A 57,671-nucleotide genomic window follows, 5' to 3' on the forward strand; every position below is an offset into this window, starting at 1 on the left:
GAGATCAGGATGATCAGCACCAACATGAACCATTGCACAATCAGCTGGTTTTCTTTTTGCGCATTATCCTTTTGCAGCTGAAGATTATCCGCCTTGTTCTTTGCAGCTTCATACCGGATTAATGCGAATTGGTTCTTGGCTGCGTTCTTTGCCGTTTGGATACTATCTGTCAGGTATTGGTAACGAATAAAATAAGGTTTCAACAATTTGGGAGGGCTGAGTGTAATAAGTTTTGCGAGTGCTTCAGCTTCATCATCCGGACTGTTCATCTGCCTGGCGATCCCGTACCTTTTCTCCGCATAATAAAGCGCGGAATCAGGCATGGAGCTTGAATAATAATCCGACAGATGCGCGTAGCTGGCATTAAGCCCCCGGCTGTCATTTGAATCCTTACGGATCTGCAATGCGTGTTTAAGCTCATGTGCGGCAGGATAGCTGGGATCTTTAAGCCACTTTGTTCTCGCATAATTGGAAAGTGCCCGGGCATATTCTTTCTTCTGTTCTTTATTTTTAACCAGCAGGGACCTGTATAGATTGATAGCCTGATCATAGTCGCCTTTCTTCTGATAGGTCAGGGCTATACTGTTCAAAGCAATGGCCCTGTCGTCCGGATCTTTTATATATCTGAGCGCCTTACGATAGTAATCGATGGCTGCTTCATAGTTTTTGAGATTAAGACAGATATTGCCCAGCTCATGATAGTCTGAGCTTAAGCATTCCTGATCTTTGTTCCTGTGTTCATGAAGGTAAGTGAGGGACTTTAACAAACTTTCCTGGCCTCCATAATGGTCTCCTTCATATGCCTGGATAATGCCCATATAAGTGTAGGCCATTGCAATTACCAAACTGTCGGTAGCACTTGTTGCGACGAGATTAAAATAATAGAAGGCTGAGTCATTATTGTTGTTGAAGAAAGATTCTCCTTTTTCCAGGGTTGGTGCAGAAATTGGTTGCAGGGCATTCTGCTTTGACTTGCAGGCCCAAAGACCGGAAAACAGCATTAACAGGATAGCGTATAGGGGTCGCACTGATGGTTATTTCTCTTAAAAGTATCGAATTTTCAAATTTTGACGAAGTATTATTGACCGGTATTAAGAAAGTGGGGCAAGAAAGATCTTGCCCCACGGAAGTTTACATCAAGGGTTCGGTTTCCTTGGAGGGATTGTTCCGGTTTCTCCACCGGTATCATCCAAAGTAGTAACCTGACCACCATTGTTATGGTTATTGCCATTATTGGAATGGCTGGGGCATAAGAATGCCAGGAAGAAACTTAATATAAGAGAGTACATTTTTTTTGATTTTTAAAAGTGAGAAATGAAGCTGCCGGTTGCCGGGGCTGCCGGCAGCGGAGTTTTAAGCGAGTGAAGAAGCGCTTCTTACTTTTTTTGGGAAGTGTGGGCGTGGATCACGGAAGCTGATCGTCGCTTCCCAAGCCGGCTAGCGGCTTCCGCTTTCTTTGCCCGATGTGAATAGGTTCTGTACAGAGAGCCCCTTAGCTATGGAGGCATTACCTGATTGCAAAACGAAGATAGAACGGGTTAACAGGCTGATTTACAAACAATTCCAATAATTCCGTGGATTCTAAATATTCCACGTGTAATTCCGGTAATACCGGCTCTATTCCTATTATTCAGTCTTATAATTTCATTTATGGCGACACTTTTTATTGACTACGAACGACTGGTTCGGCAAACCTTTGAGCAAAAACAGGCAAACAATAAGCTGCCTTACGGTTCGCTGCTCCTGACCCCCGCAAGTTTCAAAGACGCGTGTGTAATGAGGTGCACTCAAGGTATAAGCAGGCGGGATGAAAAGGTTGTGAGGGCGTTCTGTGGAGACCTGGATGAATCGAAAAGCTGCCTGTCGATCATTCAACGGTACGATACGGATAAGTTCAAACCACTTGTGAACTATCTGAATGGGAAGTCCAAAAAGACAGATCCGAAGAATATTGAGCTCCTCGCCTGGTTAATTGACCTTCCCGGCAGGCCCTGGGAAATGGGGAAAAGCTATTCCGGTGAGCCGAATGCAGATCCGCCGTTAAGTGATACCAATCCGGAAGCAGGCGAGCTGGGAACGATAGAATACCCCACGGGCAATCCGCCTGCAAACGAGCGTAATACACCGGCCGGAATTATCGGATTTACCGGAATTCCGATCGGGTTACAGAGAGAAAATGAGAAGGAAAGTGTGGAGACTAAAACAGAAGAAGCTGGGAAACAAGTAAAAAAGGGGAGATCTACGAAAAGGCTCGCGGCCACCGTTGTGTTGTCGCTGGTATTGGCAACAGGTGGCGCGTGGTTGTGGAAGAGTATATATACAGGGCCCGACTACAGCGGCGGCTGTATGTATTGGAGTGAAGATCACTACAAGCCTATAGCTTGCGATCAGAAAATACCGAATGTGATGATCATAGCGTTGGATACGGTGAAAGTGAAAAACTTCAGGAAAATAACTACACCTGACACTATTACCTACCTGGCTATAGGAAAGGTTTGGTATTCAAAAATTGATAACAAATTTGAATTCTATACGTCGGGAGGGGAGCATCCTATTGTCTATGGCCGCCGGCTAAAGCCGATCACTAAATATATAATTGACCTGTACATCCACCCGGGTACGATCACGAATAGTAACTAAACCTCAGCAGGGGAGATTAATATATACTGGCTATGCCTCTTCTTACGTATCTTGGAATTATTGATACAATTCCATGCTTTCCGTAATGCGCTATCTAACCATACTAATTCCACTTCTTAGCTTTTTTCCCGGGTATTCCCAGGTACCCAAACACAAGCTGGACTCCCTGGCCCATAGCCTGGAAACCTATTCCAACGCTGCACCCCGAACCTCCCTGTATATACGTACCAGTAAGGATATCTATGAATCCATGGAAGATCTTTGGTTCAAGGCCTATGCAGTAGACGCCAAGCATCAGCTGCTCTCTGCCATTGACCAAACCCTTTACATTCAGCTGGTTCATGAAGAAAAGGACAGTACTGTATGGGAACAAGCATACCCTCTTGACAAAGGCATTGCCAGCGGGCACATTTACCTGGACAACGCACTACCGGACGGGAATTATTGGTTATGCGCCTATTCCGCCCATTCCCTGACTGCAGATGCCAATTCATTCCTGGGTGCGCGGAGAATAAGGATTGTGCAGAACGTAGCGGAGCTGCTACGGAAAAAACCGGCCGCGCCCCGCACCGATAGCCTGCAAAAGAAAATACAGTTTAGTCTCCTGCCCGAAGGTGGCTTCCTGTTATCAGGCGTAATCAATCGCATCGCTTTTAAGGCAGTAGCTGAAAACGGCCTGCCCTGCGTGGTTTCCGGAACCCTGTTTGATAGTGATAAGGCCATCGGACATTTTACGAGTACCCATGCGGGCATGGGCAGTTTCCTCCTCTTGCCGCAATCCGGCAGCACCTATTACGTACGCCTGGATACACCCTTTGCAAACACACCTTACCCATTGCCCGAAATCACAAAGCAGGGAATGAGCTTCCGGCTGTTGAGCAATAATAAAGACAGCATCAGCTTCCGGATCTATAACCGGGGACTCGAAAAACAGCTTTTCTATTTCAGGTTGCAGACAAGGGGCCTCACCCAATTGATGGCCTCCGCAACAGTAAAAGACAGCCTGGATCTCAAACTGCCTTTGCAGGATGTTACAGCCGGTGTAGCTGAAGCAACACTTTTCGACCATCGCCCGGTACCTGTAGCGGAAAGACTGCTTTATATAAAACCGGATAACCGTTTATCTGTTACGGCTAAACTCTCTCAAAAAAGCTATGGCACAAAAACGAAGATCCTGCTGCAGATACATACCGCAGATGAGCAAGGCAAACCGGTTATTGCCCAATTAGGGGCAAGCGGGTACGACCGGATCTATCACCGGCCAATGGATCCAAACGATATACAAACCCATTACCTGCTATCTACCCAGCTAAAAGGTAACATTTACGATCCCGGGTATTACTTTGATACCACTAAAACAAACCGGGAACAAGCCCTGGACCTGTTGCTGCTAACCCAGGGCTGGCGGGCCTATTCCTGGACTGAGGAGGAGTTGAAAAAAACGGGAAGCCCCGTATTATCTGACAGTACCTGGGGCCAGCTTGTTGCGCTCCGTAAGCAAACAAGATCTACCCAACAGGCGGTGATGTTCTTTGATGCAGAGCAGCAACACAGTCAGCTCACAACATTGGATAGCCGGGGATCGTTCTGGCTATCGCCTGAAAACTTAAAACTATCGGAAAACATTTACATTAAACATTTCGGTGAACAGCAGGATTTTGAATTGAAGGTGTTTAACCCTTTTGATCCCATTCATAAAATAAAGCCCTGGCAAAAAATAAACTATCCTTTGGAAGGAATGCCGGCAACCGGGCAAGCGAACGGAGAAGATCCTTTTATACTCACCCGTGGAAGTATTAAGCTGCAAGCCGTGGAAATACAGGGAAAAACAACAGCCGTGTTCCGCGACAAATATATAGGCCATCTGGACAGCCTGGCCAAATATCAGCAGCTTACTGACAAAGCTCACGGGGGATGGTTAAATTGCCCTGCAGGAGATGGCGATGAGCGGCCCGTTGAAGGGCAGACCTATATCGTATGGACCGGCCCTGCCCCACCCACTTCACACCCCTTCTCATTCAACTCCACTAACACTAAACAAATTGTTTATCATTATCCCAAATACACGGAGGAAGAGCTGTTAAAAATGTTCGGACTGGCCAAAGCAAAAGGCTACTATCCGGAAAAAGAATTTTACCAACCAAATTATGATCAGGAACCCGATCCCCTGCCGGATCACCGGAATACCCTGCTGTGGGCCCCCAATATTATAACAGATGAAAACGGGAATGCTACCCTTGAGTTCTTTTCCTCAGATATTAATGCTGCTTTTTATGGTATAGTGGAAGGGATTAGCGGGAATGGCCTGGTAGGTAAGTGTGATTTTGATTTTACTGTAACGAGATGAGTGCTATTTTTTAGCCATTGAAAATCATTTTCTTTTAATACATTTTAACCAACTCAACATTGGCATAATTCTGGCAGTGCGGAGAGAAATTTCTTAACCCAACACTATGAAAAAATTATCTGCTCTTATCCTGGCATTGTCTGCCGCTATGCTGGTTTCCTGCGGCGGCAAAGGCGATAACCCAACTCCGGCAAATGACGATGCTGCCTCCTGGAAACTTGGGGATTACTCTTATGTAAAAGGCGGCTCCTCACAATCCTCTCAGACCAATGACGGCAAAACGATTACAGCCATTGTTGTTAGTACAACAGGCGATGGCGGCAATTACGGTGCATTTTCCGGCAGCGCTGTTACCATTACCTTTTACAGCAACCTGGGAGAAGGCACCTACACGCTGGGCACTACCGAAACAATGGTAAGCAACCCGGCTTCAAAGATCATGAACATTGATTGTACGATAGGCACCGCAGTAAACACCGGCGCTGTATTGTATGACAGCCCATCAGGCGGCACTGCGGAAGTGACAAAAGACAGCAACGGGAAATTTCATGTGTCGGTTACCACTCCGGTTACCCTGACTAAGAAGATCAGCACCGGCGGCGGTATACCGGCAGCAAAGGACAGCTACCAGTTTACGCTGAAAAATGCGAATTAAAGAATAAGGAAGAATTGTTAACACTCAGGGAATTCCTGTCTAACACCGGCAACTGTTTCTGCTGCAACTTTGTGGTGTGAAATTAATTCCATTGCCATGAATTATTCAAAGCTCGCCTTTACCGACGTTATTAAAACGATCCAGAAAAGACTGGGCAGCAGGGATACCTATCAGCGGGTAGAAAATATGAGCTACGTGGATGGACTAACGCCGATCGAAAAGGAATTCATCAGCCAGATGGACAGCTTCTACCTGGCCTCCTTTGGGGAAAATGGCTTTCCGTATATACAGCACCGTGGGGGCCCCAGGGGCTTCATTAAAGTGATTGACGAGGCAACCATTGGTATTGTTGATTTCAGCGGTAACCGTCAGTACATTTCGGTAGGTAACATCAGCAAAAATGCGAAGGTATCGCTGATCCTCCTATCCTACCCTATGCGGGCAAGATTAAAGATATATGCCGAAGCGGAAATTGTGGAGATCAATGAAAACCCGGTTCTTTTTGATCAGCTGAAGCCCGAAGACTATAAGTTCAGGCCGGAGCGGATCATGTTGTTCCACATTAAAGCCTATGACTGGAACTGCTCTCAGCACATCACACCAAGATATACCATCGCTGAAATAGAAAGCATCATAGCACCGAAGGATGAATATATCCGGCAGCTGGAACAGCAGCTTACAGACCTCCGAAAGGAGCTGGAAGACCTGAACAATTTTGAACCCTGATAAATTAAAAGCAACAGAGACTTAAACTTTATAATCATGAAAAAAATAGCAATTAACGGATTTGGACGTATAGGACGGGCAGCATTAAAGATCATCTTAGAAACACAGGACCTCCAGGTAGTGGCCGTGAATGACCTGATGAGCATCGAAAACGCCGCTTATCTCCTCAAATATGATAGTAATTACGGTAAATATCAGAAGGAAGTGCGGGTGGAAGGCGATATGATCCTGGTAGAGGGAAAACCTGTAAAGTATACCAGCATAAAAGATATCGAAAGCCTGCCCTGGGCTGCGGTGCAGGCAGACATAGTAATTGAAAGCACCGGGATCTTTACTAACATGGCAGCTGCTGAAAAACACCTGGCAGCAGGGGCTAAGTTTGTGGTGATCTCCGGTCCTACCAAGGATACCCCAACAGTAGTGCATGGAGTAAATACAGAAGACGGCAAAGTATCGGTTTTCTCCTGCGCAAGCTGTACCACCAACAACATCAGTCCCGTAATCGAGATATTAGGCCGCAGGCTTGGCATCAAAAAAGCCATCCTGAATACTACCCATGGCTACACCGCCTCCCAGACCCTCATTGATGCGCCCTCCAAACGGGAGCCACGCATGGGCAGAGCAGCAGGCATAAACCTGGCACCCGCTGCAACAGGCGCCGCCATAGCAACCACAAAAGCCCTCCCTCAATATGCGGGAAAATTTGACGGGATCGCAATAAGGGTGCCCGTACCCGTTGGCTCTATATCAGACATCACCTTCATTGCCGAAAGGGCTACCTCAGTGGAAGAGATCAACAGCATCCTGATTGAGGAATCAAAGACCTCCAGATATGAAAAAGTACTTGCCGTAACCGACGAACCGCTGGTATCCACTGATATTATCGGCAGCGCTTTTGCTGCAACCGTTGACCTGGAAATGACCCGGGTAGTTGATGGAGACCTGGTGAAGGTAATGGCCTGGTATGACAATGAGTGGGGCTTCACTAACCAGATGATCCGGCAGATCCAGTCCATTTAAGTGTATCCTAAAGATCAGTTAACCCCGATCCAGCATAACATTAATTCAAAAAAATCATGTCAAACAATACAGCACAGTTCCAGGCAACCTACCTGGGTGGGCCCACCGTAATTATTGAAATAGGTGGATTAAGGCTAATGACAGACCCGACACTCGACCCTGCAGGTACCAAATTTGTACTTAATGAAAGAAGCACCCAGGAGAAATTTGCAGGTCCGGCAGCTTTTCCCGAAAAACCTATCGACATCGTTCTTTTGAGCCATGACCAGCATTTTGATAACCTTGACGGCGCCGGTAGGGCATTCCTGAAGGAAGCAAAGCTTACCATCACCACAAAAGCAGGGGCAGAAAGGTTGAAAGAGACCGGTGTAACCAGTGTAGGCCTTGCGCCCCGGGAACATCGTACGTATGTGGCGCCAAATGGTGACCGGATAAAAATTACGGCTGCTCCGGCCCGCCATGGCCCCGCCGGCAGTACCAAAATAACAGGAGATGTAATTGGCTTTCATATTGCTGTTAGCGGCAGCCAGGTGTTTGACCTCTATGTAACGGGCGATACGGTGTATTACAACGAAATCGAAAAGCTTGGAGAGCGTATCGATCCGCGGTACATATTCGTATTTGCGGGTGCTGCACGTCCGCGCGGGCCGTTCAATTTAACCAGGGGTAATAATGATGTAATAGATACCGCGCACGCATTCCCAAATGCTACCCTGATCCCTTTGCATTCCGAAGGTTGGTCACATTACACAGAGAACAACAGCAGCTTATTGGAGGCCTTTGGCGTGCTTGGCATCAAAGACCGGCTGCAGATCCTGGAGCCGGGGGTAGCTACCCCGCTCCAAATAGATTGATCTTATCTTCCCCGGTTAGCCATAAGCTCCTATCTTTACAGAAAAAGTTCATGGTTTTTGTAAATAATACCAAAGAGCGCCTAACTGTACTGGAGCTTAACAGCACCAACGCCGGAATGATCTACGATGTGAGAGCAACGGATATGACCTCTATCTGGAATGTGGGGGAACGGATGAATATTACCATTGATAAGATCCCTTATACGCTTAAAAAGAACCAGATTATTTTCCTGACCGAGTTTCACAAAATCGATCACATAGAACTGGAGTCCGCAAGGATGATCCGCTTCAACCAGCCTTTTTATTGTATTGTGAACCACGACAATGAGGTGGGTAGTAAGGGGCTGCTTTTCTTTGGATCTTCCGGTGTACCGTTAATAACTTTGGAAGAGGATAAGATCCGGGATTTTGAATTGACCTGGGAAATGTTCTGCTCAGAGATGAAAAAGGATGAACTGCTGCAACAGGACATGCTACAGGCAATCCTTAAACGCATGCTCATCCTCTCTGTCAGGATATTGACACAGACGACCGATTTCCATAAACTGGAGAAAAGGCAGGGCGATATTGTCAGGGAATTCTATTGGCTAGTGGAAAGACATTTTACCCGGGAGCATGAAGTGGCCTTTTATGCATCCAAGCTCAATAAATCCCCAAAAACACTTTCCAATCTCTTTTCTGTTTTCTCACAACGCAGTCCGCTCAATATCATTCATGACCGCATTCTGATCCATGCCAGACGACAGATCAATTATTCCAACCGGTCGATCAAGGAAATTGCCTACGAGCTGGGCTATGACGACATTCAGACTTTTAGCCGTTTCTTTAAAAGTAAAGAAGGCATGTCACCTATGCAGTACCGTGAAAAATTTGACCTGGCTTCCCAGCAATCAAAAAAGCTTTCCAACACCAAAATCCCGGCCTAGCTCCAGTCTGCAAATAATGCAGACAATCTGTACATTTGGGTAATATAAATTTACCATTATGGATACCAGAGAAACCATCCCAACTGGCGGTAGCTTTTACCCGCTGGTAGCAGAACTTTTCCAGCAGCAAAAGAAAGCAGCTATACTGTATGATGACAATGGCGTTACCCGCGCGAATGGTATGATTGAAAGCATCTTTGACCGCGATGGCAGGCAGTGGATCAGGCTGGACGACCAAACGGAGATCCGGATCGATAAATTATATGCGGTGAACGGCACTTTCTCTTCCGACTATTCCGAATGCTGATCTTTAATGCTGCTGCTTAACCCCACCGTCTCCGGCCATCTGTTTATCCGGAGCTGCTAACTTTTATTATGATGCTTTAAACTTAATCACGGTAATAAAACTTCTTAATATCACTTTCCTCCATTTTACCTTCCTCCGTTATTCTATAGCAAATAGTAAATTCTAAAAGCGACTGCTCATTGTATTCATTGCGGAAAACTACATTTCCGTACGTCTCCCCGGTGTCGGGATGTACGGATTTAATCTCAATCATATTTCGGTTGTCATCATATTTTTCAATGATACGGGTATTGGCGTCAAAGCTGGCAGTCTCAAAATACTTTTTATCAAATATTGAAATAGCCCACTCCATATTTTCCTTTTTCAGCATATCGTGCAGTGCTGCCATATCATAGTAGCCCATCATGGTTTCTACGTTTGAAATAACCGCGCTCTTTTTTGTAAGCACATTCCCCTGGCGGATCTCTTCTTCTACTTTGTACAGCTGCATTTTTGAATCATACCTGCCATAGTATTCGGTTTTCTCAACCTGCTTTTTAGCATTATAGAAGAAATTCTTTTGTGAGGATAAATATTGCGTTTCCTTATGCTTCAAAAATCGCTGCTCTTCTAATAGTAGCTGATTGTTCCCGTATACATAAATGATCTGCTCCGTGAACTGGTTGTTAGTGAAGCTGCGTTTTGCCTGCAATATTCCATTCTGATAGGTGAAATCGGTTCTCAGAATTGTACCCTCTTCCGTTGTTCTTGTTTCTGAAACCTTTAAACCATTTTCGTAGCTGCAGCTCAAAGAATCTTTTGTTCCATATTGAATGTTGTGATAATGATCCGCAATCAACAATCCCTTTTCAAACTTAAATTCACGGATAGATGATGCTTCCTCAACGGAATGCCAGTTATTTTTTCCCAGTATAGTATGTCCCCCGGCAATGAAAGCAGCGTAGCTTTTAGTTTCATTGTTATATTTAACTACCTGGTAATTCTCTCCCGAATGTTCATAGACGCTTAGAAAGCCATTTTCTCCTGAGGCGCTCTTTGAGGTTTCTAAGATCCCGGTTATTTGACCTTTATCATTATAGAATGTTTCTTTTGTATGACTTGAATGCTCATCGCGGTAAACTTCTTTGAAGAGGCGCATGTTTATATATATTTTCTTGTAATATATATAAATAATACTAAAGACGGGACAATGTTTATTATCAACCTTTATTGCGCAGCAACCTGGTTAGCCTGATCGCGGTAGGCGCCTTTACACAGCAGGCTGTCGTTCGGGACACCTATTTTCAATTGCATAGGTTTTGCCACTGCATGCTCCGCTTCAAACTGCTCCCCTAACAATATTGAAATAGTAGCTGCAATTTGCTGCTGCCACACCTGTTGCGCTTCCTTTATTTCCCCTGCGGGCTCAATATCCGGCCCTATAACCGCCAGCCACATTTCACCGGAGCCTTTGGCCCAGAAGCCGTGGGTTTGCCAGGTGCCGGGGTTCTTCCCTCTCCCGTGGTCAGTAGTTATAATAAAGGTGGTATTGTCTTTATAAAAAGGATCGGTTTGCACATAATACCAGAGCGCGCTGATCATACGATCTACATCAGCGGCCTTTTGCAGGTACAGGTCATAGCGTCCGCGGTGGGCACATTCATCCGTTTCACCGAGGCCCAGGAACACCACTTTGGGGTGGTGCTGTTCTACATATTGCTGCGTGCTTAACCAGGTTAACATATCATAGCGGGTGCGTCCTTTACCTGTAATATAGTCCTGCACACAGTTCACGGCTGCTGCAGTGTCGCCCGCATCTTCAAGCGGCTCATAGCCGGCGTTGACGGAGAAGCTGCCCGGGTGCTCATTCAGGATATAGGGTAAGATATTCCAGGAGCTGAACGCTACTACTTTTCCCTGGTAATCCTTTTGCTGATTGAGAAATTCCAGCACATTGGTATTCCTGTTGGCGATGGGCGCATTTGCCACAAAGCGGCTTTCTGCAAAACCGGTCAGCATTTCGCTGTAGCCTGGGTAAGAGATCTTATAAAAGTTCCGTACGTTCACCTTGTTGCTCCATTGGCGGTTACCGTACAGGCAGCCCTGCTTTGCGATCACATTCCAGAAAAAAGGCATTAATTTCTGCCGGCGGATCGCTGCTGAATCGTCCCAGTACAGCTGCCGCATGATCGCGGTATCCTTCACCAGATCCGGATCAGACAACAGCCTGGCGTCTGCCCCGTTAAATACTTCCTGCCAGCGGAAGCCATCTGTAGTAATAATAAAAATATTCCTTTTCTTTTCCGGCTGAGCAGTAACAGCCAGGGAAGGAAGCAGAAAAATTACCCAGAGCCAATGTCTCATTTGTACGGCGTTTTTCAAAAGAACATACAAAGTATGATCCAGACATTAACAGGCGGTTAAATTATTGTTGCCAATGGGATGGACACCATCGGGCAATATGCGGCAGTCAAATATCTTTCAGTTTTATGCTATATTTGAACTGAAGGCAATTTTATTGCCCCATCCGGCAATATCCACACCATTGGACGTATTTTTTTCACGACACAATCAGACCCGTTTTGGAGACTTTAGACTACAACAGTTTTGCAGAAAAATGTATTGAAGATCTGAAAACTTTGCAAAACAAATTTCAAACGGAATATGATTTGAATTGGTATGAGAACTGGTTTTATAGCCAAACCACAGGATTGTTAACCCTTTCAACCGAAGACAAAGAATTAAATTTTAAATACTTCGAAGCAGGAAGCTTTTCAGAAAAATCGAACACCTGGAAATGGTCATGGGACAACAACGACGTGCCTGACAACACAAAAGAAAGAACTAAGCTTATTAAAGAATTCGGGCAAAAGTCGAATTTTCCCAAACTAATGAGACCCTTTATCTATTTAATAACGACAACAATGCTATTTGGGCTTTTTGGCTGTAAAGACAGCAAGGGCAAAGATTTTGTATTTGACGAATTCAAATCTCAAATTGAAAAGCTTGGGATGAAAATTGACTCAGTAGACGAAACAGGGCTAATTTATATTTCTCAAGGCGAACTGACATTAAAAATTAGCCTGGACAACGTCAGAAAAGATTATAACAGAGATAAAAACGCAACACATATCTCCGACTTTGTAAAAGCCCTGGCTGAATATTCTATCGACATACCTTCAAAATGGGCTGACGCCAAAAGCGACATTTACATTTCGCTTTTCCCTAATGACTATGAGTTTCAGGATTTTATTCACACTAAAGTTACAGATGAATTCAGTAAAGTATATATACATAGCGGACAAAGCAAATTTTCCTGGATTTCACGGGACGATTTAAATAAATGGGGAATAACAGAAACTGAATTGGACAGCCAGGCAAATACAAATGCTGACAATCTTTTGGCAAAGACTGAAATTTCATTTGACACAATAGAAAACCGTAAACTTGGACTTATAGAACCTGAATATCCAACGTTGAAAGCGGCTTTACTGTTTGCTCCGGCCATGAAAGAAAAAGTAAAAAAAGATTTTGGCTTTCCTTTTTATGCAGTTATTCCAGTCAGAGATTTTTGTTATATTTTTTCAGAAAAAGACTTCAACTTTTTCTCAAAACGTATTGGCCAGGCAGTAGTTGACGAATATAAACAGTCTGGCTATCCAATAACAACAGAAATTCTAAAATTCACAGACAAAGGTATTGAGGTGGTTGGGCGATATCCAGTAAATTAAATGAGAATAAGGATTTTTCACTTATTTCCTTTTCTAGTTCTGCTAAAATATCCTTCTCAAAACATGTAACAAAATTGGGGTATTTTTAAATATAAATTGTCATAAAATCAGGGTAACAATGTTTTTTTTTTCATTATCATTTTGATAAAGGCAAACCCTGGTTTGTGTCTAGACCTGAAAGGATTTCTCAGCCGCCAAAACAATAATGCTACAATTCAAAAAAGGAACAGCGCTTACAGCGCTGCTCCCTCTATCGTCCACTCTTCTTTCCACCAGATATCCGGTTTTCCTTCGGCATCAAATTTCAGCGGCAGCCATATGTACCGGGATGCTTCCAGGTTAGTTTTATTCCACCGGTCTGCCATAAAAATAAACGTGTCCTTTTTGCCTTGCACCGGCAGCACATAGGTGCTTTGCGCATGGTAGGTGCTATCAGCATCCGTGCCGCGGCAAGGGTTGTCATGTGCTGTCCAGCTGCCCATAATACTATCCGCTGTGGCGTAAGATGCTGCATTGGGCGACCACCCGGTACAGCCGGAAGTGAACAGGTAAAAACGGTTATTGTACTTGCATACGGCCGGCGCTTCCCTGGCCTGTTGTACCAGTATACGGTGATCATTTTTCGTGTGTGAAAGATAATCGTCCGTTAGCTCACAGATATGCATGGTCTGGTTCTCTTCTGATGAATAGAAGTGATACGCTCTGCCGTCATCGTCCTGGAAAATGGTCATATCCCGGGCCATACTGCCATTGGGCCGTACGCTGCCAATGTATTGAAAAGGGCCTTCAGGCTTGTCGCTTACCGCCACGCCTGACCTGGCGTAGCTGTAGTCCTGGGAGTCTATGTGCATCCACATCACAAACTTGCCTGTCTTTTTGTTATAGATAACTTTAGGCCGTTCTATTACCTTACTGATATGCAGGTCGTTGGTGCTGTCTGTTGCATCGGACTGCAGGGCTACCCCTTCCGGCTTCCAGTGCAGCAGGTCATTGGAGGAGTAGCAGGATATGCCGCCTGCATTCACCCGGTAGTTTTCCCAGGTGGATCCGGGTACCCGCCAGGTGGAGCCTTTCTTTATTTCACCATACCAGTAATAGATACCGTTGTAATACAGGATGCCGCCGCCATGCGCATTTATTGGGTTACCTGCAGTATCCTGCCAGGTGGCGCCGGGAATAATATATCGCTGTTGTGCATAACCTGTTATGTATGCCGGAACTACCAGCAGGAATAACCATAGTGCTGTAATGCTTCTCATGTTGTTACAAATTTGGGTTCAGTTGCTTATCACCTACGGGTATGGGCGCCCAGTAAAAGGTATGTGAAGCATCGTTTGGAATATTCTTCAACGCTTCTTCTGATGCATCCCTGTCTGAATTGGCTTTGGCCACTGTTTCCGTACGTATCAGATCGTACCAGCGGGCTGCAGGTTCAGCGCCTGCAAATTCCCAGCCCCGCTCTGCTATTACAGAATCGCGGAAGGCTGCCTGGGATAAACCTGCAACAAGGTTAGCGATCCCGGACCTGTTCCTTACCTGGTTGATAGCGGCGTAGGCGGTTGCATCCGGAGAGGCAGACATGGCCTTTGCTTCTGCATAAGTAAGCAATACTTCTGCATAGCGGATCACCGGCACGGTGTGGCTGCCAATCCAGTTATTATTTACATGGTTCACCGGGTTAAACGCATCATCATCACGGAACTTAAAGAAATACGGATGTTTGTGCAGCGTTTTGGTCCAGTCAACCGCATCGTTAGGATCGTTGTTGATATAGTATACAGACTGGTAAGTTGCTTCTTTCCTGGGGCCCGGCGGAAATTTCTTGTAGAAATTGATCTCCCCGTAGCCATCGCCCCAGCCGCCTTCATCATCCGGCGCATACGCGTTTGGCGTAAGCATGTTGTAGTTTTCCCATGCCCAGCCGGATACATTTACATTGTAGTAGCAGCCGAATACTGTTTCGTGGTTGAACTTCCCTCCTCTCTTCCAAAGGTCTGCATAGTTGGTGGTGAGATCATAACCCCAGGTTGCCTTGTTATCTATCACCTCTTTGGCTTTGGCGGCAGCCAGCACATATTTATCTGTTTGTTTGAGCGGCCAGCCTGCCATGGTCAGGTATACATTGGCCAGCAGCGCTTTTGCGGAGCCGCGGGTTGGCGGTATATCCACACCGCTCTGCCTTTTAGTGCCATCCCATGCATCGGGCAGCATAGCTTCCGCCTTCTGCAGATCAGCTACTATTAATGCATAGATCTCTGCCGGCTGTGATTTGGATCTGTTATAATCTACCGTGTTATCTGTGGTCAGCGGTACCTCTCCCCAGGTGCGGGTAAGGAAGAAATAGCTGAGCGCACGGAAAAAATATGCCTGGCCTGCTGCGTGGTTCCTGTCATCTTCCGATGCTTCTGTAGCATTCTGATAATTATTGATCAGCGAATTGCTTGATTTGATAGTGGCGTAAAAATAGCTCCACCAGTTGGTCATACGGTCGTTGGAAGAGTTGGCCTGGTAGGTATCAAAATCGGAGTAAGAGATCTTGTTGCCGGCACGGGCCACGGTCATATCATCTCCGCCCCACAGTGTAGAGAAACCTGCAGACTGGTTAAAGGCTCCATTCACCTGCGTATACAGCCCAATGGCGGCCATATTCAGATCGTTGGATGTTTTATAGAAATTATCCGGTGTAAGATTGCTTCTCGGATCTTCCTTCAGGAAATCCTTGCTGCAGGATGCGGTTAGCAGAAGCAGCAGGCAAGCGGTTATATATGGTTTTATTAGTTTCATCTTAAAGCATTTAACATGATCGTTATAAAGAAATATTTACCCCGAATGTGATAGTGCGCGGAGAGGGATACGCACCCAGGTCAATACCGGCATCCGCATCGCTGGTAGCGGAAGTAGAAGTGGCCTCCGGATCGTATCCTTTATAATTGGTGATGGTATACAGGTTCTGCGCGCTCAGGGTAAAGCGTACATCGGCAAAACGGGTAGCCTTTCTAGGTAGTGTATAAGAAAGGCTTATGTTCTTCAGCCGCACATAGCTGCCATCCTGCAGGTATTGGGTAGATTCCACATAGCTACGGTTGGTTTTACTGGCAGGATCGGCCCATACGGCGCCGGTATTGCTGCTCGTCCAGTAGTTAGCGGATGCTGCCAGGGTAGGATACTTCACATCGCTGGTGGGCGCTGCTACACCTGCATAGGTGGCGTTAAAGATCTTGTTACCATGCGATGCCTGCACAAACACGTTCAGCTCAAAATGCTTATACCGGAAATTGTTATTAAAGCCCCACTGGAACCTGGGGATGGCGCTGCCCGCAATAACACGGTCCTCATAGCCGATAGAGCCGTTGCCGCTTACGTCTGTATAATGATTATCGCCTGCTTTGCCTCCTGTTCTGTTGTCATCGGTCCTGTAAATGCCCTGCCAGGGAATAAGATAGAATGCTCCCAGCGCCTCACCTGTTTTCACTACCTGTATATTGGTGTTAATTAATCCGCCGCCAATAACAGGCCGGTACAGGATGGAATCTTTACCCAGGCTTACCACTTTGTTCCTGTAAGCAGATGCGTTAATGCTGGTGGTCCACGAGAAATCGCCCTGCTGTATGGCTGTCAGATCCACAAAAACTTCAAAGCCTTTATTATTTACCACGCCTACATTTTTATACATGGTGCCACCACCGTCATAGCTGGCAATGGGCACCTGCAGCAGCAGGTCTTTTGTGCGCTTGTTATAGTAATCAGCGCTAATGTTCAGCCGTCCGCCCAGCAGTCCTACATCCAGGCCTATATCTGTTTGCTTGGTAGTTTCCCATTTAAGATCAGGATTGTTGGGGCTTCCCAGCAGGTAACCCTGGTACAGTGTAGTGGTACCATAAGAATATTGCATGCCTGTAAGCAGTCCAAGGCTGCTGTATGGATTAATGGACTGGTTGCCCGTAATGCCCCAGCTGGCGCGCAGCTTAAGGTTGGAGAAAATGCCCAGGTCTTTGATAAAGGATTCTTCAGACAAGCGCCAGCCCACCCCAATAGAAGGAAAGTATCCCCATTTGTTGGCCGTGGTCTGGAACTTAGAAGAACCATCTGCCCGGTAGGTAGCGGTAATCAGATATTTATCGTTAAATGTATAAGAAGCACGGCCTACATAAGAGAGCAGCGCCCAATTGGTATAGGCTGATGAAATGCCCTGGGAGGTATTGAGCCCCAGATTATAATAACCGTTAGAGGTGGAGGTAAGCCCTGAACCGGCGGCGGTGAAAGAATTGTACTTGCTGGAGGTTTCTTCCACTATACCCATTACCGTTAGGTCATGTTTTTCATTGAACTTCTTGTGAAAGGTAAGCGAGTTACTGTTCTGGAAAGTATAGGTTTCTGCGGAGCTTTGACCGGAACCCGGGTTGCCGGGGCTTATCCAGTCGTTATTCAGATAGGCATTGCGTGAATTATTTACATCCAGCCCCAGGTTAATGTTCAATGCAAGCCAGTCTGTAATGTTATAGGCAAGGTGCCCGTTAAGCACTGCGGAATTGGAAGAGGTAACGCTATTCCTTTCCTTTATGGTCATGTACGGGTTAGACCAGATGGGGGAAATGGCAAAGCGGTTATACTGGGCGCCGGAATCGTACACCGGCTCAGTTGGCGCCCATGCCAGCGCTGCGGTTACCGGATTGCCCTTGCCGCCAATATCGCCGTTATTGTTTGAGTTGGAATGTGCGGCAAAGATGCCCAGCCCTATGCTTACCCGGTTGCTTAACTTACTATCCAGGTTAGCACGCAGGGCAAATTTTTCCTGGCCGGTGTTCACCAACAGGCCGGACTGGTTTACGTAATAGCCGGAAATATAGTACCTGGACTTGTCTGTTCCGCCTGAAACGGAAAGCTGGTGGTTTTGTGTAATACCGTTATGGAAGATCAGATCCTGCCAATCAGTTCCCTTACCGGCGTAAGATAAAGGATCCGCGAAAACGGATGATCCGGCAATATGATTGGCCTGCTGTGCATAGCCTACCGCATCCAGCAGATCATACTTCTTCATGGGTTTGTTGCTGCTCAGGAAACCGTTGTATTCAATATGCATGGTGCCTGCCTTGCCATTTTTGGTGGTGATGATGATAACGCCATTGGCGCCGCGCGATCCGTAGATGGCGGTGGCGGAGGCATCTTTCAGCACGTCCATGGAGGCAATATCATTTACGTTGATGTCCTGTATGCTAATGCTGCTCAGCGCCACCCCGTCAATTACATAGAGGGGATCATTACTGGCGTTGATGGAATTGGCACCCCTGATGCGGATCTTTACCGCGCCGCCCGGCGCGCCGGAGCTGTTGGCTACAGATACGCCGGCCACCCTGCCCTGCAGTGCGGAGGAGGCGTTGAGCACCGGCTGGTCTTTATACACCGTGGCATTCAGGGATGAAATGGCGCCCGTAAGATCTTTCCGTTTTTGGGTGCCGTAGCCTACCACTACAACTTCGCCGAGGCCCTGGGTAACGGATTCCAGCTGTACATTAATAAAGCTGCGGTTACCCACCGGTACCTCTTTGCTGCCATAGCCCATGAGGCTGAAGGAGAGGGTGGCTCCGGCAGGGGCATTCACGGTGAATCGCCCGTTACCATCTGTTTGGGTATTAACGGAAGTGCCTTTTATATACACGACTACACCCGGCAGGGCCGTATCACCGGCGCTAACCTTCCCGCTAACGGGCTGCTGTGCATAAAGGAGCATTGAATAGTTGCAGAAAATGAAACAGAGGAATCCCCATTTCTTCCATAACGCGAGATAAATTTTCATCTGATAAGGATTTAAATTTTTAATTGCCAGATGGCGCCTCCCCACCTACGTGGACCGGCTCCATGACAATCTGATTTTTGTACCGTGGAAACTAATTGGTTGAATGTTGTCCTTTTTTTTGCCTCCCTGAACCGCGCATTTACAATGCCCGTTTGTGTTGTTGAATGCAAGTATATGACCACCGGCCGGGAAACCACCGGGGGTAAATGATCAAATAGAGGGGGTAAACTGGTAAAATGGGGGTTATTCTTTCCAGTTTACCACATTAAAGTCTTTATTAAAGGTGTTGCGGTACTTTTTGATGTATTCGGAGGGGTTCATTTCAAAGAGTTTGTAGAATTGTTCCCGGAAGTATTTCATGTCGTTGATGCCTACCTCAAAGGCGGCTTCGCTTACATTGCAATCTGTGCTAAGCAATAACACTGCTGCCCGGCGCAGGCGGATGAACCGGATAAAGGCATTTACGGATTGCCCGGAAACTGATTTTACCTTCTTGTAAAGGCCGGAATGGCTCATGCCTATTTCCGTGGCCAGGATCTTAATGTTAAAGCCGTCGTTATCCAGGTTATCCTCTACAATGCTGATGCAGCGTTCCAGGAAATCCTTGTATTCGGCAGAGACGCGGGCATTGTTCTTTTTAAGAGTGATCTTGTCAAAGAAATAGCGCTGCAGCACATTCCTGTTTTGGAGGATGTTGTGAATACGGGCCAGCAGCAGCTCTTTTTCAAAGGGTTTTACAATATAATCATCTGCACCGCATTCAATGCCCCGCAGCTTGGTTTCCTGGGAAGGGTTAGCGGTGAGCAGCACCACCGGGATATGGTTCAGGGAAGGGTCCTGTTTGATGGCGTTGCACAATTCCACCCCGTTCATTCCTTTCATGACCACATCGCTGATAATGATGTCCGGGCAATGTTCCCGGGCCAGTTCCAGCCCGTCTGTTCCATTGTCTGCTTCATGGAAAAGGAACTTTTCGCGGAAAAGCTGCCGGAGGTAGTCCCTGATCTCAGGGTTATCATCCACCACCAGGATAGACCGCTTACCGGAAATAATATCGCCCATAAGGCTTTGCTCTTTTTCGGCCAGGGGTATTTCCGTGCTGATATTGCCCATGAGCTCTTCCAGCAGCGCAGCGCTTTCAGGCAGCTCTTCAAAAATATACTGACCGGCAAAGTGGCTGGTGCCTTTTTTGAGGCGCACGGTGAACGAAGCCCCTTGCCCTGCTGTACTGGTAAAGGATAGATGGCCTTTATGGCTTTCAATGAAATGCCTGGAGAGGTATAGTCCTATGCCGAAGCCGGTTTTGCCCGGCACATTCTTCTCCTTTACCTGGTAAAATCTTTCAAACATGCGCTGACGGGCGCTTTCGCTGATGCCACAGCCGGTATCCGTGATGTTAATAATAATATCGTTCTCCTCCTCACTGACCATAAAGCTAACCGTTCCGCTGCCCGGCGTAAATTTCAGCGCATTGGAGAGCAGGTTGAATAACACGATCTCTATCTTTTCCCGGTCGGCATATACTTCCAGCTGCTGGTTATCGCAGCTAAAGGTGTAGTGGATATGCTTAGCGCCGGCCTGCTGAATGAAGCACAGGTATACCTCTTTGCACAGGTCGTGGAGGTTGATGCAGGTTATCTTCAATTTGTCGCCTTCACTGTCGGCCTTACGGAACAGCAGCAGCTGATCCACAAGGCTTAGCAGGCGCCGGGCGTTCCGGTATACTACCTCCAGGCCGTTGCCTGCCGGTTTATCGCCATTGTTCAGCATTTCCTTCACAGGATTGATGATGAGCGTAAGTGGTGTTCTGAACTCGTGGGATACATTTGTAAAAAAGGCCAGCTTTCTTTCATTCAGCTCTTTTTCTTTCTCCGTTTCCAGGCGGGCCACCCGTATATCAAAGGCCAGCTTTGTTTTTTGCGCTTTGTACCGGAGGTATATATATGCCAGGCCGGCAATAGCGGACAGGTACAACAGGTAGGCCCACCAGGTTCTGTACCAGGGCGGCAGCACGGTTATTTTCAGTATGTACTCATGGGTGTTCCAAATACCTTCGGCGTTGGTGCTTTTTAACCGGAAGGTATAGCTGCCTTCTGTTAAGCGGGTGTAATTGGCGGTTCTTGATTTGCCTACATAGTTCCAGTCTTTGTCCCAGCCCTCCATATAATAGGCATAGTCTATTTTGTCCGGTGCGGAGTATTCAAGCGCTACAAAATCAAATGCGATCATTGCTTTATTATATGGTATGCTCAGCGCCTGTACATGATCCTGTGTGCTTTGTGTAACATAGCCGCCTGCCTGCTCTACAGGGGTATTGGCAATCTTTAACCCGGTGAGCATTACTTTGGGCATATTTGAAACATACTGCAAACTATCGGGGTAAAAGATATTGAGCCCTTTGATGCCGCCAAAAATAAACTCGCCGGAAGGCAGGGCCAGGGCGGCGTTATAGTTGAACTGATTGCACAGCAGCCCATCGGACTGGGAAAAGTTCTTGAAGCTTTTTTCCCGGGGATTGAATTTTGAAATGCCGTAAAATGTGCTGATCCATAAGTTACCGCGTTTATCTTCCAGTATATTCAGAATGGAGTTATTGGAAAGACCATCGGCTTTTGTAAACCTGGTATAGGCGCCGGTTTCCCGGTTAAACAACAGCAGGCCTCCGCCTTCGGTACCTACCCAGCAATTGCCGTCCCTATCCTCATGAAAAACGCGCACGGCATAACCTATATCATATACCCGGTGCTTTTTTGTGACCCTGTCAACCTTTATCAGCGAGGTATAATTTCCTGCCCAGAAATTGCCGCTGCTGTCTTCCGCCATGGAAAGGATGTTGGTAAGGGTACTGTCAAACACCTCAAAACGGTTAGTGCTTCTGTTTAGCCGGTAAAGTAGCCCATTAGTGCAAACGCCTGCCCACAGCGTTTTTTGGGCATCTTCATAGAGCAGCCAGGTATTTTTATCTTCCCGGCCGCTGAGCGGATTAAAGCAGGCATAGTGCTCAAAAGAGCGGGCTGTTTTATTATAGCGGTAAATGCCCCCGCCCCAGGTGGTGATCCATATAGTATGCTGAAAATCGCTGATAATGCTGGTTACGAAATCACTGCAAAGGGAATGGCTGCCTGTTAGCTGCTGGAAGTTAGTGAAGTGGTCCTGTTTGCGGTTCCAGACACTGAGCCCGCCACCATCGGTACCGATCCAGATATTATGATCCTCATCTTCACAGAGCGAGAGGGTAAAATCATTGATCAGGCTATTGGCATTAAGGGGATCGTGCGTGATAGCGGCAAAACCAGTTTTGCCGGGATCCAGGATATTGATGCCACCCCGCAGGGTACCGATCCATTTGCGGCCTTCATGATCTTCGTAGATCGCATACACCGCGGTGCTGGTAAGCAGCTCTTTGTTCTTGGGCGATACCAACCGCGTGACCTTGCCCGTGGCCAGCGGCATGGTAAAAACGCCTTCCCCGTCAGATGCGATCCACAGCTGATCCTGTTTATCTATGGCCAGGCGCACTACCCTTTTGGAGTGTGTTAGCAGCACGTTGTTAAATGTATTGGATGCAATGGTGTATTTATATAGGCCATCGTCGGTACCCAGCCACAGGCAGCCGCGGTTATCTGCCTGCAGGGCAATACCATTCCGGATGCTGTTATTGATCACGCTTACGGCGCCGCTGTTATCATCATAGCGGCAAAGCCCTACATTACGCACAAACAGCCAGGCATGCTGCGCAGCATCCAGCTCTATGGACATTACCTCATAATGTGTGCTGACCGTATTCCCATTCCTGAGGGGCGCCTGCTTTGCTGCGCCAGCCGGGTTATAAATGAGCAAACCTTCTCCATCCGTGCCGATGAACATACTTCCTTTAGGGCCCGGTTTGAGCGCATTCACGGAAACCAGCACCTTCCTGGCTACGCTACTTTTATAGGGGAGGTAGCTAAGGCCGGAGAAACGCGCCGTACCATTGTTATAAATACTGATACCGCTGCGGGTGCCTACCCATAGCCGGTTGTCGTGGCCCTCTGTGATACAGGTTATGCGGTTATCGGCCACGGAATTGGTATCATTAAATTCATTCCGGTAAATGGTGAAGCTATACCCGTCATAACGGTTTAATCCATCGTAAGTGCCGAACCACATAAACCCGTTATAGTCCTGGTAAATGCTGGTAACGGCATTATTGGAAAGCCCCTGTTCAATACCCAGGTAAGTAAGCGGCGGAATGGATTGTGCAAAGGTATTAGGCTGTATGGAAAAAGCGCATAATGCCCACAAAATAGCCGGCTTGAGATACCTCCTCATTGTTCACTGATTTATGTTATTCACAACGTGCTATAAAGTAAGGAATTATTTTGGTTAGTTGGGGTGTATTGACATTCTATTCACAAGAAAAGGCTCAAACACATTAAAAAAGTGCCCATACAACAAACTCTCATATTTAATTGTAATACAACGAGTTATATTCTTCACTCGTAAATTGTCTGGTAGTTATTTTGTTTCGTTTATTTCGTTTGAGTATATTTGTATAGCTAAAGTAAAGCAGAACATGGACGCAATTATTGAAAAAACTACAAAAAAGGATCAGCAGATCGCAAAAGCCTCCATCGAGCAGGTTCACCTGACATCAAAAAAGGTTTCAGATGATCGTAGCAATGTAGTTACTATAAATATTCAGGGAAAGGGCGAACCATTGGAAATTCCAACCAAGGCCCTATTCTTATTGTTCGACATATTGGATAATATGGCTGATGGAAGATCCATTGCCATCATCCAACCTGATAATGAAGTTAGTACCCAACAAGCAGCCGATCTGCTTGGCGTTTCAAGACCACACGTTATTAAACTGCTGGAAAAAGGTATTATTCCTTTTAGTAAAGCCGGTACGCATCGCCGTATCCTGCTTAAAGACCTGGTGGAGTACGATAAGAAACAGAAAAAGAGCAGAACAGAGAACCTTGATTTTCTTGCTAAACAAGCACAGGAACTTAACATGGGATACTAATGGTCAATTTGTTTAACCCCATTGTATTACTGGATGCCAATGTACTTTACCCGGCTCCATTACGGGATTTTTTGTTACGGCTGGCAGCAACCAACTTATATAAGCCTAAGTGGACCGATGAAATCCAGCAAGAGTGGATCAGCAATCTTCTGATCAACCGGCCAGCATTATCAGAAAGTAAATTGCGAAAGACAGTAAAGGCAATGAATACTGCTTTTCCTGATGCAAATGTAAAAGGTTATAGGTCCCTGATTAAAGATCTTAAACTGCGAGACAAGGATGACAGGCATGTACTGGCTGGTGCTATCAAAGCAAATGCGAATTATATTATTACTTCTAATACAAAAGATTTCCCCGCCACATACATAAATTCAATGGGTATAGATATCAAGCACCCTGATGATTTTGTCTATGAGTTCATTATAGTGTATCCGTCAGGGTACTTCAGGCACTAAACAGGCAGGTAGAGGCATTAAAGAACCCTCCACAAAGCATAGACCAGGTACTAACTACTTTACAAACCAATGGACTTACAAGAAGTGTTACAGCATTAAGGCATTTAATTCCAGGCACAGGAAGCCAGGCGCTTTGATCTCACACTTCCTTCTTCACTACCCCATCAAACTCAACCTGGAAAGCTTTTGCATAAACCGCCATTTGCTCCGGTATAGATTCATTATTATCCATCCAATCCAGCTGGATCTCTAACGGGGCTCCGCCATTATTAAAGTATAAGATCAGGTAATTGAATGAGCCACTTTCACCGACTTCCTTCCTTATACCATAACTGCGCAGCGTATTCCATGCATAACAATATTTTTTGTACATAATACCTTCATGATTCAGTTCCATCACCAGGGAATTTTTAATAGCAAACCAGGTACAGCGGACAAATGCAATAAGGCCTAAGATCAAAAACATCCAGCCGAAAAACGCAGCAACACTTTCACGCAGCAGCCAGTAACCACCCTGAAATGCGGCCACAAAACCGATGATTGCTGACACTGTATAAGCAACACGGTGCCTTCTATATTGAACAATGGGTAATTCCATTACGATGGGATTTCCGGTAATATTACATTATTTTCCGTAGGGAATATGACAAAAGGAGGAGGACCCCAAAACAAAAAAATCGCCTCTCCCAAACTTTTTATAAAACGCCCTCGTATATGTAACGGTTCCAGGAAACAACAACATACGGAAGTATTATTCTTAAGGTCAATAACCCTGTGGCCCTGCTATACACAGGATCTTAGCGTATTTAAAAACACATTTATGAAAAGGAAAACTGTAAAACAGATCCTCCTGTGGGGAGGTGGTATATTCCTGTGCCTGACAGTAGTATTAGCAGTGCACATTTATATAGTTACACGCCCCAAGGCCCCGGATGCACATACCCGTATTATGGCGCGGATAGATATTAAACAGCCGCTTTCACAGCAGGATGCGGATAAGATATCGTCCTGGATGTACCAGCAGCAAGGGATAGACCGCGTAATGGTAAATCCGCAGTCCAGGATCGTGGTATTTACTTTTTTCCCGGTGAAAACCAGCGCTAACGACATTGTGCACAATTTTAAAACGGCGCTTCATTATCCGGGTGACCGGTATCTGCCCAGCGCTGAAGAAATGAAGCAGGGATGCCCGGCCATGGGCGCCTCCTTTGCATCTAAGATCACCGGTATTGTTAAATACATTTTTTAAATAGCTAAATCAATCACCCACATGAAAAAGTCAGCATTGTTATTTGTCCTTGGCCTGGTGGCCACCTTTGCAGTAATGGAATCCTGTAAGAAAGACAATAATACAGACACTCCTGCTAAAATGACCTTGTATGATTCCTTAGGTGGCACTACGATGGTAAGCGACCCTGCCAATGCAGGCATGATGATAGAAAAGGGCCGCCTGGGCCTCCGTTCTGTAGTGGACAGCGCCATTTTTGTAATTGCAGGTGATTCAAAGCTCAATGGTTTCTTTACCGTATTACTGGCAGAGGTTACTTCCGGCAATACCAGCGGTTTCCAGGCGCTGAGCAAAAACCTGACAGACTTTTTCTGTGTGGCTACGGGCGCTAAAAATTTCAAGTACGGCGGTAAGAGTATGGTGGCTGCGCACGACCCGGCCCAGAACGTCCGTATGAATGGCAAAGCAGCCAATGCTGATTTTGATGAGTTCATAGTGGACCTGGTAGCTGCGGCTAAAAAGAACGGTCTTTCTGATCAGCTGATCGGCCAGGTTGGTAAAGTAGTAGAAACGGTACGCCCTGCAGTGGTGCAGAAATAAACGGGGTTTTCATATATACAGTAACGTGCCTCAATGAAAGTTGAGGCACTTTTTTTATTTCCACTGAAAATAAAAACAGCTCCCCTCCCCTGCCACAGACCTTACCCATACCTTGCCGCCCTGCGCTTCTACCAGCAGTTTCAGGATATTAAGCCCTACACCCGTGCCCTTTTCATCATCCTCATTCAGTGTTTCAAATAACCGGAAAATGCGGGTGTTGTCTTTTTCTTCAATACCGGGGCCATTGTCTTTTACATAAAATTCGTAGAACTCTCCTTTTAATGCGCCGCCTATGCTGATCACGGTTTCCTGTTTATCGTTGTATTTAATGGCGTTGCTTAATAAATTCTGGAATACCTGCCATAACTTTTGCCGGTTGGTATGCAGCACCGGTAAGTTCGGCTCAATGTGAATCTTCACATGATCCGGCGGAAACAACAGCTCTACCAGCTGTTCCAGCAGCTCCTGCACATCCACATCTTCTGCTGCCTGCTGCAGCGGGTGGTGGCTGCTGTATTCCAGGATGGCGCTGATCATATCGGAAAGCTGGGTAGCAGAGCTGATAGCCATCTCCAGGTAGTTCATAAGCTCCGGCGCCTGCTGCAATTGCTTTTCTTCTTTCAGTAATAATAACAGGCCGGCTACACCGGAAAGCGGCGATTTCAGGTCATGCGCTACCGTATGCATGAACCGTTCCAGCTGCCCGTTCACCTGCTCCTTTTCTTCAAGCGTTTGCTTTAGCTCCTGTTCATAGAAATACAGCCGTTCAAATACATCCACCTTGGCACGGCATACATTTACGTTCAGCGGTTTTAACAGGTAGTCTACAGCGCCCTGCTCAAAGCCCATCATCATATCCTGCTCTTCCTTATTACTGGCGGTTACAAAAATAATGGAGATGTTACGTGTTTCCGGATCGGCCTTTAACAGGCGGGCTACCTCAAAACCATCTATATCCGGCATCTGCACATCCAGTAAAATAAGCCCGATCTCCTCATGCCGCAGTACTTCCTTTAAGGCATCGCTGCCGGAGCCGGCCAGTATAAACTCCCGGTGATCCGCTTCCAGCATAGCCTGCAGCGAGTGAAGGTTTTCAGGACGGTCATCTACCAACAGGATGGTGATCTTTTTTGTTCGGCTCACATTCATTATGATTGGTTATGGCGGTATATTTTATATTGCAAATTCACAGTATCAAACTGCCGGCTTATTTCAGCGGCATGAATAGATTCTTTAGTGCCCAGGGCCAGGTAGCCATGCGGCGACAAACTTTCCTCAAACAACCGTAATACCTGCGTCTGCAGCTCCCGTTTAAAATAGATGAACACATTGCGGCAGCAGATCAGCTGGAACTCATTAAAAGAACCATCTGTTACCAGGTTATGCTGGGAAAAAGTAATGTGCTTCCGCAGCTCTTTTTTAAAGATCACACTGTCGTATTTGGCAGTATAGTAATCGCAAAAATCAGCCTGTCCACCGGATTGTATATAGTTATACGTGTTTTGCTTCATGGCGCTTACCGGCACAATACCTGCCCGGGCCCGTTCCAGGTTCGCAGGGTTCAGATCCGTGGCATAAATGCGCGTTCTGTTCAATAAACCTGCTTCCTGTAATAATATAGCCATAGACAGGGCTTCTTCTCCTGTGGCGCAGCCTGCATGCCATATCTTAATAATGGGATAGGCAGCCAGCTTAGGCAGCACTTGTGTTTTCAATATTTTAAAGAACGATGGATCCCGGAACATCTCCGTAACATTTACTGTTATGAACTGCACCATGCGGTTAAGAAAACCGGCCTCATTTGCCAGGCGGTGTTTCAGGTCAAACACCCCGGGTACCCCCTCATTGCCCATGAAATAAAGGATACGCCGTTTAACAGAGGCCTGCATATAACCGGTAAAATCAAATCCATACTGCACCTTCAGCATATGTAATACACCGGAAAGATCGTGATTGCTCAATTCATTACTCATAGGATATACCTGCTTACCCTAACCATACACGCAACAATGAAAAAAGTTTATTTCCATCTACCGGTTTGGCAATATAATCTGATGCGCCGGCGCTTATGCATTTCTCGCGGTCGCCGGCCATAGCCTTTGCCGTAAGCGCTATTACCGGCAGCAGCGCGGTACGCTCGTTATTGCGGATATGCCGTATAGCTTCATAACCGTCCATTTCCGGCATCATAATATCCATTAACACCAGGCGTATATCCGGATGGGTTTCCAGCTGCTGCAGGGCTTCTTTACCATCTGTAGCCGTTATTACCTGCAGCCCTTTGCCAGATAATAATGCTTTTAAGGAAAACAGGTTGCGCATATCATCATCTGCCAGCAGCACCTTTTGCCCTTCCAGGCCTTGCTCTGCAGGGATGGAAGCTGTTGCCTGCAGGGGAGCCTCCTTTGCTTCATTTACCCGGAACAGGAACAGCGCCAGCTCATCCAGCAGCCGGTCGCGGGAAAAAGTTGAATCGCGGATAATAGCAGCAGCCTCTTTTTTCAGCTGCATTTCATCTGCTTCCGAAATGTCGCGGTCAAGGTATACGATCAGCGGTTTATCTTTCCCTACCATAGACCTTAACAGCGATAGCTGCCGGATGCCTTCCTGCACATTGCTGCCAATATCCAGCACTATGCCGTCAAAGCTTTCTTCCGGTAAAATACTGGCTGCTTCCTGTATATTCTTTACATGGCGGTATTCTGTGTGCAGCTGCCGCTCATCGCTGAGCGGTTGCAGGGAGGGTGCCTGCAGCAAGCTGTTACCGGATATTATCAGCACCTTTTTCAGGTCTTCCTGCACATGGTATTGAATGCCGGAGAATACAGCTTCCAGGTCATTCATCTGCAAAGGCTTTTGCGTGTATCCCTGTACGTGATCGCTTACCTGTAAGGATATTTCGCCGGAGGAGATGATGTGCACGAGGATATGCTTCAGCTCCGGTGAATTGCGGATCACCTTCAGAATGCTATGCCCGTCAATAAACGGCAGGTTCACATCCAGTATAATGGCTGCCGGCAAATATTTGCGCGCGAAGAACAGGCCATCGCTACCGTTCAGCGCTACTACTGTTTTATATCCCTTTTGCCGGGCAAAGTCGCGCAGGATAGTGGCAAAGTTGGCATCATCCTCTATGATCAGCACTGCGGTATCGCCTTTGCTCAGCTGCTCACGGTCATCTGCAACCGGCGCCGCCTCTTTCTGGTAACCAAGCGGTATGGGGGTATGCGGGATGGTCACGCCGGCAGAGATCTGCTGTGTAATAGCTGCTACGGGCATTACCACGGTAAAGGTGCTGCCCTCTCCTTCCCTGCTTTGCAGCCGTATTTCACCGCCTAACATTTTCACCAGCTCGCGGCTAATGGAAAGGCCCAGTCCTGTACCGCCAAATCGGCGGCTGGTGGAGCCATCTGCCTGGCGAAAGGCCTCAAACACCTGCAGCTGTTTATCCAGCGGTATGCCCATGCCGGTATCGGCAACGGCTATATGCAAGCTATCGTCCTGCATATGGCATTGCAGGCGTACGGTACCTCCTGACGGTGTAAATTTAAATGCGTTGGACAGCAGGTTGCGGATCACTTGTTCCAGCCGTTGCCTGTCTGTATGAATATTGGCAGGCACACCGGGCGCTATTGTTGTAATAAAGTGGATCTGTTTTTGTTCTGCCACAAAATAGAACAGCTGTTCCAGGTCGTACATCACAGCGGCTATGGGCACCTCTTCTATATTGATCTCCAGCTTACCGGCTTCTATCTTTGAGAGGTCCAGTATGTCATTGATCAGCTTTAACAGGTCGGAGCCGGAACGGTGAATAATGCCTGCGTACTCCATTTGCTTGGCGGAAAGGTTACGCTCTTTATTTTCTTCCAGCATACGGGCCAGTATTAACACGCTGTTCAGCGGCGTGCGCAGCTCATGCGACATGTTAGCTAAAAACTCCGATTTGTATTTGCTGCTTTGTTCCACCTCCTGCGCTTTCCGCGCCAGCTCCTGCTTAGCCAGCTCCAGGGTATGGTTCTTGGCTTTCATTTCTTCATTAACCTGCCGCAGCTCCTCTTCATGCACCCGTAATTCTTCTTCAGAGGCCCGCAGCTCACTATTGGTTTCCTGTAATCTGGCTTGTTGTGTTTCCAGGATCTCCTTCTGGGATTGCACGGTTTCCAGCAGGCTTAAAACGCGGGTTCTGGAAATAGCGGCCTGGAAGGCTGTGGCAATAGCATCTGTAACGCCTTTTAAAAAGGTAAGCTGCTTAGGTTGTACTTCCTGGAAAGAGGCCAGCTCCAGTACGCCAATTAACCGGCTATCCACCCACAACGGTACGTATAACAAAGCGCCGGGCCGGCCTGCCAGGGCTGCAGCGCTTATTTGCCAGTAATGGGCGGGAATATCTTTTAGTACCTGTATTTCTTTTTGGGTGGCCGCCTGCCCTATCAAACCTTCCTGTAAGGCATAGGTCTTTATGGGATTAGCCGGCAGGGCTATACCGGCGGCCAGCTTCAGCAGCTTTTCCTCTTCATCATAATAATAGACCGCGCCGGCAGGCAGGGCCAGGTATTGTACCAGTGTTAGCAGGCATTGTTCTGCACGCTGTATAATGCTGGTTTGCCCGTGCAGGCTTTCATTCACCTGGCTTATACCGCTCAGCAGCCAGTTCTTTTCATTGGTAGTATGGTTCAGGTTTACCAGCTCGGTCAGCTTGTGCTTCAGCTCCCGCTGCGCTTTTATACGATTGCTAAGCTCCCGGTAAGAGATGATCATTAATATACTGGCTACCAGAAGAATTAAAAGGGTGTTAACGACCAGCATAACAGTGGCGTGGCTTACCGCACGGTTGCTCTGCTCATTACGGATCACCAGCAGGTTTCTCTCCGCGGTTATCAGGTCTGCGAGGCTGGTATGTACCTGGTTCAGGTATTTTCTTTCCTCTTTTGCAATAGGTATTACATGGCTAAAAATATAGTTGCTGTCCTGTTTGGTGTCCAGCTGTTCCCAGAAATTCAGCAGGGCAATCATGTTATTTTCTATCTGCGTGGCGCGCCGCGCTTCAGCAGTGTTATCGGCCACCATTTTCTTCAGCTCCTGCACCAGTGGCAAAGGTTTGCTGCGCTGGGCATAATAAGGCGCCAAGTACTGCGTATCATGTGTGCTGCGGAAGGTGATGCCGGCGGATTCCATTTCATACACGATGCGGTTAATGCGCTGGCTCAGGGTAATTACTTCATAGGTATGCTCCACCCAACCGGCTTCCGTACGTTGTTTATGAAAGGTCAGATAAGAAAAAACCCCTGCTGTGATCACTAATACCAGGGCCACCCCAAAGCCCAGGAACAGCCCTATCTTCAATTTTGGTTTCATATATATGGCGCCGGTTAGTGGATATGATCAGTTAATGATGGACAAATATATACTTAAAAATATCGGTTAATTTAATGTTATACAAACATTCGATTGCATTTTATCATTCAGCACCTCTAATGCTCAATCCGCCAAAAAGGCCGTCACTCCTTGTTATAAAACAAGAGTAATATTTTTTTTTTTGCCCCGATGGCTTATATTCGATAAAATTTCTCGTTAGGACACCGAACTGTTACTTGCTGTGACCGGATAACGGTTTATTAAAAAAATTAATACATCACCATATTCCCTACTCCATGAAAACAGTGAACAATAGGGTATTCCAAAACTGCCAACATGAATAAGATCTTATTAGTTGAAGATGATGAAGTCATGCCAAAGATTGTCGAGAGGATCCTGCACCGGGAAGAATACCGCATAGACCATGTTACCAACGGTAAAGAGGCCTTTCAAAAGCTGGATGACACCGGCTATGACTATGACCTCATTATTACAGATATATTAATGCCTTACGCCAGTGGTTTTGAGATCATCAGTAAGGTAAAGAACCGTAAAGAGGGTAAGCCCATCCCGGTGATCATTGTTTCCAATGCGGGCAATGAGGATATGGTGCTGGAAGGTTTTAAGCTGGGAGCCGACGATTTTTTGAAAAAGCCGGTAATGCCCGGTGAATTACTGATCCGCGTAAAAAGATTGCTCATGCAATATAAATAGGCAGGCGGCTTGCTGCCGGTGCTTTAGCCGGTATGCCAGGCACTGTTATAACTGATCCTACTGAAAAATGAATGTGTTACCTGTATTTTTTACATCTGTCCTATATAACCTTAGGTATGCGCCGCTGATCATCCAGATCGCATGCGTATTTATATTTATTGCCGTTACCTGCACCGTTATTGCATACCTGTCTATACTTATAGGCCGCTATAAAGGCCACCGGCGTGAAAAAAAGCTGGCCAGGCTGCACCCGCTCATTGATCAGCTGCTGCTGGAAAATGTATTGATGAACGAGGCCCTTATCCAGGAAGATGCTGAAGAAATTCCCCTGGCGGCTGATGCTTTTCACCAGCCTGTATTCCGCAAACGCTGGGCGCGGCAGGCGCTGATAGACCGGCTGATCCACTACCGTAATAATGTAAGCGGTATTATGGGTGAGCAACTGCGTAACCTGTACATTCAGCTTGAGCTGGATAAAGAATCCCTGAAAAAAATGAAGTCGCGCAAATGGGATAAAAAGGTACAGGCCATGGCGGAGCTCACCAGCATGAACATGTCCATAGCCGATGTTACCATTCTGCCGCTTACCAACAGCCGCAACCGCGAGCTGCGTGCGGCCGCCCGGCATGCCTATATCAAACTCAGTAAGAACGAGCCCTTCAAATTCTTTGACCTGGCTACAGAACCCCTGCTGCTATGGGATCAGGTGGAATTGTTCCGCATTATTTCCACTACGGAAAAAATTGCTATTCCCAACTTTGCACAATGGATCACCTACTCTTCCAATAAAAGCATTATCTCTTTTTGCCTGAAGCTGGTAGTGCATTACAACCAGATCAGCGCAGTACCGGCCGTTGAAAAGCTGCTGGATACCCGCGACCATTATCTGCGGGCCGATGCCATCAACTGCCTGGGCAAAATGCAGATAGCGGAAGTGGAAGACAAGCTGATACGTATGTACAACAGCCAGCCGCTGAACTGCCAGATAGAGATCCTGAAGCTGATGGGCCGTGTTAGCAGCGGCAAACATGTGGATTTCCTGCGGCAGGAATTTTTACACTCCACCGATTTTGAGCTGCGCAAGAACGCCGCCAAATCACTGATCAAGAATCAATGGGCGGCCAAAAACCTGATCAACGAGCTGGTGGATACCGCTACTGCGGAAAACAAACGCATCCTGAAACATTGCATGAATCCTTTGATTAAATTTTGAACGGCAGCATGAGCTTTTGGCAAACCATAGGACGGATCTATGAAAGCAGCGTTTTTGTATATGGAACGGTGCTGTTGTTTATTTATGCCATGCTGGCTGTTTTTTCTATGATAGCGGTGCGTGCCTATGCCCGCAAAGACAAGCTGGGACAGGGCTATATGCTCAACAGCTCACCCCTGGCGCCGGGCATTACCGTGCTGGCGCCCGCTTACAATGAAGGCCTTACCATTATTTATAACGTACGTTCGCTGCTTACGCTGAACTATCCCAAATACGAGATCATTATTATTAATGACGGCAGTACCGATAACAGCCTGGAACAGCTGATCACGGAATTTGACCTGGTGCAGGTAGATTTTGCCTATAACGTAAAAATAAAAACACAGCCGGTACGCAAGATCTTTAAATCCACCAACCCGGCCTATGCGCAGCTGATGATCATTGACAAAGTAAATGGCAAAAGCAAGGCGGATGCGGTGAACGCCGGTATTAACGCGGCCAGCTATAACTATTTTCTATGTACGGATGTGGACTGCATACTGGATAAGAACACTCTGCTGGAGCTTATTAAACCTGTAATGCAGGAGGGTAAAAAAAGGGTGATCGCTACCGGCGCTACCCTGCGCATTGCCAACTCCTGCGAGTTTGACCAGGGGGTAATGACGCGCATGCGGCCACCCCGGCAGCTGCTGCCCCGCTTCCAGGAAGTGGAATACATCCGCGCTTTTGTACTGGGCAAAATGGGCTGGAGCTTATTGAACTGCGTGCCCAATGTATCCGGCGGTTTGGGATTGTTTGATAAGGAAGTAGCCATACGCAGCGGTGGCTACGATCACAGCTCTTTTGGCGAGGACATGGAGCTAATGACCCGCATGTGCCGGTATGCGCATGATAATAAGATCAACTACGCTATCCGCTATATTCCAAAAACCCTGTGCTGGACAGAGGCGCCCGAATCCGTAAAGATCTTTAACCGGCAGCGCACCCGCTGGGCAAGGGGTTTGGCGCAGCTGATGTTTTCCCATTTTGGCATGTTCCTGAACCCGCGGTATGGAAAAATGGGCCTCATCATCTTCCCCTATAATTTCTTTTTTGAACTGCTAGCGCCCCTGGTGGAGATAACCGGCATTATCTATTATATCATCATGATATGCCTGGGGCAGATCAACTGGCCTACCGCTGTTATGCTGCTGGTATTCGTATATACGTACTCGGTGATGATCACTACCATCGCCATCCTGTGGGACCAGCTTACCTTCCGGTATTACCGCACCTGGAAAGAGGTGGCTTACCTGTGTATGACGCCTTTCATGGAATTTTTCCTGTATCACCCGTTGATCGTACTATTCTCCCTGCGGGGATATTATTACTTCCTGACGGGGAAGAAAAGTACCTGGGGAAATATGCAGCGGCGGGGCTTCCGGCAAAATGTGCCTGGCGCCAAAACGGCCGCCGTTTAACCATAAAACCAATTGAACGCGCGTGGAGTTTATTAAGAATTTTTATGAGGGCTTTGTTTTTGTGTATGGCTGTACCATGCTGTTCTGGTATGCGCTGCTGGCCATGCTTTCCCTGCGGGGCATTATCCGGTACCAGCGCAAGAACAGTTATGTGGATCATAATATTATGGTACAATCGCCCCTGGCGCCGGGCATTTCCGTAATTGCACCGGCCTATAATGAAGGGGTTACCATTATCTCCAATGTACGGTCGCTGCTTACATTGAACTATCCTGTTTTTGAGGTGATCATTGTAAATGACGGCAGCACGGATGATACGCTGGAAAAACTCATTAACGAGTTCCAGCTCACAGAAGTGGTTTTTGCCTATAATGAACGTATACAATCCCAGCCTGTAAAACGTGTATTCAAGTCCGTTAATACGGCCTATGATAAGCTGGTGGTAATTGATAAGGTGAATGGTAAAAGTAAGGCAGATGCCTCCAATGCCGGCATTAACGCCGCTGCCTATGCTTACTTCCTGTGTACGGATGTGGATAGCATTATTGAAAAAGATACGCTGCTGCGCATGATCAAACCCTTTATGGATGAGGAGAACAAAAAGATCAAGGAAGTAGGCGAGCCCTGCCCGGAATGCGGGTATGTGCATGTGGTGGAAGACAGCATACGGGTAATAGCTACGGGCGCTACCCTGCGCCTGGCCAACTCCTGCGAGGTGGATGAAGGCGTAATAACCCGTGTGCGGCCGCCCCGGCATTGGCTGCCCCGCTTCCAGGAAATGGAATATATACGCGCCTATGTACTGGGCAAAATGGGCTGGAGCCTTATTAACTGCGTGCCCAACGTATCCGGTGGTTTGGGATTGTTTGATAAGGAGATTGCTATTAAAGCCGGCGGTTACGACAGCAAATCCTTTGCGGAGGATATGGATATTGTAACGCGCATGTGCACCTACATGATAGATAACAAGCTGAAATATGCTGTGCGTTACATCCCTACCTCCCAGTGCTGGACGGAGGGACCGCCTAACCTCAAAGTGTTCAGCCGGCAGCGTACCCGCTGGGGGCGCGGCCTGGCAGAGATTATGACCATACACCGCAAGGTGATCTTTAACCCTCGGTATAAACGTTTAGGCCTGGTAGTGCTGCCGTATAACCTGTTCTTTGAATTCCTGGCGCCTATTATTGAATTTACCGGTATCCTGTATTACATCTACCTGATCATCACCAACCATATCAACTGGCCCTTTGCTACTATACTATTGCTGTTTGTGTACCTGTATTCTGTAATGATCACTACCCTGGCTATCTGGTGGGACCAGATGACCTACCGTTATTATAAAACCTGGAAAGAGGTAATGGGACTGGCGCTGATGGCTTTCCTGGAACCATTCGTATACCATCCGCTGATCGTGTTCTTTGCGCTGCGCGGATATTATTTCTTTATTGTAGGGAAAAAACATACCTGGGGAAATATGCAGCGCCAGGGTTTTGGACAGAAAAAAACGACTGCTGCTTAGACCAAACTGTTATACATGCGGAGTGCTATAAAATACCTGTTACCGGTTGTGATGTTGTGCAGCTATCTGCCGGCAAAAGCTCAGCTATTTGGAAAAAAGGGAAAGGATGCAGAGGAATTGTACAATGAAGCAGTACGGCAAACCAAAGCGCAAAATTATAAGCAGGCTATAGAAATATCCAAACAGGCGCTGGCCAAACAACCGGATATGACCGACCAGCAGCTGCTGCTGGGCCGCCTGTACATGCTTATCGGGCAGAACGATCTGGCCAGGAAGTATGTAAAACAGGTGCTGGCGGCTGCCCCGCGCTACCGCGATGCTTACTTTTACGCGATCAATATAGAGCTATCTGAAAAGAAATATGAAGAGGCCTCCTGTTATGCAGATGAAGGCCTGGGTTATTTTCCCAATGACCACGACCTGATGTTAAAGAAGCTAAGCGTGCTGGATGCAGCTGCCAACTTTTACAAGGGTGATGCGTATGCCACTACCCTGCTGAATACCTACCCGGAAGATACTACGGTGCGCAATGCCTATACCGGCCACTACCTGCTTTCCGGCAACTATTTCCGGGCCAGGGGCAATACTAACCTGGCGCGCAGCAGCTATGAAAAAGCGCTGATGATGGAGCCGGATAACGAGGAAGCCAAAACCGCTATCACTAACATGTATATACGCTCCGGCAACTTTTCCCCTGCACTGGAGCAGGTAAATGCTGCGCTGGCAAGCAACCCATCGTCTTACGAGCTGCTGATGCGTAAGCTGTCACTGCTGCAGGACATGCACAATTATGCAGATGCGCTGAGCGTGCTGCAGCAGGTGCTGAAATATTATCCCAATGATGCCAAAGCCCGTGGCATGGATGTATCCCTGCGTATGGAAGCCGCAGGCTACTATGCACAAACAGACCCTTACCTGCTATATCAAAGCATACTGGAAAAAGATGCCGGTAACCGGGAAGCGCTGGATAAGGTGATTGGACTGAGCATGTCCAGGGGCGCGTACCGCGAAGCGCTGGCATGGATTAACCGGGGACTGAAACAAAACCCCAATGATCAACGCTTGCTGGGGTTAAAAATAGATGTGCTGGAAAGCGACCGCAAATTCACGGAAGCGGCAGCGCTTACCGGGCGGCTGCGGCAAAGCAACCCTTCATCTGCCGATCTGAAGAACCGCTACGTAAGCCTGAAAGTGGCCAGCGGACGGGATTACCTGGCGCAGCAGCAATATGACCTGGCCCGCTCAGAATTTGAGATGGCCCTGCAGGCGGCCCCTGCTGATACAGTGGCGCTGGATATGCTTACCAACACCTACCTGGCGCAAAAAGACCCGGCCCGTGCCTTACAGGTGCTGAACCAGGCGCTGAACACTTACCCCGACAACACCCGTTTTCTGCTAAAGAAGTCCAATATACTGGCAGATATGGGACGGTATGATGAAGCGGCAGATATCACCGCTGCGCTGCTGGCCCAATACCCTAATGATCCCAGGTACAGCGGTATGCTGGCAGAAACCCGTTTAACAGCCGGCCGCATATTAATGCAGGCAGAGGAGTATGATATGGCGCGCATACAGCTGCAGGCCGTACTGGCCCAACAGCCGGATAATGCGGATGCGCTGAACTACCTCATTAACCTGGAAAGCGCCCAGCAACGGCCGGACAGCGCTTTGCACTATGCCAACCTGGCCCTGGGATACCACCCGGACGATAAAGACCTGCTGCTGAAAAAAGCCAGCCTGCTCACAGATATGAAACGCTATGAGGAAGCCGGCGCTATTACTTATGCCTTAATGCAGCGGTATCCTTTTTCCACCAAATACCGGAACGCCTATACGGAGAACCTGCTGGCAGCCGGCGCCAGCTACCAGCGGAACAATGCACCGGACAGCGCCCTGCAGGCTTTTAGCCGGGTGCTGGCCGTAAACAGCCGGGATTCCCTGGCACTGTTATACAGCATTAACATTTTAAACGGCCGGCAGGCATATGACAGCGCGCTGCTGTATGCCGACCGGGGCATACATTACTACCCGGATAATGTGGCCTTTTTACAGAAAAGGGCCATTACCCTGGAAAATAAGAAGGAATATGCGCAGGCCGCAGCAGCAGCAGATTCTGTAGTGAAGCTGCAGGGCAGCGCCACCAATATAGACTATGCAGATTTTTTGCAAAGCAAAACACTGAAGAACCAGTTTGGCATGTTCTTCCTGCATTCCAGCTACGACTACAACGATAATAAGTACAACATTGCCACCCTGGAATACCGGCATTTTTTTAAACGGGGTTCTTATGCCGTGCGCTTGAACTACGCCGGGCGGGAACAGGGCACCGGGCTAATGGGCGAAGCGGAACTGTATTACACGCACAACAAACAGCTATACTCCTATGCACTGGCCAGCTATTCCAATGAGCTGGTATTTCCCAAAGTAAGGCTGGCTTATTCTTTATTTAAAACCTTTAAGCATGATGTGGAAGCAGAGCTGGGCTCACGTTACCTGCAGCAGGCAGATAGCGGCAATGTAATTTCCGGGGTAGCCTCATTAGGCAAAACCTTCCGGGATTTTTATGTGAACCTGCGGGCTTACTTCATCAGCGATTCGCCAGACTTTTATACTTCCTTTAACCTGACCACCCGTTATTATATGAACCACGGGCAGGACTACATTTCGTTTATAGCAGGCCTGGGCACCTCGCCGGATGACCGCAGCCGCCTGATACAGTTCCCGAAACTATCCGGCCTGCTTACACGCAGCGTGGGCGCCGGTTACCAGAAAACATTTAAGTACCGCACTACAGTGGGGTTATATGGCACCTGGATCAATCAAAAGATCAGCGATACCAATTTCCAGAACCAGTATGATATTTATGTAACACTGCAGCGCAGGTTTTAATCACATTACATGTTCAGGACTATGCTTACATGGATGCTGCTAATAACGCTATTTGGCTACACCGGTTGCCAGCCGGGCCAAATTAACCTTGTAACCAATGGCGCTTCCAAATACGTGATTGTAATACCGGAAGATGCGGGTAAGAATGATGCCCATGCCGCCAGTGTGTTACAGGATTATGTAAAACGCATATCCGGCGCCACCCTGCCCCTGATCAAAGAAAAAGCCTACCGGCAGCAGCCGGCCATTTTTATTGGTAATACCGGCGCAGGGGAAAAGTATGATACACGCCCGCTGAAAAATGAAGGGTTTTTACTAACTACCGATGTGCAGGGCAACCTGTATATAAAAGGCAGCCGGGGCAAAGGCGTGGTATACGGCGTATATACCTTACTGGAAAAATACTGCGGCTGCCGTAAATATGCCAACATACCAGCCACCGTGCCGCACAGCACTAACCTGCACCTGCCTGCACAGCTAACGGATAAACAGGAGCCTGCATTCCTTTACCGGGAAACCTACTACCCTGCTGCATTTGACAATGAATACCTGGAATGGCACCGCCTGCAGCGTTTTGAGGACCTGTGGGGCTTGTGGGGGCATTCCTTTTTTAAGCTGGTACCACCTAACACTTATTTTGCCGCGCACCCGGAGTATTATGCACTGGTAAATGGCAACCGGCAGGCTACCCAATTATGCTTAAGCAATGAAGCCGTGTTTAAGATCACCGTGGATCATTTGCGCAAAGCCATTGCTGAAAACCCGGATGCATTATATTGGTCCATTGCAGCAGAAGATGGCGGCGGCTTTTGTACCTGCGACCAATGCAGTAAGATAAACGCTGCAGAGGGCAGTACAACGGGCACGCTTATACGCTTTGTGAACAGGGTGGCGGCCACCTTCCCGGAACAACAGTTCACTACCCTGGCCTACCAGCAAACGGCCCGCCCGCCGCGGCAAACCAAACCTGCCGCTAATGTGTACATTATGCTTAGCAGCATTGATGCCTACCGGCAGGAGCCTTTAAGCAGCGCGCCTTCTGCTGCCGGCTTCCGCAAAAACCTGCAGGACTGGGGCGCGCTGACCCCCAATTTATTCGTGTGGGACTATACCACCCAATTCACCAATTACCTGGCGCCGTTCCCGGATTACAACAACCTGCAGGCTAACCTGCAATACTTTGCCGCCAATAAGGTAAAAGGCGTTTTTTCGCAAGGCAGCGCAGATACGTATAGCGATATGGCGGAGCTTAACAGCTACCTGCAGGCCAAGCTGCTATGGAACCCGGACAAACCGGCTGCGGATATTATCACCGGTTTCCTGGATGGTTATTATGGCAAGGCCGGCCCCTTTATAGCGCAGTATTTACAGGCCCTGAGCGATACCCTGCAACGCACTAAAACACCGCTGGATATTTACGGCAATCCGGCGAATAATTCTTCCAATTATCTTTCGCCTGCCGCTATTGATAAATATGCTACGTTATTAGATCATGCGGAAAAAGCCGTGGATGGGGATACCCTGCTGACCAACCGGGTACAAAATGCCCGCCTGCCGCTGGAATACACCGTACTACAACAATCCCGCTTTTTGGGTACGGAAAAACATGGTTACCTGATGCAGGATGGCAACGGGTATATTGTAAATCCGCGGTGGCCCTTACGTGTGCGGAGATTTGTAGCGCAATGCAAGAAGGCCGGTGTAACTGTGCTTGCTGAAAACGGCATTAGCCCGGATGCCTACCAGCGGGAATGGGACACGTTGTTTGCCCGGAAATGGGTGCACAGCCTGGCTTTCCGGGCGCCGGTGAAATTATTAAACCCCTATGCACCGGAATACCCTGCCAATAAAGAACAAACCCTTACCGACGGCGTAACGGGCACCAATGATTTCAGCACCAACTGGCTGTTTATTTACGGCAAAGACCTGGTAGCTACTATAGACCTGGGGGCTAACAAAACCATACAACAAATAAGCACACATTTCTTGCAGGATGCGCGGCATTATATTTTTAACCCGGTGGCGGTGATGGTGGAAAGCTCTGCTGACGGTGTGCATTTTACTTCCTTAGGGTCACAGCAGCTGGTGCAGCTGAAAGCGGAGGATTATAGTGTGCAGATCAATGATTGTAATGTACGGTTTGCGGGTGTGCAGGCGCGGTATGTAAGAATAACGGCGCGTTGCCTGCCGGTGATACCGGCCTGGCGCGGAGCGCCGGGGAATAAGCTGGCGTCAGTATGTTGTGATGAGGTGTATGTGCTGTAGGATCAACCAAAATGCCCCTGTACGTAATTGCCGGTGAGCTCATTTTGCGGATGTTCAAAGATGTTGGCGGTGGGGCCTGCTTCAATGATCTCACCCAGGTACATGAATACTGTTTTATCGGCTATACGCTGCGCCTGCTGCATGTTATGGGTAACAATTACAATGGTGTAATCTTTCTTCAGTTTCAGGATCAGCTCTTCAATTTTGGAGGTGCTTAGCGGATCCAGGGCAGAGCAGGGCTCATCCATTAAGATCACTTCCGGCCGCAGGGCCACAGCGCGGGCTATGCACAGGCGCTGCTGCTGCCCGCCGGATAAGCGGGTAGCGGGCTTTTGCAACTCGTCCTTCACTTCATCCCAGATGTAACTTTCCTTTAGCGCATTTTCAATAATGCCCTTGCGGTCGGCAGCTGGAATGTTGTTTATTTTAAGGCCATAGTTTATATTTTCATAAATGCTTTTAGGAAAGGGATTAGCTTTCTGGAACACCATGCCTATGCGCCGCCGTACCTGGGTAACGGAAAGCCCGTCTTCATACAGATTATGATCTTCCAGGCTTATTTCCCCTTCTATCCTTACATCGGGTACCAGGTCGTGCATACGGTTAAAAGTGCGCAGCAGCGTGCTTTTGCCGCAGCCGGAAGGCCCTATGAGCGCAGTGATCTCATTTTTATTAAACGCTACATTAATATTCTTTAATACCTGCTTGCTGCCAAACCAGAGGTTCAACGACTGTGCGGAAAGCTTTGTTGCTGTATCACTCATGCCGGCTATATTTATACCGCACATAAAATGCAGTAAGATTTAAAAGGAATACTACTATGATCAATACCAGGGCCGTACCGTATGCCAGCGGTCTTACCTGCTCAATGGCCTGGTGCTGGGTAGAGAGCATGTACAAATGATAAGGCAGGGCCATAAATTCCTGGTTCAGAAAACCAGCGGGATTATTAATGTAAAAAGCCACCCCAGTAAAAAGAATGGGCGCCGTTTCCCCGGCAGCCCTTGACAGGGTAAGCACTACGCCTGTTAAGATGCCTGGTAAAGCAGAGGGCAATACCACATCGCGGATAGATTCCAATTGCGTGGCGCCTATGGCCAGCGCAGCTTCGCGGGTGCTTGCGGGAATGCGGCGCAAAGCCTCTTCCGTGGTGGTGATCATATACGGTAAGGAAAGTAAGCCCAGTGTAAAACCGGCTGCCAATAAGGAGGTACCTAAATGTAATGCCTGTACGAATAATGCCAGCCCGAACAAACCATAAATGATAGAAGGCACGCCTGTAAGGTTACGGATGGCGGCACGTATGAGGCGGGTGAACCAGTTATCAGATGCATACTCATTCAGGTACACCGCGCAGCAGATGCCAAAAGGTGCTGCTACCAGCGCAGTGATGAGCGTTAGCAGCACAGTACCGGTAATAGCCGGTAATATGCCGCCCTGCGTCATGCCGGCTTTAGGCAGCGTGCTTACAAACTGCCAGGACAAAGAAGGCGCACCTTTGCTGATAATATCCCACAAAATAACCACCATAAAAAAACACACGGTACCGGTGCTGAGCAACAGCGTACCCCATTCAATCACCGGTGTTAGCTTCTTCATCATGCGGAATGATATTTTCTGTATTTGTTTACAAAATATTCTCCGATCATATTAATGATCAGCGTAACCAGGAACAACACGGCTGCAATGGCAAACAGCGCATAGTAGTGAGTGGTTTCATAAGGTACCTCGCCCATTTCAATGGCAATGGTAGCAGTGATGGTGCGTACGGAATGAAAAAAGCCTTTTGGAAAAGCAGCAGCATTACCGGTAGCCATCAATACCGTCATGGTTTCGCCAATAGCACGGCCAACGCCTAACATGACGGCGGCCAGTATACCCGGCGCTGCTGCCGGAATGGTAACCCGGATCAGGGTTTGCCATTTGGTGGCCCCTACCCCATAGCTGGCTTCCTTGTAGGTACCTGGTATGCCCTGCAACGCATCTTCCGCTACGGTGATAATAGTGGGCAGCGACATTACAGCCAGCAATATGGCGCCATTCAATGCATTTAAGCCATTGGCCTGCTGTGTTAAGCCGGCAATACCCGGCCCTAAAACAACAATTCCTAAAAAGCCGATAGCTACAGAGGGTACGGCAGCCAGCATTTCTATTAATGGCTTCAGAATATTCTTTAAGCGCTTACCGGCATACTCTGATAAAAATGCAGCCGTACCAATTCCCAGGGGAATGGCAATGGCCATGGCGCCCAGCGTAACCAGGCAGGTGCTTACCAGCAAAGGTAATATGCCGTAACGGGCCTGCCCGCCGGAAGGATTCCACTGCGTACCGGTAATAAAATCCAGCGGTTTTATTTTCAGGAAAAAGGCAATGGTATTCCACATCAGCATAAAGAAAATGCCGGCCAGTATAGCAATTACCACTATACCCGTGGCCCTGAAAACCCATTTGGCAGTACGGTCTATATTTTCCCTGAGCGCTAGTTTCATAATTAGCCATTAATTACCGGGAATAATGTAATACCCGGATTGTTGTATGATCTTTTGTCCGGCAGGGCCTTTTTCAAAATCTATAAAGGCCGATACCTTTTGCCAGGAAGCTGCCGGTATGAACTGGTATAAAGGCCGTTGAAAATAATAGCGGTGTTCCAGGATGGCTTTTTTATCCAGCGGTGAAACCGCCTGCCTGCCCTGCTTTTCCGTGATCTTCAATATTTTCACAGAGGGGTTGGCCCCGTCGTGCAGCAGGTAACCCGCACCTACATAGCCAATACCGGAAGCATCGCGCTTTACCCCTTCCATGATCTGTGCATTACCATTCATTTCCTTGGCGTCCGGGCTGAATTGTATGTTCAGTTTTTTACTGATAAAGGAGTGTGTGCCGGAGTTGCTTTGCCGGCCATAAATATTTACCGGTATATGCTGTTTGGTAACCGGCTGCCAGGTTTTATACTTACCGCTTAATACGGCGGTTAAGGTGGCTACATCTATACTATCCAGCGGAAAGCTTTTATTCACAATAAAGGCCGTAGCATCTTCCGCAAATACTACCGTGCGGATCTGAATGCCTCTTTTTTTGAACAGGCTGTCTTCTTCTGCATTCAGCGGGCGCGAGGAGTTGGCAATATCCGCCTGCCGGTTCATGAGGGAGGCAATACCCATACCGGAGCCGCCACCGGAGATGGCTACACTAAAGTTGTTGTTTACCTTATAAAAATTTTCAGCCAGGTCAACAGCAAGGTTAACTTCTGTATCTGAGCCCTTTACCCGGATGGCTTTTTGATTGTTACTGCAGGCAGTAACAGCCAGCATCGCCCAGCAAACCAGGTATTTCATAATAAATGAGCGTGATCCTTTCAAATATAACAATCCACCTGCAAGGCGTATGTTAAATGAATGTTACGTGTACTGATGAGCATGGAGTGGGTTGTTTATGAATACAGCAATCATTGTAATCGCAGGCCTGCTGGCAGTAGCATTGATCGTGTTCCTGATCATTAGAAATAAGAAGGATAAAAAGCAGCTTTTACCCCCGGAAGATGCGGAGCTGGAGCAGAAAATAGATCTGCAAAAAAATAAGGAGGGGTTGTAGGGGCAGCGCCCCGGCAGGCGATCAAACCTGCCGGACTTTTTATAACTATTCTCCTAAATAAAAATGAAAGCTATCCCCTCTCAGTCCTATGCGCATGGCTTCCAGGGGAATTACCTCATGCGGGTCAATGTTACCCAGGTTGGCATTACAGCCTATGAGCTCCAGGAAATAAAGCTGCTGGTTCTTCTGCGGCGCTTCCCAGATGATTTTTTCATGCGGAATTTTTGTGAGGATCTCCTGCACCAGCCCTTCGCGTACTTCCCCTGAATCGCGGTACAGCCCTACGGTTCCCATTTCGCGTGCTTCTGCAATTACGTATTGCGCACCGGCCTCCATTTCTGCTTTCATCAGCTCTATCCATTTATACGGCGGCGTAATATGCTGCCGGTCTTTATCTTTAGAGCCTACTTCGCTTAATACGGTGCCCAGCTTAGCCAGCTTTTCTATATACCCGCACTTTTCTGCATGCGGAATATTGATGGAACCATCGGATACCTCTATATAACTGATGCCATATTCCTTTATGGCATTCACATAATCATTATACTGGTTACGCACCAAAAAAGCTTCAAACAGCAGGCCGCCAAAGTATACGGGTATATTATACGACTGGTATGTTTTTATCTTTTCTGCCAGGTTAGGCGTTACATGTGCAGTGCCAAAGGCCAGCTTCGCTATATCCACATGCGGGGCCGCCACCGACAGGAAATCTTTGGTATCCTGCAGGCTTAAACCTTTATCAGTTACCATTGTAAGCCCGTAAGTGCGTGGCTGTGCGGTACGTCCGGGGATCTTATCCAGGTTAAAATTCATATTTTCCATGATTAATTCCATGGGCAAAGATAGGATCAAATCTCAATGAACAAAATGAACAACTTTACCCTATCCAATAATGGTATATTTAATACCTGCAATACCCTAACAATATTACCCATGAATCTCCTTGGCAGATCTTTCAAACAAGCCTATGCATACCTGTTTGCCCGGAAATTATTTTACCCCGCGCACCTGTTCCTGTATAAACTAAGCATGTCCGGTCTGGGTATCCGCAATTCTGAGAATGATTACCTGTCGGGGGAAAAAGCTTTTATCCGTTACCTTATTAACAACGGCAAGCTGAATGACGGGGTTATTCTTGATATTGGCGCCAATATAGGGCATTACTCTATTATGCTGCGCAAGCAGCAGATACGCCTGCCCCTTTTTGCTTTTGAACCGCACCCCGCAGCTTTTAAAAAGCTGGAAGCCGCTGCCCGCACCTACCGGTTCACCCCTGTGCCGCTGGGCGCCGGTGAAGTACCTGCTACTGCCGCCATTTATGATTATGCGGGCGATGGAGGATCCGAACATGCCAGCATTTACAAAGAAGTTATAGAGCAGTTGCATGAAGGACAGGCAGAGGAAAAACATATTACCCTTACCACTATTGATGATTTTATAGCCGGTAACCAGCTCTCCAAAATTGCGTTACTGAAAATTGATACCGAAGGGCATGAGCTGGGTGTATTAAAAGGCGCTCAAACAGCCATTGAGCGTGGCCTGATAGCGGCCGTGCAAATAGAGTTCAATGAAATGAATGTAATATCCCGCACTTTTTTCAGGGATATTGTAGCCGTGCTGCCTGGTTATGACTTTTACCGCTTATTGCCGGATGGTTTAAAACCCCTGGGGAAATACAATGTTACCCAGTATGAAATATTTGCCTTCCAGAACATTGTGGCGCTGCGCAAAAGCGCCCGTTAATACGCCTGCTTATCTCCCTTGATAATATTCATGCAGGTTTGCAGAATGATCTGGCAATCCAGCCAGCAGCTGTAATTTTCAATATACCACAGGTCCAGGTCTACCCGCTTTTGCATTTGGCCGGGCAGGCGGGTTTCGCCCCGGCAGCCATTTACCTGGGCCCAGCCCGTAATACCCGGCTTTACCAGGTGGCGCAGCATATAACGCTGTATGGTTTGCTTGGATTCCATGTGCAAAGGTATAGCATGCGGCCGGGGGCCTACCAGCGTCATATCACCCCGCAGTACGTTAATGAACTGCGGCAGCTCATCCAGGCTGCTTTTACGCAGGAACTTACCAATGGGGGTGATGCGTTTATCATTGGGGGTGGCCTGTAAAAAACGTCCGCTCGCATCCACCATATCACAATCCCGCACCATGGAGCGGAACTTGTAACAGGTTATTTTCCGGTTCTTTAATCCCCATCTTTCCTGCTTATACAATACCGGCCCTTTGGAGGTGAGCTTAATAAGCAGGGCAATAATGGGGAACAACCAGCTAAACATGGAAATAAAAAGCAGTATGCTGATGGTAACATCCAGAAACCGTTTCAGGCGCTGCCTGGCAGGATCATCCAGCGGGGAGGAACGGATGGTTAACAAAGGCAGGTTACCGCAAAGGTGCATGCTGGCGGTAGTAGTGCAGTAGTTATAACAGTCTGCAATGATCCGTACCCGTTTGGCTTCCTGCTCACTCATTACAATGATCTGGTGCAGCTGCTCATTTAAACCGCCGGGCATGGCTACCACCACATCGTCAATATCATGCTCTTCCAGGATCCTTTTCAGGTCCGGCAGGGTGCCCAGGAACTGCCCGTTGAGGTGCGTATTGGTTTGCTCATCTACAAAACCTACACAACGGTAACCAAAATGCTCATTATCCAGGATGGTCTTGTAAAAGTTCATCCCCATATCGCCAGTGCCTACGATCAGTACATTCTTTGTATTATAACCCATGATCTGTAAGCGCAGCAGGGATTTTTTAACGATGTATTTGACAATAGCGATCCCTGAAAAAACAAGCAGGTTATACAACAGCGTAAAGGTGCGGGGATATGGATAATATTTAAAAAAGTAAAAGAACAGGAAGGTAAGTAAACACGCATGTATCAGCACCGTTTTAAGAATAGCTACCAGCTCAATGGAAAAGGGACGCGTACGGAAGTCGTCATATAAATGTACTGAAATACCGATGATAGTCCATGCCATTAAGCTGATGCCCAGCAGCAGCCAGTTAAAGGAGGAAAAGAATACATCGCCCTGGCCGGCTATATACCGACGCGTGCACAGGAAAAACAACGTCAGCACCACATAATCGATCAGCAGCCTTATATAATAACTAACATCTGTATTCCATTTCATAAAACACTTATTTGGGGGTAGAAATTGAGGTCAGCGGAATAGCAACTATCTTTTTCTTTTGTATAACAAGTCCATCTGGAGGATCTGCAGCTTATCTGATTGTAAAAATCCCACCGGGGCAATAAACTCGAACCCAAGGTCTTTTACGAAATTATGCATCTCATCAAACAGGGGCTCCCCTTCATACATCTGTACAAAGGATGATTCAAATAACAGGTAATCAATATTACGCAGGCTGTTCACAGCGCCTTTCAGCACTTCCTTTTCATATCCCTGCACATCCATCTTTAATAATGCGGGCGATAACAGCCGGATATCCGGCAGCAGCTCATCCAGGCGTTTAACCGGTACCGTTATCTGGTCTGTGTCAGCGGTTTGGGGCATCATATCTTTTTGCAGTCCCGACACCTGTAAGGCAGAGCTGGCGTGGGAATAAGCATTGCGGTAAAACTCCAGGCAGCCGCTGGAGCTGCCCAATGCCAGGTTATAGGCATGTACCCCGGCCAGCTTGCGGGTATTATGCTGTAATACCAGGAACACTTCCGGCAATGGCTCAAATGAGTGGATAACGGCCCGGGGATAATAATGATTGGCGGCCATGGTAAACTGCCCTTTATTGGCGCCTACATCTATAATTACTTTCAGGTCAGGGATGTAATGCCGGCAGTTATGCAGGATCTGTGTGGAGGCTACGGAAGCGCCTTTTTCCAGCAGCGAAGAAATTCCCCGGCCTGCGGTCAGATACACTTTTGCGGTATCGGCAATTTTAAATAGGAGGTTCATTTTGAGAATTTATAATTCCAACAATCTTGATAGAAAGAGATAGTTTCCTGTACGCTTTTTTCCCAGGTAAATTTTTGTACCTGCTGTAACCCTACCCTGGTAAGCCTTTGCCGGTAGGGTTGATTTTCCAGTGCCGTGATCTTTTCTGCAAAGGCCAGAGGATCCGGCTGATCGACCAGCAGGCCGGCGGGCCCCACCACTTCCGGCATGGAAGTGCGGTTGGTGGTTACCACGGGGCAGCCTGCTTTTAACGCTTCGCCCGGCGGAAAGCCGAAGCCTTCATAAATGGAAGTATACAACAGGCAGAATGCATAGTTGTACAGCACATTCAGGTCTGCAGCGCTTACATTTTCAAAAATGTGATAACGGCCTGCTATTTCCTGCAAAGCCATCATTTCATCCCGGCTCCATTGCTCCCCGCCAACGATCACCAGCTTATAAGCCTCCGGCAGCTGTTTGAGGGCCTTTACGGCTATACCAAAATTCTTATAGTTCCTGCGCGCGCCCACATACAATATATAGGGCTGTTGCAGGTTAAAGGGCAGGGTAAAGAATGGCGGAATGTTTTTATCCAGTGGGTAAAAATCATTGGCTATACCATGATACACCACCTTTACCTTTTCCGGGTTTACAAAGGGATAAAAATGCAGCAGCTCCTGCCGGGTGCTTTCAGAGATGCAGATAATACCATCTGCCCGGCGGATGCCGTATGCCTTTTGCATAATGTTGGTTAAGCCCCTGGGGAATTTTGTAGCCAGCTTACGCTCATGCGCAAGATCATGAACGGTTAAAATGTTCAGGATATTCTTTTGGGGCGATACGCGCAGGTACCCTCCATGGAAAATGGAGGTTGCCGGTAACCGGCAGCGGATGGGCATGTAGCGCAGGTATTTGAAGGGAAGCCTGCTTTCCTTCAGGCATGCAAAACGGCTGTAATCCAGCCTGCGTTCAAAAATGTTTGCAGAGCTGCGCTGCGTATTCAGCAGGTTCACAGACAAGCCGCTGTTAAAAATACCCTTCAGCAGCTCATACCAGTAAACGGATACGCCACCTGCTTTTTGAATAGAGAATACAATGTTATCCAAGTACACCTGCATAACGGGAACCGGTTAATAGGATATGATAAAAAGGCCTGTGCTTAACGCCCCCAGGCTAAGCGTATATCTTTTTCGTATAGCGGCTCTTGTGCAGGCGCTGTCCCATAAGCGCTTAACATGGCTACTATGATCATGATCAGATCTATCTGGCTAAAGAAAAAACAGACTGCTACAAAGGCAAAATAGCTGCGCTGGAAAAGCAATACACCGCTGCCAACGCGGGTAAGCACCAGGAAGAAAAAGATGAGCGCTACCCCGCCAAATTCAGCCAGTATAAAGAACCAGCGCATATTCAGGTTATGCCCGCCTACGCCTGCTACCCGGAATTCATAGAGCGGCTGCCCGAAAAAATAAGAAGGCGGGATAAAGGTGCTGTTGCCGGCCCCGTAGCCTGATAACAGCAGGTAGGGCTCATCACGCAGGAAATCCACCACCGGTAATTCCATATCCCGCTGCAGCGGCATGCCCAGTACAATATTGTTCTTCTGCCATATTTCATTATCGTAACGGTAGGCCGACCTTTCAAAAAGCGCTTTATATACCGGGTCGTTACGATTGGCCATATAATGTTTGAGCAGGTAATCTTTTGAAGCGGCCACCATCATAAAAATGCCGATGATAAGGCCCAGTGTGCACAATACTTTAAGCCGTACCCCATTAAGCCGGCCGAATATTACAAATACCACCCCTGCTACCAGCAGGTTAATATAAAAGGTTTGGGAAGCGGTAAGAATGCCTACCACAAAGGCGGCGCCCGCAACCTTATATTCTTTGTCCTTTAACAAAATGGGGATGGCCAGGGATAAAAATGCGCTGAATACTTTTGGCTCGCCAAACCAGGCCTGTACCCGTAAACCCAGGGGGCCGCTGATCTGCTCTGCCAGGTAACGGCTTTGCAGGCCCAGTATTTCACTTAACGCCACATTCTGGAAAGTAAGCTGTATAAAGATCTGGATACCCGCTATGCACAGGGAGATCTTTGTAATGCGTTTCATGGTTTCGCGGAACGCATCCCATGATAAAGGAGTTCTTTCCTGTACTATTCTGCTGCCGATCGCAAACAGCGGCAGGTAGGTTTTAATGTAGAAATAAAGCGGCTTGGTATAAAAAGCATAATACCTGCCACCGGGATAATTAAAAGGATCCTTGTACAGCTGCGTGATCAGGAATACCGTTATATGCGATAACAACGGCAGTAATAACAGCAGCAAATATTCCCTGCGAATGTGCTGCCCGCCGGTAAACAGCCGGTGCGCCTGTTCAATAAAAATAAACGTGCTAACAAAAAAGGTAGCGGTGAATGTGGGACCTATGGCCAGTATGGTGTAAGCTTCGGAAGCAAAGGCATACAACAGGGTATCTATAATAGAGATACGCTGTTTGTAATACAGATACAACAGCACCGCTGCAATGACCAAAGGCATGGTTTCCCGGAAACATTCCACGAAGAAACTACTGCTTTGTAACCTGCTATAAATGCCCTGCATGATTATGAAATGCGTTTGTATAATCCATACAATAATGTATTACCCTTCACTATCTTCTTAATACGGATGGTAAGCCGGTTGGTATAGAATACCTTGCTGGCCGTGTAATGATCGGCCTCCGCATCTATTACCAGCGCCTGCGGGTGTATGATATCTGTAACTGCACCATACACCATTTTCCGGAACCAGCCCGGAATGCGTTTGGTGTGCGTAGCCTCTTTCCCATACCCGATATTCCTTACCAGGGAGGTATTAGGTGTAATGGCCATGCCGTGGTTAAACCATACGGACATAAACCATTGTATATCCCAGGTATCTGACTTTTTATTGCGCATGTTTTCCACCTCCGACAACAGCCAGCGGTTAAGCCCATGTAAAGGGGCATGCCGGTAAGCCTGTAATGTAAAATCATAATGCTGCCAGGCCCTCCGCCAGCTGGCCCATCCCCATACGTGGGAGTAACGGGAAAAATAGTAGGATGCATTACCCCGCTGTATACCTGCCTGGAAATTGCTGCCATTGATATGCATAATACTGCTGTTGTTACGGTACCGCTGCAGCATGGCGGTACAGAATGTAAAAAAGGTAGGATCCGGCAGGCAATCATCTTCCAGTATAATCCCTTCCTCTACCTGGCTAAAGAACCAGTCAATAGCGCTGCTCACATTTTTTCCGCAACCCAGGTTGGTGGGGCGGAACAAGGTTTGCAGCTCGCAGGGCCAGTCTATAGCTGCCAGCAGCCGGTCACGTGTTTCCATGCACAGCGCGTCCTCTCCCGGTTTACCCGCACGGGGGCCATCTGCCGCTATGAACAAACGCTGCGGCCGTTGCAGCCTTATCTGCTCAAACACTTTCATAGTTTGCAGGGGACGGTTAAATACAAGTAACAGAATGGGGGTGCTTAACATTATTTGGTTGCCTCCAATGCAACAGCGTTTTGAAATCTTATTTCTTCTTCTACCCGATTAAACATTTCATCTGCCGCATCATTAAACGCGCACCTGCGCACCTGCCGGAAACCGGCCTGCTGCAGCTGGTGTGTAAGTGATACATGGTCCCACATGTACTGATGCTCTTTATTACCAAAGGCCGTTTGTATTAACTGGCGTATACCGCGCACACGTTGCTGCCTGCCCAGCAATGTTTCTTCCATAAACTTCACGTTAGCTTCCGGATCATTACTCCGCAGGTTATCAATATACTTCCAGGCGGCGCATTCCAGGTCCGGCAGCACACAGCGGAAAATGCCGCCGGGCTTAAGGATACGGTAGGTATTACGGATTGCGGTAATGCAGTCTTCATAAGACAGGTGCTCCAGCACATGACAGCAGTAAACGCCATCGCAGGAGTTTTCCGCAATGCCGGGCAGCCCTTTCAGGATATCGCCCAGCAGCGCATCGGGATGAAAGGCTACGTGCATTCTTTTCCTAAGAAGCTTTCCAATTACCGGCAGCTGCTGCAGCCGGAGCGTTGGGGAAGCGTCAAAATTCTTCCAGCCGGCTGGTGCAGTATAAGGGCCACTGCCATATTGTACATATAACCGGTTGCCATTCATCATCACGGTTGCATATTTTTAAAGAAGTAAGTGTAATAGGTTTTAGCAAAAATGCGGTAGCCTACCTGCTCCATAAACCGGCACAATTCACTATCGTCAATACGTGAAAGCTCAAAAGGCTGCGACTCTACCAGCACGTAACGCGGGCGGTATTTTTTCCAGTTATTGGATTGCAGCACCTCCATATCCAGTCCTTCCGCATCAATGGTCAGGAAGTCGATGGTTGTGCTGCCGTTCAGATAGCGGTCCAGGATATCGGCCAGGGGCCAGGTTTCTATCTGCTGCTGCCCTATTACGTGGTACTGCGGATCCTGCGTGTATTCCCTCACCTTTTCACCGGAAAATGTGCTCAGGGCCGGTTCATTGAAAATGGAATAGGTGAGCGACTGCCGTTGTGCAGACACGCCCATTTCCAGGTTAGTATCCAGCGGGCGGTATTTATCAAACAAGGCCCTGGAACCGGGCATGGGATCGATATTAATACCCCGCCACTTCATTTTGTAGAACAGGTAGGTATTGGAGAAACGGAAGGGATGGTGCGCGCCTACATCCACATACACGCCTGCTGCCTGCTGGTGAAAGATCCTTTTCAGGATAAGATCCTCCCCTTCGGAGCTAAAAGCCCTTACGCCATAACGCAGCTGCGGAAATAACTTTCCGGCCGTATTGCTCAGTATGTTTTTGAGGTTAGTCATTTGTTGCTATATTTTCAGAGTATGCCGGTAAGCGCCTGCCTGTAAAAATTTTCAGCCTGTTATATGCCTGCCGCAGATCATTACGGACCAGCGACGGCGCCATTACTTTTCCTAAAAGCAGCCATCCCTGCCCGCTTTTGTCCAGCACCACCATGGTAGCGTATACCGACGTATAGGCGGCTACGGTAGCTACGGCCGCTCCTATACCGCCAAAGGAGGGAATGAGCAGCAGGTTAAGCCCTACATTTACCACCAAGCCGCTGATATTGCTGTACAGGTATATTTTATACTTCCCTTCAATGATCAGGTACTGCACAAAGGCTACGCTGAGGAACACCGGTATGCCGGCCCAGGTATGGATCATGAGGATGGGGGATGCAGACAGATATTTAGCACCATACAACAGCGGAATAATGATGTGTGCAGACAAGGTGACCAATATGGCAATGGCCAGGGATGACCAGAAAGATAAACGCAGCCATTTTTGCAGCACCTTCAGGTAAGCCTCCCTGCTTAACTGCTTTTGCCGCATGAGCGCGGGCAGCATGGCGGTAGCAAATACGGTGGGAATGGCATACCATAATTCGGAAATGCGCGCTGCTACCACATAAGCCCCCAGCTGGGCAGCGCTGCCCAGCATATCCAGCAGCAACAGATCAACCTTTACGAACAGCATTACCAGGAGGCTGGAAAATACCAGGGGCCAGCTTTGTGTAAGTAAACGGCCTGCCCGGTAAGGCTGTATATTCAGCGGAGAAAGCGGTGCCTGGTGATAGCTGTATACAATGATCACTACAAGGAAGGTTGCCAGCGATTCCAGCAGCGTTACCCATAATAAGGTGATAAGCGTACCGCTGAAAACAACAACCAGCATCTTTACCACGCAAAAAAACAGGAACACACTCACTTTGGGAATGATCACCTTCTTCACATCGTTCTTTACCTGGTAGAAATAATCCAGCACATCGGAAGACTGTAATACTATGGTAGCTGCTGCAAACAGGGTACAATACAGGTACAGCCCCTGCTGCGGGCGGGTAAGGATCACAATACCGGTGCTGATGGCCATGCAAATCAATGCAGCTGCCACCCGCATGCTAATAGCCGTAGCTACCGTTGCCGGCTGCTCCTGCTCATGCTCCACCAGCTCCTTTACCGCAATTTTATCCATGCCCAGCAATGCCATGCTGCCTACAATAGTGGTAAGGGCAATGGCATAGTTCCATATGCCAAACTGCTCCGGCCCCAAATGACGGGCTATAACCGCCATTACCAGGATGCCGGGAAACAGCTTGCTGACCTTATCGATCATTAACCAGGCGCTATTTTCAAATACTTTATGCAATTCTTTTGGCTGTTTTTTTGATGAATGAACCCCAGGTATTTCTTTCCCGCTTTGTTTCCTCATACCGGTATTGGTAGTAATAGTAGTACGGGTAAAAAGTATCCTGCTCTATGCCGTTGAACACGATGCCCGTTTTCCGGAAGAACTCTTCGGGTAAACCTTCTTCTACTGCTACCAGCTTGGATTTAAGGGTATAGTTATACCGCACTACAAACAGCGAGCAGTCAATATGCGACAGGATGCTTTTTGCATCTGATACAATGCCGATGGGTGAGGTATCAATAATTACATAATCAAACTTCTCTTTTAAGGAGGCCAGCAAATTGCTCATTCGCTGCCCTTCCATCAGCTCAATAGGGTTGGGTGGAATGGGGCCGGATGATACAATGAACAGGCGCGGCACGCCGGGCACGCTGCGGATAATTTCATCCTCCGTTTCAGTACCCAGTATATAATTGGTGATGCCGGTGTTATGGTCCATGCCCAGGAACTTGGACAGCTTGGGCTTACGCAGGTCCAGCTCTACCAGCACAACGGTTTTATTGTTCACCGTTAAGGTGCTGGCCAGATGGGCCGACAAAAAAGTTTTACCCTCACCGGATATGCTGGAAGTGAGTAAAATGGTAGCGGTGCCCGTATGTTCCGTAAGCAGGAATTTGATATTGGTGCGCAGGTTCAGCACCTGCTCCCGCAGGATGGAGCGGTTGGTTAACGTGAGGTTCCTGACGCCTTCCTCATGCCGGAAAATTTCTGCTACTACCGGCATGTTAAACACCTGCTCTATTTCCTTTTTACTGAGCACACGCGGGTTCAGGAAATACTTGATGTAAATGTATGCGCTGGCAAGCACCAGCGCAGCGGCTATAAATCCTATAAACACCAGGGGCTTGCGTGGCGCCACCGGCTTATCAGGCACATAGGCCGGTGAAATAGTTTTATTATCTGTTACGTTGCTGGCGCTGGCAACAGCAGCTTCCTCCTTTTTCTTGAGCAGGTGCAGGTACAGGTTTTCCTTTACGCTTTGCTGCCTTTTTATATTAATGTACTCCCTCGCGTAGGCCGGTATGCTGGCAATGCGGCCCTGCAGCTGGTTTACCTTGGTTTGTGTTTGCTGCTGCACTACGCCTGCGGTGCGGCGGTAACCGGCAATATATTCGCTGATGGTTTTACGTGCATCGCTGATCTGCGCATCCACATTCTGCAGGATCACGCTGGTGGGCTGCAGCGTTAAGGATAGCCTTTTGTGTTCCTTCAGCATTTCTTCGTAACGGCTGATGAGGGCTGTGAGTGTTTGATCCACATTACCTACCGGCGCGAAAGGATAATCGCCGGAGGGGTTGCTAACATAATTCTCCACCTGGTCAAATACGGAGAGCTGCAGGTTAGCTTCATTTAATTTCAGATCTGCTTCCTTTACCTGTTCCAGCGCCAGCTTGGCGCCTTCATCAATATCTGTGATGCCCCTTTGTACCTTAAACTGCTCTTCCTGCTTTTCCAGCAGGCCCAGCTCCTCTTTGAGTGAGTCTATGCGTCCATTGAGGAAGTCAATGGTTTTATAGGATACCCGGTTCTTATCGTCCAGCGTATAATCGTTATAGTTATCCAGCAGCGCATTCAGGAAATCAGCTGTTCTTTCCGGTACCGGGTCTTTATAAGTTACCAGCACAATGGTAGCATCCCTGTTCACCAATGCGGTGCTGATATCTTCCGCTATATCGTAAGCCAGCTCTATCACAGAATCTACGCGTATGCGGTAGGTGCCTGTGAGGTCTGCTGCAGTTGCTGCGGGTCCGTAGCTAATGGCAAACCGGTCTTTGAGCACCCTAAAAGGCTCTCCGGGAAGCACCTTCAGCTGTACACTCGAATCACGGTCAGGCATATTGACCTTTATTTTCAGCTGCCCGTTCTCAGGTGTTACATCAAATTTATAGTAGCCCACCTTTGCGCTGTCACTCAGTACCCGGATGATGAGGGGCGTATTATGATACAGCTCCTCATTCCGTACCGTACCTTTTGCATAATAGCGGATATTAAAATGGTTCTTGCTGATGGTTTTTTCCAGCAGGATGGGTGATTTAAGCACCTCCATCTCATTTTCAATATTCTTACCACTGTTAAAAAGCGATAATGACTTCAGGATATCCGCTTCTTCCCCGCCTGTTTTCTTCTCATCTTTCAGGTACAGCTTAGCGGCCGACATATACAGCGGCTTCTTGTATTTCAGGTACAGGAAAGCGCCGCCTACTGCCACCAGCAGCACTATCAGGTAGAGCGGCCAGTGGAAAAC

Annotated in this window: 46 protein-coding genes (2 of these 46 cut by a window edge); 21 read left to right on the plus strand and 25 right to left on the minus strand. The window is 47.7% G+C overall.

Features of this window, described 5'->3' with window-relative positions:
- Positions 1 to 1,028, minus strand: partial view of a tetratricopeptide repeat-containing sensor histidine kinase gene (locus tag BMZ54_RS18430; protein WP_089915142.1) — the 5' portion only. 649 nt of this gene lie to the left of the window's left edge; 1,028 of the gene's 1,677 nt are visible here — the first part of the coding sequence; the start codon lies at positions 1,026 to 1,028; the stop codon falls past the left edge of the window.
- Between the two features lie 790 nt (positions 1,029 to 1,818).
- On the opposite strand from BMZ54_RS18430, the gene BMZ54_RS18435 reads away from it, so the two are divergent.
- The 8 genes from BMZ54_RS18435 to BMZ54_RS18470 all read left to right on the plus strand — a co-directional run bounded on the left by BMZ54_RS18435 (position 1,819) and on the right by BMZ54_RS18470 (position 9,475).
- Positions 1,819 to 2,640: a hypothetical protein gene (locus tag BMZ54_RS18435; RefSeq protein WP_143081060.1), complete on the plus strand. Its 822-nt coding sequence runs from the start codon at positions 1,819 to 1,821 to the stop codon at positions 2,638 to 2,640.
- Positions 2,641 to 2,725: 85 nt separating this feature from the next.
- A complete protein-coding gene (locus BMZ54_RS18440) occupies positions 2,726 to 4,987 on the plus strand; it encodes a hypothetical protein (protein WP_089915147.1) in 2,262 nt (753 codons plus the stop codon).
- 106 nt (positions 4,988 to 5,093) lie between these two features.
- Positions 5,094 to 5,642 carry a hypothetical protein gene (locus BMZ54_RS18445; RefSeq protein WP_089915150.1) on the plus strand — a complete coding sequence of 183 codons (549 nt, stop codon included), beginning with the start codon at positions 5,094 to 5,096 and terminating at the stop codon, positions 5,640 to 5,642.
- A 96-nt stretch (positions 5,643 to 5,738) separates the two neighbouring features.
- Positions 5,739 to 6,368: a pyridoxamine 5'-phosphate oxidase family protein gene (locus BMZ54_RS18450; RefSeq protein ID WP_089915153.1), complete on the plus strand. Its 630-nt coding sequence runs from the start codon at positions 5,739 to 5,741 to the stop codon at positions 6,366 to 6,368.
- A gap of 36 nt (positions 6,369 to 6,404) precedes the next feature.
- Positions 6,405 to 7,388, plus strand: coding sequence for a type I glyceraldehyde-3-phosphate dehydrogenase (locus BMZ54_RS18455; RefSeq protein WP_089915156.1), 984 nt, complete (start codon positions 6,405 to 6,407; stop codon positions 7,386 to 7,388).
- A gap of 56 nt (positions 7,389 to 7,444) precedes the next feature.
- Entirely contained in the window at positions 7,445 to 8,242 is a 798-nt protein-coding gene (locus BMZ54_RS18460) for an MBL fold metallo-hydrolase (protein WP_089915159.1), read from the plus strand.
- Between the two features lie 50 nt (positions 8,243 to 8,292).
- Positions 8,293 to 9,168 carry an AraC family transcriptional regulator gene (locus BMZ54_RS18465; RefSeq protein WP_089915162.1) on the plus strand — a complete coding sequence of 292 codons (876 nt, stop codon included), beginning with the start codon at positions 8,293 to 8,295 and terminating at the stop codon, positions 9,166 to 9,168.
- 58 nt (positions 9,169 to 9,226) lie between these two features.
- Positions 9,227 to 9,475 (plus strand): hypothetical protein, encoded by a 249-nt coding sequence (locus BMZ54_RS18470; protein WP_089915165.1) that lies wholly within the window; start codon positions 9,227 to 9,229, stop codon positions 9,473 to 9,475.
- Positions 9,476 to 9,557: 82 nt separating this feature from the next.
- Here the strand turns inward: BMZ54_RS18470 and BMZ54_RS18475 are convergent, their stop codons facing one another.
- Together BMZ54_RS18475 and BMZ54_RS18480 are read right to left on the minus strand one after the other, a co-directional pair.
- Complete coding sequence (locus BMZ54_RS18475) at positions 9,558 to 10,613, minus strand: hypothetical protein (protein WP_089915168.1); 1,056 nt, start codon at positions 10,611 to 10,613, stop codon at positions 9,558 to 9,560.
- A gap of 68 nt (positions 10,614 to 10,681) precedes the next feature.
- On the minus strand, positions 10,682 to 11,818 hold the full coding sequence (locus BMZ54_RS18480) for an alkaline phosphatase family protein (RefSeq protein WP_089915171.1): 1,137 nt from the start codon (positions 11,816 to 11,818) through the stop codon (positions 10,682 to 10,684).
- Positions 11,819 to 12,036: 218 nt separating this feature from the next.
- Here BMZ54_RS18480 and BMZ54_RS18485 point away from each other — a divergent pair, with 218 nt between their 5' ends.
- Entirely contained in the window at positions 12,037 to 13,185 is a 1,149-nt protein-coding gene (locus BMZ54_RS18485) for a DUF6882 domain-containing protein (RefSeq protein WP_143081061.1), read from the plus strand.
- 233 nt (positions 13,186 to 13,418) lie between these two features.
- Here the strand turns inward: BMZ54_RS18485 and BMZ54_RS18490 are convergent, their stop codons facing one another.
- The 4 genes from BMZ54_RS18490 to BMZ54_RS18505 all read right to left on the minus strand — a co-directional run bounded on the left by BMZ54_RS18490 (position 13,419) and on the right by BMZ54_RS18505 (position 23,290).
- Positions 13,419 to 14,444, minus strand: coding sequence for a glycoside hydrolase family 43 protein (locus BMZ54_RS18490; protein ID WP_089915178.1), 1,026 nt, complete (start codon positions 14,442 to 14,444; stop codon positions 13,419 to 13,421).
- A gap of 4 nt (positions 14,445 to 14,448) precedes the next feature.
- Positions 14,449 to 15,969, minus strand: coding sequence for a RagB/SusD family nutrient uptake outer membrane protein (locus BMZ54_RS18495; RefSeq protein WP_089915182.1), 1,521 nt, complete (start codon positions 15,967 to 15,969; stop codon positions 14,449 to 14,451).
- A 22-nt stretch (positions 15,970 to 15,991) separates the two neighbouring features.
- Positions 15,992 to 18,979 (minus strand): SusC/RagA family TonB-linked outer membrane protein, encoded by a 2,988-nt coding sequence (locus tag BMZ54_RS18500; protein WP_089915185.1) that lies wholly within the window; start codon positions 18,977 to 18,979, stop codon positions 15,992 to 15,994.
- Between the two features lie 243 nt (positions 18,980 to 19,222).
- On the minus strand, positions 19,223 to 23,290 hold the full coding sequence (locus tag BMZ54_RS18505; RefSeq protein WP_089915188.1) for a two-component regulator propeller domain-containing protein: 4,068 nt from the start codon (positions 23,288 to 23,290) through the stop codon (positions 19,223 to 19,225).
- Positions 23,291 to 23,534: 244 nt separating this feature from the next.
- On the opposite strand from BMZ54_RS18505, the gene BMZ54_RS18510 reads away from it, so the two are divergent.
- Positions 23,535 to 23,990: a helix-turn-helix domain-containing protein gene (locus BMZ54_RS18510; RefSeq protein WP_089915191.1), complete on the plus strand. Its 456-nt coding sequence runs from the start codon at positions 23,535 to 23,537 to the stop codon at positions 23,988 to 23,990.
- Positions 23,990 to 24,445: a PIN domain-containing protein gene (locus tag BMZ54_RS18515; protein WP_202909285.1), complete on the plus strand. Its 456-nt coding sequence runs from the start codon at positions 23,990 to 23,992 to the stop codon at positions 24,443 to 24,445. Before BMZ54_RS18510 ends, BMZ54_RS18515 begins: the two co-directional genes overlap by 1 nt.
- 139 nt (positions 24,446 to 24,584) lie before the next feature.
- Here BMZ54_RS18515 and BMZ54_RS18520 read toward each other — a convergent pair whose 3' ends face one another.
- Positions 24,585 to 24,995, minus strand: coding sequence for a hypothetical protein (locus BMZ54_RS18520; protein ID WP_162277600.1), 411 nt, complete (start codon positions 24,993 to 24,995; stop codon positions 24,585 to 24,587).
- Between the two features lie 270 nt (positions 24,996 to 25,265).
- Here BMZ54_RS18520 and BMZ54_RS18525 point away from each other — a divergent pair, with 270 nt between their 5' ends.
- Both BMZ54_RS18525 and BMZ54_RS18530 read left to right on the plus strand, forming a co-directional pair.
- Positions 25,266 to 25,694, plus strand: coding sequence for a hypothetical protein (locus tag BMZ54_RS18525; RefSeq protein ID WP_089915197.1), 429 nt, complete (start codon positions 25,266 to 25,268; stop codon positions 25,692 to 25,694).
- A gap of 21 nt (positions 25,695 to 25,715) precedes the next feature.
- The gene (locus BMZ54_RS18530; protein WP_089915200.1) at positions 25,716 to 26,273 is read left to right on the plus strand and encodes a globin family protein; all 558 of its coding nucleotides are present in this window, start codon (positions 25,716 to 25,718) and stop codon (positions 26,271 to 26,273) included.
- A 54-nt stretch (positions 26,274 to 26,327) separates the two neighbouring features.
- Here the strand turns inward: BMZ54_RS18530 and BMZ54_RS18535 are convergent, their stop codons facing one another.
- From BMZ54_RS18535 to BMZ54_RS18545, 3 genes are read right to left on the minus strand one after another with little or no spacing between them, the layout of a single operon-like run.
- On the minus strand, positions 26,328 to 27,416 hold the full coding sequence (locus BMZ54_RS18535) for a sensor histidine kinase (RefSeq protein ID WP_238386615.1): 1,089 nt from the start codon (positions 27,414 to 27,416) through the stop codon (positions 26,328 to 26,330).
- A gap of 5 nt (positions 27,417 to 27,421) precedes the next feature.
- Positions 27,422 to 28,246 (minus strand): CheR family methyltransferase, encoded by an 825-nt coding sequence (locus tag BMZ54_RS18540; RefSeq protein WP_089915208.1) that lies wholly within the window; start codon positions 28,244 to 28,246, stop codon positions 27,422 to 27,424.
- 13 nt (positions 28,247 to 28,259) lie between these two features.
- The gene (locus tag BMZ54_RS18545) at positions 28,260 to 31,628 is read right to left on the minus strand and encodes a response regulator (RefSeq protein WP_089915211.1); all 3,369 of its coding nucleotides are present in this window, start codon (positions 31,626 to 31,628) and stop codon (positions 28,260 to 28,262) included.
- Positions 31,629 to 31,964: 336 nt separating this feature from the next.
- Here BMZ54_RS18545 and BMZ54_RS18550 point away from each other — a divergent pair, with 336 nt between their 5' ends.
- From BMZ54_RS18550 to BMZ54_RS18575, 6 genes are all read left to right on the plus strand, one after another.
- Positions 31,965 to 32,342 (plus strand): response regulator, encoded by a 378-nt coding sequence (locus BMZ54_RS18550; protein ID WP_089915214.1) that lies wholly within the window; start codon positions 31,965 to 31,967, stop codon positions 32,340 to 32,342.
- A gap of 67 nt (positions 32,343 to 32,409) precedes the next feature.
- Positions 32,410 to 33,555, plus strand: coding sequence for a HEAT repeat domain-containing protein (locus BMZ54_RS18555; protein WP_089915217.1), 1,146 nt, complete (start codon positions 32,410 to 32,412; stop codon positions 33,553 to 33,555).
- A gap of 8 nt (positions 33,556 to 33,563) precedes the next feature.
- Positions 33,564 to 35,015 (plus strand): glycosyltransferase family 2 protein, encoded by a 1,452-nt coding sequence (locus BMZ54_RS18560; protein ID WP_089915775.1) that lies wholly within the window; start codon positions 33,564 to 33,566, stop codon positions 35,013 to 35,015.
- A gap of 22 nt (positions 35,016 to 35,037) precedes the next feature.
- A complete protein-coding gene (locus BMZ54_RS18565) occupies positions 35,038 to 36,534 on the plus strand; it encodes a glycosyltransferase family 2 protein (RefSeq protein WP_202909286.1) in 1,497 nt (498 codons plus the stop codon).
- Positions 36,535 to 36,549: 15 nt separating this feature from the next.
- Complete coding sequence (locus BMZ54_RS18570; RefSeq protein ID WP_089915220.1) at positions 36,550 to 39,423, plus strand: tetratricopeptide repeat protein; 2,874 nt, start codon at positions 36,550 to 36,552, stop codon at positions 39,421 to 39,423.
- A 9-nt stretch (positions 39,424 to 39,432) separates the two neighbouring features.
- Positions 39,433 to 41,688 (plus strand): DUF4838 domain-containing protein, encoded by a 2,256-nt coding sequence (locus BMZ54_RS18575; protein WP_089915223.1) that lies wholly within the window; start codon positions 39,433 to 39,435, stop codon positions 41,686 to 41,688.
- A gap of 2 nt (positions 41,689 to 41,690) precedes the next feature.
- Here the strand turns inward: BMZ54_RS18575 and pstB are convergent, their stop codons facing one another.
- Genes pstB through BMZ54_RS18595 form a run of 4 tightly spaced genes read right to left on the minus strand, consistent with a single transcriptional unit; the run spans position 41,691 to position 45,023 of the window.
- On the minus strand, positions 41,691 to 42,452 hold the full coding sequence (gene pstB / locus BMZ54_RS18580) for a phosphate ABC transporter ATP-binding protein PstB (RefSeq protein ID WP_089915781.1): 762 nt from the start codon (positions 42,450 to 42,452) through the stop codon (positions 41,691 to 41,693).
- Positions 42,445 to 43,290, minus strand: a complete 846-nt coding sequence (gene pstA, locus BMZ54_RS18585; protein ID WP_089915226.1) for a phosphate ABC transporter permease PstA — start codon at positions 43,288 to 43,290, stop codon at positions 42,445 to 42,447. Before pstA ends, pstB begins: the two co-directional genes overlap by 8 nt.
- A complete protein-coding gene (gene pstC, locus BMZ54_RS18590) occupies positions 43,287 to 44,177 on the minus strand; it encodes a phosphate ABC transporter permease subunit PstC (RefSeq protein ID WP_089915229.1) in 891 nt (296 codons plus the stop codon). Before pstC ends, pstA begins: the two co-directional genes overlap by 4 nt.
- 9 nt (positions 44,178 to 44,186) lie before the next feature.
- Positions 44,187 to 45,023: a substrate-binding domain-containing protein gene (locus tag BMZ54_RS18595; RefSeq protein ID WP_089915231.1), complete on the minus strand. Its 837-nt coding sequence runs from the start codon at positions 45,021 to 45,023 to the stop codon at positions 44,187 to 44,189.
- Between the two features lie 97 nt (positions 45,024 to 45,120).
- On the opposite strand from BMZ54_RS18595, the gene BMZ54_RS32960 reads away from it, so the two are divergent.
- Positions 45,121 to 45,279: a hypothetical protein gene (locus BMZ54_RS32960; protein WP_156093019.1), complete on the plus strand. Its 159-nt coding sequence runs from the start codon at positions 45,121 to 45,123 to the stop codon at positions 45,277 to 45,279.
- A gap of 45 nt (positions 45,280 to 45,324) precedes the next feature.
- Here BMZ54_RS32960 and BMZ54_RS18600 read toward each other — a convergent pair whose 3' ends face one another.
- Positions 45,325 to 46,092, minus strand: a complete 768-nt coding sequence (locus tag BMZ54_RS18600) for a phosphosulfolactate synthase (RefSeq protein WP_089915235.1) — start codon at positions 46,090 to 46,092, stop codon at positions 45,325 to 45,327.
- Between the two features lie 120 nt (positions 46,093 to 46,212).
- On the opposite strand from BMZ54_RS18600, the gene BMZ54_RS18605 reads away from it, so the two are divergent.
- Positions 46,213 to 47,022, plus strand: coding sequence for an FkbM family methyltransferase (locus tag BMZ54_RS18605; RefSeq protein WP_089915783.1), 810 nt, complete (start codon positions 46,213 to 46,215; stop codon positions 47,020 to 47,022).
- On the opposite strand, the gene BMZ54_RS18610 is transcribed toward BMZ54_RS18605, so the two are convergent.
- The 9 genes from BMZ54_RS18610 to BMZ54_RS18650 all read right to left on the minus strand — a co-directional run.
- Complete coding sequence (locus BMZ54_RS18610) at positions 47,019 to 48,422, minus strand: undecaprenyl-phosphate glucose phosphotransferase (protein WP_089915238.1); 1,404 nt, start codon at positions 48,420 to 48,422, stop codon at positions 47,019 to 47,021. The two genes, BMZ54_RS18605 and BMZ54_RS18610, sit on opposite strands and share 4 nt — an antisense overlap.
- Positions 48,423 to 48,467: 45 nt before the next feature.
- Positions 48,468 to 49,205 carry an FkbM family methyltransferase gene (locus tag BMZ54_RS18615; protein ID WP_089915241.1) on the minus strand — a complete coding sequence of 246 codons (738 nt, stop codon included), beginning with the start codon at positions 49,203 to 49,205 and terminating at the stop codon, positions 48,468 to 48,470.
- Positions 49,202 to 50,302: a glycosyltransferase family 4 protein gene (locus BMZ54_RS18620; RefSeq protein WP_089915244.1), complete on the minus strand. Its 1,101-nt coding sequence runs from the start codon at positions 50,300 to 50,302 to the stop codon at positions 49,202 to 49,204. Before BMZ54_RS18620 ends, BMZ54_RS18615 begins: the two co-directional genes overlap by 4 nt.
- Before the next feature lie 41 nt (positions 50,303 to 50,343).
- Entirely contained in the window at positions 50,344 to 51,726 is a 1,383-nt protein-coding gene (locus tag BMZ54_RS18625) for a hypothetical protein (protein ID WP_162277601.1), read from the minus strand.
- A gap of 65 nt (positions 51,727 to 51,791) precedes the next feature.
- Positions 51,792 to 52,646 carry a hypothetical protein gene (locus tag BMZ54_RS18630; RefSeq protein ID WP_143081062.1) on the minus strand — a complete coding sequence of 285 codons (855 nt, stop codon included), beginning with the start codon at positions 52,644 to 52,646 and terminating at the stop codon, positions 51,792 to 51,794.
- 50 nt (positions 52,647 to 52,696) lie between these two features.
- Complete coding sequence (locus BMZ54_RS18635) at positions 52,697 to 53,347, minus strand: class I SAM-dependent methyltransferase (protein WP_238386616.1); 651 nt, start codon at positions 53,345 to 53,347, stop codon at positions 52,697 to 52,699.
- A complete protein-coding gene (locus BMZ54_RS18640) occupies positions 53,347 to 54,039 on the minus strand; it encodes an FkbM family methyltransferase (RefSeq protein ID WP_089915253.1) in 693 nt (230 codons plus the stop codon). Before BMZ54_RS18640 ends, BMZ54_RS18635 begins: the two co-directional genes overlap by 1 nt.
- Positions 54,032 to 55,384, minus strand: coding sequence for a flippase (locus BMZ54_RS18645; protein ID WP_162277602.1), 1,353 nt, complete (start codon positions 55,382 to 55,384; stop codon positions 54,032 to 54,034). Before BMZ54_RS18645 ends, BMZ54_RS18640 begins: the two co-directional genes overlap by 8 nt.
- Positions 55,377 to 57,671: the 3' portion of a GumC family protein gene (locus BMZ54_RS18650; RefSeq protein WP_089915260.1), read on the minus strand. The gene runs 66 nt beyond the window's last position; the window shows 2,295 of its 2,361 coding nt (coding positions 67–2,361); its start codon lies beyond the right edge, outside the window; its stop codon occupies positions 55,377 to 55,379. The genes BMZ54_RS18645 and BMZ54_RS18650 overlap by 8 nt, the downstream gene beginning before the upstream one ends.

Origin of the sequence: Chitinophaga rupis (genome assembly GCF_900109685.1) — a bacterium.
Classification (GTDB): domain Bacteria; phylum Bacteroidota; class Bacteroidia; order Chitinophagales; family Chitinophagaceae; genus Chitinophaga; species Chitinophaga rupis.

Coding starts and splice junctions, on each gene's coding strand:
- BMZ54_RS18440 (WP_089915147.1), top strand. CDS start 2,726: ATGCGCTATCTAACCATACTAATTCCACTTCTTAGCTTTTTTCCCGGG.
- BMZ54_RS18445 (WP_089915150.1), top strand. CDS start 5,094: ATGAAAAAATTATCTGCTCTTATCCTGGCATTGTCTGCCGCTATGCTG.
- BMZ54_RS18450 (WP_089915153.1), top strand. CDS start 5,739: ATGAATTATTCAAAGCTCGCCTTTACCGACGTTATTAAAACGATCCAG.
- BMZ54_RS18455 (WP_089915156.1), top strand. CDS start 6,405: ATGAAAAAAATAGCAATTAACGGATTTGGACGTATAGGACGGGCAGCA.
- BMZ54_RS18460 (WP_089915159.1), top strand. CDS start 7,445: ATGTCAAACAATACAGCACAGTTCCAGGCAACCTACCTGGGTGGGCCC.
- BMZ54_RS18465 (WP_089915162.1), top strand. CDS start 8,293: ATGGTTTTTGTAAATAATACCAAAGAGCGCCTAACTGTACTGGAGCTT.
- BMZ54_RS18470 (WP_089915165.1), top strand. CDS start 9,227: ATGGATACCAGAGAAACCATCCCAACTGGCGGTAGCTTTTACCCGCTG.
- BMZ54_RS18475 (WP_089915168.1), bottom strand. CDS start 10,613: ATGCGCCTCTTCAAAGAAGTTTACCGCGATGAGCATTCAAGTCATACA.
- BMZ54_RS18480 (WP_089915171.1), bottom strand. CDS start 11,818: ATGAGACATTGGCTCTGGGTAATTTTTCTGCTTCCTTCCCTGGCTGTT.
- BMZ54_RS18490 (WP_089915178.1), bottom strand. CDS start 14,444: ATGAGAAGCATTACAGCACTATGGTTATTCCTGCTGGTAGTTCCGGCA.
- BMZ54_RS18495 (WP_089915182.1), bottom strand. CDS start 15,969: ATGAAACTAATAAAACCATATATAACCGCTTGCCTGCTGCTTCTGCTA.
- BMZ54_RS18500 (WP_089915185.1), bottom strand. CDS start 18,979: ATGAAAATTTATCTCGCGTTATGGAAGAAATGGGGATTCCTCTGTTTC.
- BMZ54_RS18505 (WP_089915188.1), bottom strand. CDS start 23,290: ATGAGGAGGTATCTCAAGCCGGCTATTTTGTGGGCATTATGCGCTTTT.
- BMZ54_RS18510 (WP_089915191.1), top strand. CDS start 23,535: ATGGACGCAATTATTGAAAAAACTACAAAAAAGGATCAGCAGATCGCA.
- BMZ54_RS18515 (WP_202909285.1), top strand. CDS start 23,990: ATGGTCAATTTGTTTAACCCCATTGTATTACTGGATGCCAATGTACTT.
- BMZ54_RS18525 (WP_089915197.1), top strand. CDS start 25,266: ATGAAAAGGAAAACTGTAAAACAGATCCTCCTGTGGGGAGGTGGTATA.
- BMZ54_RS18530 (WP_089915200.1), top strand. CDS start 25,716: ATGAAAAAGTCAGCATTGTTATTTGTCCTTGGCCTGGTGGCCACCTTT.
- BMZ54_RS18540 (WP_089915208.1), bottom strand. CDS start 28,246: ATGAGTAATGAATTGAGCAATCACGATCTTTCCGGTGTATTACATATG.
- BMZ54_RS18545 (WP_089915211.1), bottom strand. CDS start 31,628: ATGAAACCAAAATTGAAGATAGGGCTGTTCCTGGGCTTTGGGGTGGCC.
- BMZ54_RS18550 (WP_089915214.1), top strand. CDS start 31,965: ATGAATAAGATCTTATTAGTTGAAGATGATGAAGTCATGCCAAAGATT.
- BMZ54_RS18555 (WP_089915217.1), top strand. CDS start 32,410: ATGAATGTGTTACCTGTATTTTTTACATCTGTCCTATATAACCTTAGG.
- BMZ54_RS18560 (WP_089915775.1), top strand. CDS start 33,564: ATGAGCTTTTGGCAAACCATAGGACGGATCTATGAAAGCAGCGTTTTT.
- BMZ54_RS18570 (WP_089915220.1), top strand. CDS start 36,550: ATGCGGAGTGCTATAAAATACCTGTTACCGGTTGTGATGTTGTGCAGC.
- BMZ54_RS18575 (WP_089915223.1), top strand. CDS start 39,433: ATGTTCAGGACTATGCTTACATGGATGCTGCTAATAACGCTATTTGGC.
- pstB (WP_089915781.1), bottom strand. CDS start 42,452: ATGAGTGATACAGCAACAAAGCTTTCCGCACAGTCGTTGAACCTCTGG.
- pstA (WP_089915226.1), bottom strand. CDS start 43,290: ATGATGAAGAAGCTAACACCGGTGATTGAATGGGGTACGCTGTTGCTC.
- pstC (WP_089915229.1), bottom strand. CDS start 44,177: ATGAAACTAGCGCTCAGGGAAAATATAGACCGTACTGCCAAATGGGTT.
- BMZ54_RS18595 (WP_089915231.1), bottom strand. CDS start 45,023: ATGAAATACCTGGTTTGCTGGGCGATGCTGGCTGTTACTGCCTGCAGT.
- BMZ54_RS32960 (WP_156093019.1), top strand. CDS start 45,121: ATGAATACAGCAATCATTGTAATCGCAGGCCTGCTGGCAGTAGCATTG.
- BMZ54_RS18600 (WP_089915235.1), bottom strand. CDS start 46,092: ATGAATTTTAACCTGGATAAGATCCCCGGACGTACCGCACAGCCACGC.
- BMZ54_RS18605 (WP_089915783.1), top strand. CDS start 46,213: ATGAATCTCCTTGGCAGATCTTTCAAACAAGCCTATGCATACCTGTTT.
- BMZ54_RS18610 (WP_089915238.1), bottom strand. CDS start 48,422: ATGAAATGGAATACAGATGTTAGTTATTATATAAGGCTGCTGATCGAT.
- BMZ54_RS18615 (WP_089915241.1), bottom strand. CDS start 49,205: ATGAACCTCCTATTTAAAATTGCCGATACCGCAAAAGTGTATCTGACC.
- BMZ54_RS18620 (WP_089915244.1), bottom strand. CDS start 50,302: ATGCAGGTGTACTTGGATAACATTGTATTCTCTATTCAAAAAGCAGGT.
- BMZ54_RS18625 (WP_162277601.1), bottom strand. CDS start 51,726: ATGCCTTTGGTCATTGCAGCGGTGCTGTTGTATCTGTATTACAAACAG.
- BMZ54_RS18630 (WP_143081062.1), bottom strand. CDS start 52,646: ATGAAAGTGTTTGAGCAGATAAGGCTGCAACGGCCGCAGCGTTTGTTC.
- BMZ54_RS18635 (WP_238386616.1), bottom strand. CDS start 53,347: ATGATGAATGGCAACCGGTTATATGTACAATATGGCAGTGGCCCTTAT.
- BMZ54_RS18640 (WP_089915253.1), bottom strand. CDS start 54,039: ATGACTAACCTCAAAAACATACTGAGCAATACGGCCGGAAAGTTATTT.